The 54,911-nt window shown below is 56.4% G+C and carries 57 protein-coding genes and 3 tRNA genes (2 of these 60 cut by a window edge); 34 read left to right on the top strand and 26 right to left on the bottom strand.

The window, feature by feature from the left end:
• Positions 1 to 73, top strand: the final stretch of a protein-coding gene (gene arcA, locus IMQ56_RS13005) for a two-component system response regulator ArcA (protein ID WP_003856501.1). Its footprint begins 644 nt before the window's first position; the window shows 73 of its 717 coding nt (coding positions 645-717); its start codon lies beyond the left edge, outside the window; its stop codon occupies positions 71 to 73.
• A gap of 48 nt (positions 74 to 121) precedes the next feature.
• On the opposite strand, the gene creA is transcribed toward arcA, so the two are convergent.
• Entirely contained in the window at positions 122 to 592 is a 471-nt protein-coding gene (creA, locus tag IMQ56_RS13000) for a protein CreA (protein WP_032103047.1), read from the bottom strand.
• A 214-nt stretch (positions 593 to 806) separates the two neighbouring features.
• Here creA and robA point away from each other — a divergent pair, with 214 nt between their 5' ends.
• The gene (robA, locus tag IMQ56_RS12995; protein ID WP_015572620.1) at positions 807 to 1,676 is read left to right on the top strand and encodes an MDR efflux pump AcrAB transcriptional activator RobA; all 870 of its coding nucleotides are present in this window, start codon (positions 807 to 809) and stop codon (positions 1,674 to 1,676) included.
• Here robA and gpmB read toward each other — a convergent pair.
• On the bottom strand, positions 1,673 to 2,320 hold the full coding sequence (gene gpmB, locus IMQ56_RS12990; protein WP_006810187.1) for a 2,3-diphosphoglycerate-dependent phosphoglycerate mutase GpmB: 648 nt from the start codon (positions 2,318 to 2,320) through the stop codon (positions 1,673 to 1,675). The two genes, robA and gpmB, sit on opposite strands and share 4 nt — an antisense overlap.
• 48 nt (positions 2,321 to 2,368) lie before the next feature.
• Here gpmB and yjjX point away from each other — a divergent pair, with 48 nt between their 5' ends.
• Complete coding sequence (gene yjjX / locus IMQ56_RS12985) at positions 2,369 to 2,884, top strand: inosine/xanthosine triphosphatase (RefSeq protein WP_015572619.1); 516 nt, start codon at positions 2,369 to 2,371, stop codon at positions 2,882 to 2,884.
• Positions 2,885 to 2,911: 27 nt separating this feature from the next.
• Here the strand turns inward: yjjX and trpR are convergent, their stop codons facing one another.
• Positions 2,912 to 3,241, bottom strand: a complete 330-nt coding sequence (gene trpR / locus IMQ56_RS12980; RefSeq protein WP_003856511.1) for a trp operon repressor — start codon at positions 3,239 to 3,241, stop codon at positions 2,912 to 2,914.
• A 55-nt stretch (positions 3,242 to 3,296) separates the two neighbouring features.
• The gene (sltY, locus tag IMQ56_RS12975; protein ID WP_017694548.1) at positions 3,297 to 5,234 is read right to left on the bottom strand and encodes a murein transglycosylase; all 1,938 of its coding nucleotides are present in this window, start codon (positions 5,232 to 5,234) and stop codon (positions 3,297 to 3,299) included.
• Between the two features lie 226 nt (positions 5,235 to 5,460).
• Between sltY and ettA the strand changes: the two genes are divergently transcribed.
• Entirely contained in the window at positions 5,461 to 7,128 is a 1,668-nt protein-coding gene (ettA, locus tag IMQ56_RS12970; RefSeq protein WP_006810191.1) for an energy-dependent translational throttle protein EttA, read from the top strand.
• A gap of 129 nt (positions 7,129 to 7,257) precedes the next feature.
• On the opposite strand, the gene IMQ56_RS12965 is transcribed toward ettA, so the two are convergent.
• Complete coding sequence (locus IMQ56_RS12965) at positions 7,258 to 8,157, bottom strand: LysR family transcriptional regulator (protein WP_015572618.1); 900 nt, start codon at positions 8,155 to 8,157, stop codon at positions 7,258 to 7,260.
• Between the two features lie 108 nt (positions 8,158 to 8,265).
• On the opposite strand from IMQ56_RS12965, the gene IMQ56_RS12960 reads away from it, so the two are divergent.
• Positions 8,266 to 9,267: a zinc-binding alcohol dehydrogenase family protein gene (locus IMQ56_RS12960; protein WP_196064047.1), complete on the top strand. Its 1,002-nt coding sequence runs from the start codon at positions 8,266 to 8,268 to the stop codon at positions 9,265 to 9,267.
• An 83-nt stretch (positions 9,268 to 9,350) separates the two neighbouring features.
• On the opposite strand, the gene nadR is transcribed toward IMQ56_RS12960, so the two are convergent.
• The 3 genes from nadR to serB form a co-directional block, all read right to left on the bottom strand.
• A complete protein-coding gene (gene nadR, locus IMQ56_RS12955) occupies positions 9,351 to 10,583 on the bottom strand; it encodes a multifunctional transcriptional regulator/nicotinamide-nucleotide adenylyltransferase/ribosylnicotinamide kinase NadR (RefSeq protein ID WP_015572616.1) in 1,233 nt (410 codons plus the stop codon).
• A gap of 35 nt (positions 10,584 to 10,618) precedes the next feature.
• Positions 10,619 to 12,004, bottom strand: coding sequence for a DNA repair protein RadA (radA, locus tag IMQ56_RS12950; RefSeq protein ID WP_017383829.1), 1,386 nt, complete (start codon positions 12,002 to 12,004; stop codon positions 10,619 to 10,621).
• A gap of 75 nt (positions 12,005 to 12,079) precedes the next feature.
• Positions 12,080 to 13,048, bottom strand: a complete 969-nt coding sequence (gene serB / locus IMQ56_RS12945) for a phosphoserine phosphatase (RefSeq protein ID WP_003856524.1) — start codon at positions 13,046 to 13,048, stop codon at positions 12,080 to 12,082.
• A 117-nt stretch (positions 13,049 to 13,165) separates the two neighbouring features.
• On the opposite strand from serB, the gene IMQ56_RS12940 reads away from it, so the two are divergent.
• Positions 13,166 to 13,810 carry a YtjB family periplasmic protein gene (locus IMQ56_RS12940; RefSeq protein ID WP_015572615.1) on the top strand — a complete coding sequence of 215 codons (645 nt, stop codon included), beginning with the start codon at positions 13,166 to 13,168 and terminating at the stop codon, positions 13,808 to 13,810.
• Positions 13,811 to 13,849: 39 nt separating this feature from the next.
• Positions 13,850 to 14,866, top strand: coding sequence for a lipoate--protein ligase LplA (gene lplA / locus IMQ56_RS12935; RefSeq protein ID WP_015572614.1), 1,017 nt, complete (start codon positions 13,850 to 13,852; stop codon positions 14,864 to 14,866).
• 85 nt (positions 14,867 to 14,951) lie between these two features.
• Here lplA and deoD read toward each other — a convergent pair whose 3' ends face one another.
• The 4 genes from deoD to deoC all read right to left on the bottom strand — a co-directional run bounded on the left by deoD (position 14,952) and on the right by deoC (position 19,276).
• A complete protein-coding gene (gene deoD, locus IMQ56_RS12930) occupies positions 14,952 to 15,671 on the bottom strand; it encodes a purine-nucleoside phosphorylase (RefSeq protein ID WP_003856538.1) in 720 nt (239 codons plus the stop codon).
• A gap of 126 nt (positions 15,672 to 15,797) precedes the next feature.
• Positions 15,798 to 17,021, bottom strand: a complete 1,224-nt coding sequence (gene deoB / locus IMQ56_RS12925; RefSeq protein WP_003856540.1) for a phosphopentomutase — start codon at positions 17,019 to 17,021, stop codon at positions 15,798 to 15,800.
• A gap of 53 nt (positions 17,022 to 17,074) precedes the next feature.
• Positions 17,075 to 18,397, bottom strand: a complete 1,323-nt coding sequence (gene deoA, locus IMQ56_RS12920) for a thymidine phosphorylase (RefSeq protein WP_017383831.1) — start codon at positions 18,395 to 18,397, stop codon at positions 17,075 to 17,077.
• A 99-nt stretch (positions 18,398 to 18,496) separates the two neighbouring features.
• Complete coding sequence (gene deoC, locus IMQ56_RS12915; RefSeq protein WP_003856543.1) at positions 18,497 to 19,276, bottom strand: deoxyribose-phosphate aldolase; 780 nt, start codon at positions 19,274 to 19,276, stop codon at positions 18,497 to 18,499.
• A 262-nt stretch (positions 19,277 to 19,538) separates the two neighbouring features.
• Between deoC and IMQ56_RS12910 the strand changes: the two genes are divergently transcribed.
• Together IMQ56_RS12910 and IMQ56_RS12905 are read left to right on the top strand one after the other, a co-directional pair.
• The gene (locus tag IMQ56_RS12910; protein ID WP_063135021.1) at positions 19,539 to 21,074 is read left to right on the top strand and encodes a YjjI family glycine radical enzyme; all 1,536 of its coding nucleotides are present in this window, start codon (positions 19,539 to 19,541) and stop codon (positions 21,072 to 21,074) included.
• Positions 21,049 to 21,909, top strand: coding sequence for a YjjW family glycine radical enzyme activase (locus IMQ56_RS12905; protein WP_045330215.1), 861 nt, complete (start codon positions 21,049 to 21,051; stop codon positions 21,907 to 21,909). The genes IMQ56_RS12910 and IMQ56_RS12905 overlap by 26 nt, the downstream gene beginning before the upstream one ends.
• Here IMQ56_RS12905 and IMQ56_RS12900 read toward each other — a convergent pair.
• The 8 genes from IMQ56_RS12900 to IMQ56_RS12865 all read right to left on the bottom strand — a co-directional run bounded on the left by IMQ56_RS12900 (position 21,904) and on the right by IMQ56_RS12865 (position 28,270).
• Positions 21,904 to 22,686 carry a TatD family hydrolase gene (locus tag IMQ56_RS12900; protein WP_032652508.1) on the bottom strand — a complete coding sequence of 261 codons (783 nt, stop codon included), beginning with the start codon at positions 22,684 to 22,686 and terminating at the stop codon, positions 21,904 to 21,906. The two genes, IMQ56_RS12905 and IMQ56_RS12900, sit on opposite strands and share 6 nt — an antisense overlap.
• Positions 22,683 to 23,735 (bottom strand): patatin family protein, encoded by a 1,053-nt coding sequence (locus IMQ56_RS12895; protein WP_196064046.1) that lies wholly within the window; start codon positions 23,733 to 23,735, stop codon positions 22,683 to 22,685. The genes IMQ56_RS12900 and IMQ56_RS12895 overlap by 4 nt, the downstream gene beginning before the upstream one ends.
• A gap of 122 nt (positions 23,736 to 23,857) precedes the next feature.
• Positions 23,858 to 24,019 carry a DUF1328 domain-containing protein gene (locus IMQ56_RS12890; protein ID WP_003856556.1) on the bottom strand — a complete coding sequence of 54 codons (162 nt, stop codon included), beginning with the start codon at positions 24,017 to 24,019 and terminating at the stop codon, positions 23,858 to 23,860.
• Positions 24,020 to 24,144: 125 nt separating this feature from the next.
• Positions 24,145 to 24,762, bottom strand: coding sequence for a molecular chaperone OsmY (gene osmY, locus IMQ56_RS12885; RefSeq protein ID WP_196064045.1), 618 nt, complete (start codon positions 24,760 to 24,762; stop codon positions 24,145 to 24,147).
• A gap of 303 nt (positions 24,763 to 25,065) precedes the next feature.
• The gene (gene prfC, locus IMQ56_RS12880; protein ID WP_006810210.1) at positions 25,066 to 26,655 is read right to left on the bottom strand and encodes a peptide chain release factor 3; all 1,590 of its coding nucleotides are present in this window, start codon (positions 26,653 to 26,655) and stop codon (positions 25,066 to 25,068) included.
• Between the two features lie 92 nt (positions 26,656 to 26,747).
• Positions 26,748 to 27,425 carry a pyrimidine 5'-nucleotidase gene (gene yjjG / locus IMQ56_RS12875; protein ID WP_196064044.1) on the bottom strand — a complete coding sequence of 226 codons (678 nt, stop codon included), beginning with the start codon at positions 27,423 to 27,425 and terminating at the stop codon, positions 26,748 to 26,750.
• A 19-nt stretch (positions 27,426 to 27,444) separates the two neighbouring features.
• Entirely contained in the window at positions 27,445 to 27,888 is a 444-nt protein-coding gene (gene rimI / locus IMQ56_RS12870; RefSeq protein ID WP_003856565.1) for a ribosomal protein S18-alanine N-acetyltransferase, read from the bottom strand.
• Complete coding sequence (locus IMQ56_RS12865; RefSeq protein WP_023295888.1) at positions 27,857 to 28,270, bottom strand: DNA polymerase III subunit psi; 414 nt, start codon at positions 28,268 to 28,270, stop codon at positions 27,857 to 27,859. Before IMQ56_RS12865 ends, rimI begins: the two co-directional genes overlap by 32 nt.
• A gap of 102 nt (positions 28,271 to 28,372) precedes the next feature.
• Between IMQ56_RS12865 and rsmC the strand changes: the two genes are divergently transcribed.
• From rsmC to IMQ56_RS12845, 4 genes are all read left to right on the top strand, one after another.
• The gene (gene rsmC / locus IMQ56_RS12860) at positions 28,373 to 29,401 is read left to right on the top strand and encodes a 16S rRNA (guanine(1207)-N(2))-methyltransferase RsmC (protein WP_015572609.1); all 1,029 of its coding nucleotides are present in this window, start codon (positions 28,373 to 28,375) and stop codon (positions 29,399 to 29,401) included.
• A gap of 144 nt (positions 29,402 to 29,545) precedes the next feature.
• Positions 29,546 to 29,632 (top strand) — tRNA-Leu (locus tag IMQ56_RS12855).
• 28 nt (positions 29,633 to 29,660) lie between these two features.
• Positions 29,661 to 29,746 (top strand) — tRNA-Leu (locus IMQ56_RS12850).
• Positions 29,747 to 29,778: 32 nt separating this feature from the next.
• Positions 29,779 to 29,865: transfer RNA gene (locus tag IMQ56_RS12845), tRNA-Leu, on the top strand.
• 42 nt (positions 29,866 to 29,907) lie between these two features.
• On the opposite strand, the gene IMQ56_RS12840 is transcribed toward IMQ56_RS12845, so the two are convergent.
• The gene (locus tag IMQ56_RS12840) at positions 29,908 to 30,177 is read right to left on the bottom strand and encodes a DUF1435 domain-containing protein (RefSeq protein WP_026080652.1); all 270 of its coding nucleotides are present in this window, start codon (positions 30,175 to 30,177) and stop codon (positions 29,908 to 29,910) included.
• A 216-nt stretch (positions 30,178 to 30,393) separates the two neighbouring features.
• Between IMQ56_RS12840 and IMQ56_RS12835 the strand changes: the two genes are divergently transcribed.
• Both IMQ56_RS12835 and fhuF read left to right on the top strand, forming a co-directional pair.
• On the top strand, positions 30,394 to 31,458 hold the full coding sequence (locus IMQ56_RS12835; protein WP_032103055.1) for a GGDEF domain-containing protein: 1,065 nt from the start codon (positions 30,394 to 30,396) through the stop codon (positions 31,456 to 31,458).
• A gap of 95 nt (positions 31,459 to 31,553) precedes the next feature.
• Complete coding sequence (gene fhuF, locus IMQ56_RS12830) at positions 31,554 to 32,342, top strand: siderophore-iron reductase FhuF (RefSeq protein WP_003856570.1); 789 nt, start codon at positions 31,554 to 31,556, stop codon at positions 32,340 to 32,342.
• Positions 32,343 to 32,419: 77 nt separating this feature from the next.
• Here fhuF and IMQ56_RS12825 read toward each other — a convergent pair whose 3' ends face one another.
• Entirely contained in the window at positions 32,420 to 33,766 is a 1,347-nt protein-coding gene (locus IMQ56_RS12825; RefSeq protein WP_003856571.1) for a PTS cellobiose transporter subunit IIC, read from the bottom strand.
• Positions 33,767 to 34,094: 328 nt separating this feature from the next.
• Between IMQ56_RS12825 and IMQ56_RS12820 the strand changes: the two genes are divergently transcribed.
• Positions 34,095 to 34,553 carry a YbaK/EbsC family protein gene (locus IMQ56_RS12820; protein ID WP_003856572.1) on the top strand — a complete coding sequence of 153 codons (459 nt, stop codon included), beginning with the start codon at positions 34,095 to 34,097 and terminating at the stop codon, positions 34,551 to 34,553.
• Positions 34,554 to 34,584: 31 nt separating this feature from the next.
• Here the strand turns inward: IMQ56_RS12820 and bglJ are convergent, their stop codons facing one another.
• Positions 34,585 to 35,226: a DNA-binding transcriptional activator BglJ gene (gene bglJ / locus IMQ56_RS12815; protein ID WP_015572607.1), complete on the bottom strand. Its 642-nt coding sequence runs from the start codon at positions 35,224 to 35,226 to the stop codon at positions 34,585 to 34,587.
• The gene (locus tag IMQ56_RS12810; protein WP_017383841.1) at positions 35,223 to 35,960 is read right to left on the bottom strand and encodes a LuxR C-terminal-related transcriptional regulator; all 738 of its coding nucleotides are present in this window, start codon (positions 35,958 to 35,960) and stop codon (positions 35,223 to 35,225) included. The genes bglJ and IMQ56_RS12810 overlap by 4 nt, the downstream gene beginning before the upstream one ends.
• A 389-nt stretch (positions 35,961 to 36,349) precedes the next feature.
• On the opposite strand from IMQ56_RS12810, the gene IMQ56_RS12805 reads away from it, so the two are divergent.
• From IMQ56_RS12805 to IMQ56_RS12765, 9 genes are all read left to right on the top strand, one after another.
• Positions 36,350 to 37,126, top strand: coding sequence for a threonine/serine exporter family protein (locus IMQ56_RS12805; RefSeq protein WP_017383842.1), 777 nt, complete (start codon positions 36,350 to 36,352; stop codon positions 37,124 to 37,126).
• Positions 37,117 to 37,590, top strand: coding sequence for a threonine/serine exporter (locus IMQ56_RS12800; RefSeq protein WP_015572605.1), 474 nt, complete (start codon positions 37,117 to 37,119; stop codon positions 37,588 to 37,590). Before IMQ56_RS12805 ends, IMQ56_RS12800 begins: the two co-directional genes overlap by 10 nt.
• A gap of 44 nt (positions 37,591 to 37,634) precedes the next feature.
• On the top strand, positions 37,635 to 38,087 hold the full coding sequence (locus IMQ56_RS12795; protein WP_045338421.1) for a MarR family transcriptional regulator: 453 nt from the start codon (positions 37,635 to 37,637) through the stop codon (positions 38,085 to 38,087).
• Positions 38,088 to 38,171: 84 nt separating this feature from the next.
• Positions 38,172 to 38,600: an organic hydroperoxide resistance protein gene (locus IMQ56_RS12790; protein WP_003856578.1), complete on the top strand. Its 429-nt coding sequence runs from the start codon at positions 38,172 to 38,174 to the stop codon at positions 38,598 to 38,600.
• A gap of 124 nt (positions 38,601 to 38,724) precedes the next feature.
• Positions 38,725 to 39,270 (top strand): primosomal protein DnaT, encoded by a 546-nt coding sequence (dnaT, locus tag IMQ56_RS12785; protein ID WP_003856579.1) that lies wholly within the window; start codon positions 38,725 to 38,727, stop codon positions 39,268 to 39,270.
• Positions 39,267 to 40,004: a DNA replication protein DnaC gene (dnaC, locus tag IMQ56_RS12780; protein ID WP_003856580.1), complete on the top strand. Its 738-nt coding sequence runs from the start codon at positions 39,267 to 39,269 to the stop codon at positions 40,002 to 40,004. The genes dnaT and dnaC overlap by 4 nt, the downstream gene beginning before the upstream one ends.
• 84 nt (positions 40,005 to 40,088) lie before the next feature.
• The gene (locus IMQ56_RS12775) at positions 40,089 to 40,571 is read left to right on the top strand and encodes a DUF2501 domain-containing protein (protein WP_015572603.1); all 483 of its coding nucleotides are present in this window, start codon (positions 40,089 to 40,091) and stop codon (positions 40,569 to 40,571) included.
• Between the two features lie 271 nt (positions 40,572 to 40,842).
• Complete coding sequence (gene opgB, locus IMQ56_RS12770; RefSeq protein WP_017383843.1) at positions 40,843 to 43,134, top strand: phosphatidylglycerol--membrane-oligosaccharide glycerophosphotransferase; 2,292 nt, start codon at positions 40,843 to 40,845, stop codon at positions 43,132 to 43,134.
• Positions 43,134 to 43,643 carry a GNAT family N-acetyltransferase gene (locus tag IMQ56_RS12765; protein ID WP_032671459.1) on the top strand — a complete coding sequence of 170 codons (510 nt, stop codon included), beginning with the start codon at positions 43,134 to 43,136 and terminating at the stop codon, positions 43,641 to 43,643. The genes opgB and IMQ56_RS12765 overlap by 1 nt, the downstream gene beginning before the upstream one ends.
• Before the next feature lie 168 nt (positions 43,644 to 43,811).
• Here IMQ56_RS12765 and tsr read toward each other — a convergent pair whose 3' ends face one another.
• Together tsr and hpaR are read right to left on the bottom strand one after the other, a co-directional pair.
• Positions 43,812 to 45,476 (bottom strand): methyl-accepting chemotaxis protein, encoded by a 1,665-nt coding sequence (gene tsr / locus IMQ56_RS12760; protein ID WP_017383845.1) that lies wholly within the window; start codon positions 45,474 to 45,476, stop codon positions 43,812 to 43,814.
• Positions 45,477 to 45,559: 83 nt separating this feature from the next.
• Positions 45,560 to 46,000 carry a homoprotocatechuate degradation operon regulator HpaR gene (gene hpaR, locus IMQ56_RS12755; RefSeq protein ID WP_017383846.1) on the bottom strand — a complete coding sequence of 147 codons (441 nt, stop codon included), beginning with the start codon at positions 45,998 to 46,000 and terminating at the stop codon, positions 45,560 to 45,562.
• Between the two features lie 268 nt (positions 46,001 to 46,268).
• Between hpaR and hpaG the strand changes: the two genes are divergently transcribed.
• From hpaG to hpaB, 9 genes are all read left to right on the top strand, one after another.
• Positions 46,269 to 47,546, top strand: coding sequence for a 4-hydroxyphenylacetate degradation bifunctional isomerase/decarboxylase (gene hpaG, locus IMQ56_RS12750; protein WP_048220388.1), 1,278 nt, complete (start codon positions 46,269 to 46,271; stop codon positions 47,544 to 47,546).
• Positions 47,543 to 49,009: a 5-carboxymethyl-2-hydroxymuconate semialdehyde dehydrogenase gene (hpaE, locus tag IMQ56_RS12745; RefSeq protein ID WP_023303046.1), complete on the top strand. Its 1,467-nt coding sequence runs from the start codon at positions 47,543 to 47,545 to the stop codon at positions 49,007 to 49,009. The genes hpaG and hpaE overlap by 4 nt, the downstream gene beginning before the upstream one ends.
• A gap of 2 nt (positions 49,010 to 49,011) precedes the next feature.
• Positions 49,012 to 49,863 (top strand): 3,4-dihydroxyphenylacetate 2,3-dioxygenase, encoded by an 852-nt coding sequence (hpaD, locus tag IMQ56_RS12740; protein WP_196064043.1) that lies wholly within the window; start codon positions 49,012 to 49,014, stop codon positions 49,861 to 49,863.
• Positions 49,864 to 49,872: 9 nt separating this feature from the next.
• Positions 49,873 to 50,253: a 5-carboxymethyl-2-hydroxymuconate Delta-isomerase gene (locus tag IMQ56_RS12735; RefSeq protein ID WP_045339629.1), complete on the top strand. Its 381-nt coding sequence runs from the start codon at positions 49,873 to 49,875 to the stop codon at positions 50,251 to 50,253.
• 154 nt (positions 50,254 to 50,407) lie between these two features.
• A complete protein-coding gene (gene hpaH / locus IMQ56_RS12730; RefSeq protein WP_015572593.1) occupies positions 50,408 to 51,211 on the top strand; it encodes a 2-oxo-hept-4-ene-1,7-dioate hydratase in 804 nt (267 codons plus the stop codon).
• Positions 51,212 to 51,220: 9 nt separating this feature from the next.
• On the top strand, positions 51,221 to 52,015 hold the full coding sequence (hpaI, locus tag IMQ56_RS12725) for a 4-hydroxy-2-oxoheptanedioate aldolase (protein WP_015572592.1): 795 nt from the start codon (positions 51,221 to 51,223) through the stop codon (positions 52,013 to 52,015).
• A gap of 21 nt (positions 52,016 to 52,036) precedes the next feature.
• Positions 52,037 to 53,380, top strand: coding sequence for a 4-hydroxyphenylacetate permease (gene hpaX, locus IMQ56_RS12720; protein ID WP_048220389.1), 1,344 nt, complete (start codon positions 52,037 to 52,039; stop codon positions 53,378 to 53,380).
• Positions 53,352 to 54,242, top strand: a complete 891-nt coding sequence (gene hpaA / locus IMQ56_RS12715) for a 4-hydroxyphenylacetate catabolism regulatory protein HpaA (protein ID WP_196064042.1) — start codon at positions 53,352 to 53,354, stop codon at positions 54,240 to 54,242. The genes hpaX and hpaA overlap by 29 nt, the downstream gene beginning before the upstream one ends.
• Before the next feature lie 195 nt (positions 54,243 to 54,437).
• On the top strand, positions 54,438 to 54,911 hold the 5' portion of the coding sequence (gene hpaB, locus IMQ56_RS12710) for a 4-hydroxyphenylacetate 3-monooxygenase, oxygenase component (protein ID WP_010427196.1). The gene runs 1,089 nt beyond the window's last position; only the first 474 of its 1,563 coding nucleotides appear in the window; it begins with the start codon at positions 54,438 to 54,440; its stop codon lies off the right edge, out of view.

Raw genomic sequence — 54,911 nt, 5'->3', positions numbered from 1 at the left:
GCCGGATACGCCGGAAATCATCGCCACGATCCATGGTGAAGGCTATCGTTTCTGCGGTGACCTCCAGGAGTAATTCTCCCGTCACGCAGTAAAAAACGGCGCATTTGCGCCGTTTTTTTTATCAGTGCCACGGCATAATCGGTACCGCGCTTATCGCGTTTTTCGGTGAGCCGTCCACGACTTTGTCGGAATAAGCCAGATAAGCCAGGGTGTTACGCTTCGCGTCATAAAAACGGACCACCTGTAGCTTTTTGAACACCAGCGAGGTCCGTTTCTGGAATACGACGTCGCCCTGCGCTTTGCCGTTTTTGATTTTATCACTCAATTCCACCGGGCCAACCTGCTGGCAGGAGATGGCCGCGTCAGACGTGTCTTCAGCCAGCCCCAGGCCGCCTTTAATCCCGCCGGTCTTTGCCCGGCTGACATAGCAGGTGACGTTTTTAACGTCCGGATCGTCAAAGGCTTCCACCACAATTTTGTGGTCCGGCCCAAACATTTTAAACACAGTATCCACGGAGCCAATTTGCTCCGCCTGTGCCACGCGCCCTGCCATCAGCGCCAGTGCTGTAAAGACTAAAACCTTGTATTTCATATTGTTACCATTCATAAAAATTACGCTGAGCGATTATTCAACAGGTTAGATAAAAATGTAGCAAGATCACAGGATTAGAATATATCCGCACATAAATCACTACAAAAAGCATTTATGCGCAAAAAAAACACTGAATGCTAAAACGTCAAAAAATGCTATTATCCGCTAACCTGTAAACAGGCACCTGCGGCAGTTTTAAGGATGAGGATAGTATATGGATCAGGCTGGAATTATTCGCGACCTGCTCACCTGGCTGGAAGGTCATCTCGACCAGCCTTTGTCACTGGATAATGTGGCGGCAAAAGCAGGCTATTCCAAGTGGCATCTGCAAAGGATGTTCAAGGATGTCACCGGTCATGCTATCGGTGCCTATATTCGCGCACGTCGTTTATCAAAGTCTGCTGTCGCGTTGCGCCTGACCGCGCGACCAATCCTGGATATTGCCCTGCAATATCGCTTCGATTCACAGCAAACCTTCACCCGTGCCTTTAAAAAACAGTTCTCGTTAACGCCAGCACTTTATCGCCGCTCGCCGGACTGGAGCTCCTTTGGTATGCGTCCGCCGCTGCGTCTGGGCGAGTTTGCGATGCCAAAATATGAAATCATCACCCTGCCGGAAACGCACCTGGTCGGCACCACGCAGAGCTACTCCTGTTCCCTGGAGCAGATCTCCGAGTTCCGCCATCAGATGCGCGTTCAGTTCTGGCGCGAATTTTTAAGCCATGCTCCGGCGCTCCCGCCGATTCTGTATGGCCTGAACGAAACGCATCCCAGCCAGGAAAAAGACGACGAGCAGGAGGTGTTCTATACCACGGCGCTGACGCCTGACATGGCGAACGGTTACATTCATGGCTCGAAGCCTGTCGTGCTGGAAGGCGGCGAGTATGTGATGTTCTCATACGAAGGTTTAGGAACGGGCGTTCAGGAGTTCATCCTGACCGTTTACGGGACCTGCATGCCGATGCTGAATCTGAATCGCCGTAAAGGTCAGGACATTGAGCGCTACTATCCGGCGCAAGATGCTAAACCGGAAGAAGGCCCTATCAATCTGCGTATGGAATTCCTGATTCCGGTACGTCGTTAACGCTGCAATTCGTCCAGTGCAGGGGCATCAAGATGCGAAATGTCCCCTGCCATCTCAACCACCCACCCCGATGCCAGCCAGGCACTTTCCTGATAGTCGATACGGGAAATGGAGCAGTTGCGCAGACGCAAACGGCGCTCGGCGTAAGCCGGCAGTCCCAGAATGGTGCTCACCAGGCAACCCAGCGCGATACCGTGGCTTACCAGCAGCGGTCGGCTACCTGCCGGGAGTTTCAGGCACTCGGCCAGCGCGGCATGCATGCGCACGCTCAGCTCCTGCATGGATTCCCCTTCAGGGATGCGACCATCTTCAGTGCCGTTCACCAGCGTGCGGCGCCAGCCTTCTTCGGTTTCCGTCAGCGTATCGATAGGACGTTTTTCCAGCACGCCCATATCCAGCTCGCGCAGACGCGGTTCGAGGGTCACGTCGCAGCCACAGGCATCGGCGATGATGCGTGCCGTCTGCTGCGTGCGGCCTAAATCACTGGAGATGACGTGAGTGATACCCAGCGTTCTGGCGCGCTCCGCCACCTGCCATGCTTGCTGCACACCTTTGTCGGTGAGAGGACTATCTGACTGGCCTTGAATACGTCGCTCGGCGTTCCACTGCGTTTCACCGTGGCGAACAAGGTATACCTGTAACATGCTTTTTTTCCGTTATACTGCGATGAATTTTTTAAATCGAGCTTAATTATGCACCATGTTGTCTCTGCTACCACCAATCCTGCCAAAATTCAGGCAATTCTAAGGGCATTTGAAGAGATCTTCGGCGAAGGATCCTGCCATATTGACGCCGTCGGCGTCGAGAGCGGTGTGCCGGAACAGCCGTTTGGCAGCGAGGAAACACGCGCTGGCGCACGAAATCGCGTGGCTAATGCAAAAGCCGCCGCGCCAGACGCTGACTTCTGGGTCGCGATTGAAGCAGGTATCGACGAAGGGGCGACCTTCAGCTGGGTTGTCATCGAAAGCCGTGAGCAGCGCGGCGAAGCGCGTTCTGCCACGCTGCCGCTGCCGGAGGTCATACTGGAGAAAGTCCGCGCGGGTGAGGCGCTGGGGCCGGTAATGTCGCACTACACCGGCATTGATGAAATTGGTCGTAAAGAGGGGGCGATTGGCGTCTTTACGGGTGGCAAGCTTACGCGTTCAGGCGTTTACCACCAGGCCGTTATTCTGGCGTTAAGTCCGTTTCATAACGCGATTTATCGTTAAGTTTGCAGGCCGGATAAGGCGAAGCCGTCATCCGGCGTTTTTCAGCAATACGGCTTCCAGCCACTGACGCAGTTCAACCGGCGCCGACTTCAGGCTGTTTGAACCCCGGGTGATGGTCGCGATACCCGCGCCCAGCTCGTTTTTCAGCTCGCGCTGGCTCATTTCGCCGCGCAGCAGTTCCTCAATAATGCGTACCCGTGTACCCAGCGCTTCACGTTCGTCTGGCGTCAGCATCAGCTGTAGCAACGGTAAATGCAGATCTTTGTCGTAAGACTGGCGGAGCAACTCCACAAAACGAAGCCACTCCTGATGACGCTGTTCGGCCATGGCCGAGGAATACGGGGAATGCTGGGTCATGTTATGCTGCCTCTTGTACTCATTAGCGAGTACAGCATAACACAACCCGCGCCGATCAGTAACGTCTCTGCCACTCGGCATCGCTCATCAGGGTATCTTTCTGCCCCATGAAGTAGCGATAGTAGGCGTCATAGGCCAGCACGTTCTTCACATAGCCGCGCGTTTCCGAGAACGGAATGCTCTCGACAAACGCCACGGCGTCGATACGCCCTGCGCTGTTGCCAAGCCATGTCCGCACGCGGCCAGGCCCGGCGTTGTACGCCGCTGACGCGAAGATACGGTTATTACCGAACTGCTGATAGACGTACTGCAAGTAGCTGGTACCGATGTTGATGTTAGTCTCCGGATCCAGCAGCTGGGACGGGCTGCTGTAGCCTGGAATATTAAACATCTTCACCGTGTGCGTCGCGGTACCCGGCATAATCTGCATCAGGCCGCTGGCACCCACCGGAGAACGCACTTTCGGGTTCCAGGCGCTCTCCTGACGGGCAATGGCCATCGCGTAGCTTTGCGGAATATCTTTGCCGCTGGTGTAGCGATCGAACAGATCCTTATAAGCCAGCGGGAAACGCTCTTCGAGATGATCCCACAGTTTGCCGGCGATCGTCGCCTGCACGCTCAGATCCCACCAGCGATTATCAAATGCATAGCGGGCAAGCTGCGCTTTCTCATCGGTGGTACGGCTGGTGACCAGATTCGCCCATTCGCTGCGCGCGGTATTATCCAGATTCCAGTACATCAGCTCGCGCACGCGCGCCATTTCCGGCCCCTGCGTCAGCGCCGGGTTCGCGTTGGCTGGCGCTTTGTCGATCTTCAGGGTGTACTCCTCGCCCAGACGCTGCGCCGCCGCCATCGGGTAGAATCCGCGCTGCTGCATCAGGGAGTGGAGGATCTCTTTGGCTTCATCTTCACGACCACGTTCGAGCAGCATGTCCGCCTGCCAGTAACGCCATTCATCTTTCTCTTTGGCATCCATCGGCAGACGCGCCAGCCAGGTATTGAGGCCACGACGATCGCCCGTTCCCAGCGCCATGCGCACGCGACGCTCCACCAGCGAGACAGAGTTTGAACGCATCACCGCATCATCACGCCAGCGCGCCTGTTCGTCGGTGACATCTGTCCCCATCAGTCGCCATGCCACGATATCGCGCAGCTCCTGAGTTTGATCGTCATTAAGCTGCTGGGCCTGCACCAGCTGCGGGATCATCAGCCGGGCGTTTTCCACATCATCACGCGCCACGCTGGCAAAGGCCACCGCCGCCATCTGGCGGGTAAAATCGGTCGCGCCGGTAGTACGCGCAAACGTCAGCACGGTATTGGGATCGTTTGCCAGACTGATAACGGCAGACGCAATAGTCTGATAATCTGCGGGCATCTGGCCCGCCAGCACAGTGACCAGCCGGGTGTTTCCGGCCTTCATCGCCAGGCGAATACGTTCCAGGTAAGAGAGCGGATCCTGCTTGCCCGAGGCGCGCCAGGCGCTGAACAGCGGGTCACAGGCGTTTGGCTGGCTTTTGCCCGTCAGCCACAGCTCTTTCGCGCCGGTCCAGGCTTCCTCCTGCTGACCGGTCGCCCATTTCGCATAATAGTAATTACACTGCGCTTCCGTCGCGCCCGGTTTATCCGGGCTGAAGGCCAGCAGGCCGCGCCAGTCTTCGCGACGGGCCAGCTCGTTCACAAACCGGGACTTCAGGGTGCGCGCAGGCGGCAGGGTCGGGTTCGCCTGAATGAAGTTATTCACGGTGACGGTCGGTTGATTCATGAGATCGTCCGTGATCTGACGATACTCAAGATACGGATACAGCGGATAATCCTTCAGCGTCGGCATCAGCGCCTGCACGGTATCCATCTGCTTGTTGTCCCATGCCTGTTTAATCTGGGCATAGCGGTTACGTTGTTCATCCAGTGAATCGGCATGCACCGCCTGGCTTACCGCCATTACGCATACGCTGGCAGCCAGCAGACGCCAGACCACCCGTTTGGCTTTTTCCACAAGCTCTTCCTCATTGTTTTTCGTCAGTTGCAGCGTCTTGCCACGTCAAAGTTACATCAACTTATGCTAACCAGGCATCCCACAACGCGCCACGTCATGGACACTTTTTTACCTTTCTTGCGCGTTTTAACACTCCCGACGTTCCTGGCTGGGATTAGGGCGTGAAAAAGGCTACACTTCGAGGCTGAAATTCATTCTCATCACGATAAAAGAGGCGAAGTCCAACGTGGCTCAATTCGTTTATACCATGCATCGTGTCGGCAAAGTTGTCCCGCCGAAACGTCATATTCTTAAAAATATCTCGCTGAGCTTCTTCCCGGGCGCAAAAATCGGTGTTCTGGGTCTCAACGGTGCCGGTAAGTCCACCCTGCTGCGCATCATGGCCGGCATCGATACAGACATCGAAGGTGAAGCCCGTCCGCAGCCTGGCATTAAGATCGGCTACCTGCCGCAGGAACCTCAGCTGAACCCGGAACACACCGTGCGTGAATCCGTTGAAGAAGCGGTATCCGAGGTGGTTAACGCCCTGAAAGGCCTGGATGAAGTGTATGCCAAATACGCCGAGCCGGATGCGGACTTCGACAAGCTTGCTGCACAACAGGGCAAGTATGAAGAGATTATCCAGGCGCACGACGGTCACAACCTGAACGTGCAGCTGGAGCGCGCGGCCGATGCCCTGCGTCTGCCAGACTGGGATGCGAAAATCGCTAACCTGTCCGGTGGTGAACGCCGCCGCGTGGCGCTGTGCCGTCTGCTGCTGGAAAAACCAGACATGCTGCTGCTCGACGAACCTACTAACCACCTGGATGCGGAATCCGTGGCGTGGCTGGAGCGCTTCCTGCACGACTTCGAAGGCACCGTGGTGGCGATTACCCACGACCGTTACTTCCTCGACAACGTTGCGGGCTGGATCCTGGAGCTGGACCGCGGCGAAGGTATTCCGTGGGAAGGCAATTACTCCTCCTGGCTGGAGCAGAAAGATCAGCGTCTGGCGCAGGAAGCATCTCAGGAAGCGGCGCGTCGTAAGTCTATCGAGAAAGAGCTGGAGTGGGTGCGTCAGGGCGCGAAAGGCCGTCAGTCCAAGGGCAAAGCCCGTCTGGCACGCTTCGAAGAGCTGAATAACACTGAATACCAGAAACGTAACGAAACCAACGAACTGTTTATTCCACCTGGCGCACGTCTGGGGGATAAAGTGGTTGAAGTGACCAACCTGCGTAAGTCCTACGGCGACCGTCTGCTGATCGACGACCTGACCTTCTCCGTGCCGAAAGGCGCTATCGTTGGCATCATCGGTCCGAACGGCGCAGGTAAATCAACCCTGTTCCGCATGATGTCCGGTCAGGAACAGCCTGACAGCGGCTCTATCACCCTGGGTGAAACCGTGAAGCTGGCTTCCGTGGACCAGTTCCGCGACGCAATGGACAACAGCAAAACCGTGTGGGAAGAGGTTTCCGGCGGTCTGGATATCATGCGTATCGGCAACACCGAGATGCCAAGCCGCGCTTACGTTGGCCGCTTTAACTTTAAGGGCACTGACCAGGGCAAACGCGTGGGCGAGCTGTCCGGCGGTGAGCGCGGTCGTCTGCACCTGGCGAAGCTGCTCCAGGTTGGCGGCAACGTTCTGCTGCTTGATGAACCTACCAACGACCTGGACATCGAAACCCTGCGCGCGCTGGAAAACGCCCTGCTGGAGTTCCCGGGCTGCGCGATGGTTATCTCGCACGACCGCTGGTTCCTGGACCGCATCGCAACCCACATCCTGGACTACCAGGACGAAGGTAAGGTGGAGTTCTTCGAAGGTAACTTCACCGAATACGAAGAGTACAAGAAACGCACGCTGGGCGCAGACGCGCTGGAGCCGAAGCGTATTAAGTACAAGCGTATTGCGAAATAAAAGCAAAACGGCAACTTCGGTTGCCGTTTTTTATGTTTGTAACCTCTCCCCGTGGGAGAGGGCCAGGGTGGGGGCATCAGGCCGCACAGTGTGTAGGCCGGGTAAGGCGAAGCCGCCACCCGGCTTTTTTTATTTGCCCACGTAATACCGCTTCACCTCATCAAACTGCATCGCAAAGTCGATATAGCTCATCAGCGCAGGCGAATTGAGCTTACGGCTCGGGTAGGCCAACCAGAGATCGTTTCCCTCAACGCTCCACGCCGGCAGCACCTTCACCAGCGCGCCCTTTTCGATCTTATCTTCCAGCAGGAATGCGGGTAACAGCGTGATCCCCGCCCCGGCAATGGCGCATTCCCGGGCGTACACCAGGTTATCCGTCATATGGGCGTTATCCGGCAGATACCGATAATCCTCACTCTCGCTTCGCAGAAGCCACTCCGACCATGCCCGGTGCGTAATGCAGCGGTGCTCCACCAGCTGTCGGGGATGGATTAACGGCGCCCGACGCGCCAGGTAGTGGGGCGAGGCCAGCATGTAGCGCGGACAGTGCCCAATCATGCGGCCAATCAGGGAAGAATCCTGCGGTTTGCCGGTGCGCAGCGCCACGTCAAAGCCAGACTCGACCAGATCCACCACGTCGTCTGAGATCGACACATCCAGCGACACGTCCGGATAGCGAAGCTGGAACTCGGCATTCATATGCGCCAGCAGCGTCGCGCCAATTCCCGCCGGACAGGTGATCCGCAGCCGCCCGCTGGGGTTTTCGCGCAGCCGCTGAATGGCATACTCCGCGCGCTCGCTGGCCGCCAGCATCTCGCGACAGTGCACCAGATAGTGCTCGCCTGCAAACGTCAGGCTGATCCTGCGCGTGGTGCGATTCAACAGACGGATCCCCACCTGCTGCTCCAGCTGGCTAATCCGCTGGCTGACGCTGGATTTCGGCAGTTCCGCCTTCTGCGCCGCCGCGGTAAAGCTGCCCATCTCGGCCACCAGCGCAAACAGCGCCATATCCTGAAGCTGTTTAAACATGATTGTTCACCCTGTACGAACGCTGAGTTCTGGATTGTCCATCTTATCATGCAGCTGACCACTTAATAGACTAGCCTCAACAAAACGCATGCCATTGAGGAGCACACCATGTCAGTGAAAGCCATTGCCGTTAACCCAGAAAATCCTTCCACCTTCATTGAAATCACTCCGCCGATGCCGCAGCCCGGTGAACACGATCTGCTGGTGGAGGTAAAAGCCGTCTCCGTAAACCCGGTGGACACCAAAGTACATGCAGGCATTGCTAAAAGCGGACTGAAGGAGCCGCGCATTCTCGGGTGGGATGCCAGCGGGATCGTAAAAGCCGTTGGGGCTGGCGTCACCGGATTCAAACCGGGTGATGAAGTGTGGTACGCGGGGGACATCACCCGTCCGGGCAGTAATACCACGCACCAGCTGATCGATGCGCGCATTGTCGGGCACAAGCCTGCAATCCTTGACTGGGCCGCCTCGGCAGCACTGCCGCTGACGGCGCTCACCGCGTGGGAAGGCCTGTTTGAACGGCTGAAGATTCAGGATGCCGACGCAGATAAAACGCTGCTGATAATTGGCGGCGCGGGTGGAGTCGGATCGCTGGCGATCCCGTTTGCGAAGCACAACAGCAAGGTGAAGATCGTCGCAACCGCTTCACGAGAAGATTCCGCCCGGTGGTGTCGCGATCGCGGTGCAGACATTGTTGTAAATTACCGCGACCTGAAGGGTGAACTGGCGAAACAGGGGCTCACCTTTGTGGATTACATTTTTATCCTCAACGATACCGACGGGCACTGGGATGCGGTCAGCGATCTGATTGCCCCTCAGGGACACATTTGTTCCATCGTTGAAAACGCGCATCCGCTGAACCAGGACAAGCTGAAGTCCAAATCTGCCGCCCTGCACTGGGAATTTATGTACACCCGTAGCATGTACCAGACCACGGATATGGCGCGTCAGGGTGAGATTTTAGATGAGGTGGCGAAGCTGGTGGATAACGGCGTGGTGGAAAGCTCGCTCAGCGAAACGCTGCACGGGCTAAGCGTGGAAAGCATTACCGAAGCGCACCGCAGGGTGCTGGAGGGGCATATGCGTGGGAAGGTGGTGGTTGAGTATTGAGTGGACTGATTCCCTCACCCCGGCCCTCTCCCAAAGGGAGAGGGCGATTAAAGCCCCCTCTCCTGGTGGGAGAGGGGAAGTTATTAACCCTGCTCCCCCATCATCTCCTTCACCAGCTCGACGCAGCGCAGGAAGCGGGAGTCGTAGTCCGACTCTTCCACATGTACAAACTCAACGTTGTTCTCGTTAAGCATCTCTACCAGCATGGTCTGGAACTCCCTCCTGTCCACCGAGCTGCCCAGGCTGCGCATGCCGTCGGCCACCCACGGGGTGTTGTTTTCCAGCAGGATCACCAGGTCAAAGCGGTATTCGTCAATCAGCGCCTGCACAAACGGGTGCTCGCGCCCTTCGTACTTTTTGCAGAACGCCTGCGTGGTGACGAAATCGGTATCAATAAAGGCAACTTTATTGGCGTATTTCACCGCGAAATCAATGTACTGGGCATGACCGAGCGCGATTTTATCGTAGTCGGAATACTGCAACGCCATCTCGTCGCCGCCAAGGTGTGAGAAGACGTAATCGCGGCCATACTCCCACGCACTGGTGGTATTGAAGATGTTAGCCAGCTTATTTACCAGCGTCGATTTCCCGCTCGACTCGCCGCCGAGGATCGCCACCGTACGCACGAAGAACGGCTTCACCTCGGTCGGGATGTAGTCCCAGTAACGGAACGGGTTCTCGCGGATCTGCGCCCCGCTGATGTTCATGAAGGTGCGTTTAGGATCGATCAGCACCGTCTCAATGCCCAGATGCTCACGGAACTGCGGCGCGTCGGACTCTTCAGAGGTGTAGATCCAGTTAGGCGCAATGCCCTTCTCTTCCATAAACGCTTTGATGCCGTTGCTCCACACGTCCCAGCCGTGCGGATACGGCTCCATGCCCTCTTCGTTAAAGGCATGAATACGAATATTTTTCTGATATTTAAAGGTCTGAAGCAGCCAGCGCAGGCGGTCCGGCACGGTGGGCTGCTGCGACATGGCGCTGTCTTCAAACAGCTGGCGATCGCGGGTTTCATCATAACCCATGATGATATGCAGTTCGTCGACCTGGCTACAGGCGCGCTGGATCAGATAGATATGCCCGGTATGCAGCGGGTAGAACTTACCGAACACCACGCCAATGTTCTTTTGCATCCGCGGAAATTCAAGCCCCAGAAAACGGTGCAGCGCTTCCAGCTTCTGCGCGCTGGGGCTTTTGATTTTGGCGTTCAGCAGTTGGCTCAGGTAGCCCTTGGTCATGCCGCTGGCGTCCGCCACCTGCTGCAACGTGCAGCCCTTCTGGCGGATAGCGGTCTTGATGTAGTCAAATGATGACATAAATTACGGTGCCTCCTGCAAAATCGAATACGTAATTATAAGTCGTCAAAGACATTTAACGCATCTGCAAGTTTTTTAACGCCAAAAACCTGCATCCCTTCCGGGATTTTTTTCGGCACGTTGGCGGCCGGAACAATCGCGCGGCGGAAGCCATGTTTTGCCGCTTCGGAGATACGCTCCTGACCGCTCGGCACCGGGCGGATCTCGCCGGCCAACCCTACCTCACCAAATACCACCAGATCCTGCGGCAACGGTCTGTCGCGCAGGCTGGAGACCATTGCCAGCAGCAGCGCCAGGTCCGCGCTGGTTTCCGTAACCTTCACCCCACCAACCACGTTGACGAACACATCCTGATCCGCCATTTGCAGACCGCCGTGACGGTGCAGCACCGCCAGCAGGATCGCCAGGCGGTTCTGTTCCAGACCGACCGCCACGCGCCGCGGGTTGCCCATCATCGATTGATCCACCAGCGCCTGAATTTCAACCAGCAGCGGACGCGTCCCCTCCCACAGCACCATCACCGAACTACCGGACGTGATCTCGTCGCCACGGCTCAGGAAGATGGCCGACGGGTTGCTGACTTCGCGAAGCCCCTGCTCGGTCATGGCAAACACGCCCAGCTCATTCACCGCGCCAAAGCGGTTTTTATGGCTGCGCAGGGTACGAAAACGGGAATCCGCATCGCCATCGAGCATCACCGAGCAGTCGATACAGTGTTCAAGCACTTTCGGTCCCGCCAGCGAGCCGTCTTTGGTCACATGACCAACCATTACAATCGCCACGCCGCGCGTTTTGGCAAAGCGCGTCAGGTAGGCCGCGGTTTCACGCACCTGCGCCACGCTTCCCGGTGACGACTGAATGTCAGCCATATGCATCACCTGAATGGAGTCAATCACCATCAGCTTCGGCTGCTCTTCTTCGGCGATCATGCAGATCTGCTCGATGCTGGTTTCCGAAAGCATATTCAGATTGCCGGTCGGCAGGCCGAGGCGGTGCGCGCGCATCGCCACCTGCTGAAGTGATTCTTCCCCCGTGACGTACAGGGTTTTCATCTGTTCGGCTAGCTTGCAGAGCGTTTGCAGCAGCAGGGTCGATTTACCCGCGCCCGGGTTACCGCCGATCAGAATGGCGCTGCCCGGCACTACGCCACCGCCGAGCACGCGGTCAAATTCTTTGAATCCGGTGGAAAAGCGCGGCAGCGCTTCCAGGCTGATATCCGAAAGTTTTTGTACCTTCGACACGCCTGCATTGCCCGCATAGCCGCTCAGCCGTTCATTGCGGGCCACGCTCGGCGAAGCCGCCACACCACGCACTTCGGTGATGGTGTTCCAGGCATGACAGGCGCTGCATTGCCCCTGCCAGCGCGGATAATCCGCACCACATTCATTACAGACAAATGCGCGTTTTGGAGCTTTCGCCACGGTTTACCTCGTTATTTCTGTGCGGTCTGCGCGCCGGGTGGCGCTGACGCTTACCCGGCCTACAAAAGCAGGCCGCTATTTTTGATTAATGCTGCCGGAGAGAATGCAGAACACCCCCATCAGATCAGCATGACGGATAGTGACTTCCGTCTTTTCATTCACTTTCGGCTTGGCATGGTAGGCAATACCCAGCCCGGCAACTTTGATCATCGGCAGATCGTTCGCGCCATCGCCGATGGCGACGGTCTGCTCGACCGGAATGGCATATTTCTCCGCCAGACGCGTCAGCGTATTGGCTTTGTACTGCGCATCCACGATGTCGCCGATGACCTGTCCGGTGAGTTTGCCGTCCATGATCTCCAGCTCGTTTGCCACCACGGTGGTCAGACGCAGCTTGTCACGCAGGTAGTCGGCAAAGAAGGTGAACCCGCCGGAGGCAATCGCCACTTTCCAGCCGAGCGTCTCCAGCTTGAGCACCAGCTGCGTCAGCCCAGGCATCAGGGGCAGTTCATCGCGCACCTGACGCAAAATGTTAGCATCGGCCCCCTTCAGGGTCGCCACGCGCTGTCTCAGGCTGGCGGTAAAATCCAGCTCGCCGCGCATCGCGCGCTCGGTGACTTCCGCCACCAGCTCGCCGCTGCCCGCCAGTTTAGCAATCTCGTCAATACATTCGATCTGAATGGCGGTGGAGTCCATGTCCATTACCAGCAGGCCGGGCGTTTTCAGGTGCGGAATTTTGCCGAGGGGGGCAACGTCCAGCCCGGCGTCGTGCGCCAGACGCGTGGCGCGCTGCGTCAGGGAACCCGCCAGGCGAATAACCTGATAATCTTCCACGCACCAGGCCGCAACGATGACCATCGCTGCGCCCAGTTTGGTTTGATACTGGGTGAGGCGTTGCTTATCCAGGCCGCGTCCGTACAGCAGCCAGCCGCTACGGCCAGCGTGGTAATCGAGAGGCATCACCTCATCGCCACTTAAAGAGAGCGGCAATCCTGGCCATAAAGAGACATCCGTTGGCAGGTCGCACCAGGTAATGTTCGGCATTGAAGCTCCTGTAATTTCGTTCGCGCCGGAAGGTTCCAGAGGGAAAATAACGCATGAGGCTACCCTGTAACCATCACTTCTGGCAACATTAAGCCGTAAATTTTAAGCAGGTGGAATATGGCTCGCGCAAAACTGAAATTCCGGCTTCATCGCGCCGTGATTGTCCTGATCTGTCTCGCACTATTAGTGGCGCTGATGCAGGGGGCATCCTGGTTTAGCCAGAATCACCAACGACAGCGTAACCCGCAGTTTGAGGAACTGGCCCGGACGCTGGCGCGCCAGGTGACGCTCAACGTTGCGCCGTCTATGCGCACCGAAACGCCGGATGATAAGCGAATAGCCCAGGTATTGCGCCAGCTTACGGAAAACAGCCGCATTCTGGATGCGGGCGTGTACGATGAACAGGGCGACCTGATTGCCCGCGCGGGTGAGCATGTCGACGTGCGCGACAGGCTGGCGCTGGATGGCAAAAAAGCCGGGGGTTATTTCAACCAACAAATCGTCGAACCCATTCAGGGCAAGAATGGTCCGCTCGGCTATTTACGTCTGACACTCGACACCCACACCCTGCCAACCGAAGCCAAACAGGTGGATAACACCACCAATATTTTGCGCCTGATGCTGCTGCTCTCGCTGGCGATTGGCGTGGTACTGGCGCGCACGCTGCTCCAGGGCAAACGCACCCGCTGGCAGCAGTCGCCGTTCCTGTTAACCGCCAGCAAGTCGGTTCCCGAAGAGGAAGAGAGCGAGAAGAAAGAATAGTGATAAAGTAGGCGGATGATTCGGAAAAGGAACTCTGCCATGTCGACGTTACGCCTGCTAATCTCTGACTCTTACGATCCCTGGTTTAACCTGGCGGTGGAAGAGTGCATCTTCCGCCAGATGCCTGCCACCCAGCGCGTCCTGTTTCTCTGGCGCAACGCCGATACGGTCGTTATTGGTCGCGCGCAAAATCCGTGGAAAGAGTGTAACACCCGCCGTATGGAAGAGGACAACGTCCGCCTGGCGCGCCGCAGCAGCGGCGGCGGTGCGGTGTTTCACGATCTGGGCAACACCTGCTTTACCTTTATGGCGGGCAAGCCGGAATACGACAAAACCATCTCGACCTCCATTGTGCTTAACGCGCTCAATTCACTCGGCGTGACGGCTGAAGCCTCGGGACGTAACGATCTGGTCGTGAAAACGCCTGAAGGCGACCGGAAAGTGTCAGGCTCAGCCTACCGCGAAACGATGGATCGCGGATTCCACCACGGCACATTATTGCTGAATGCCGATCTGAGCCGTCTGGCAAACTATCTGAATCCGGACAAGAAAAAGCTCCAGGCCAAAGGCATTACCTCCGTGCGCGGTCGCGTGGCGAATCTGGTGGAGCTCCTGCCGGGGATTACCCATGAACGCATTTGCGATGCGATCCGCGAGGCCTTTTTCAGGCATTACGGTGAACGCGTAGAAGCCGAGGTGATTTCTCCGGATAAAACCCCGGATCTGCCAAACTTCGCGGAAACCTTCGCCCGCCAGAGCAGCTGGGAGTGGAATTTCGGTCAGGCACCGGCGTTTTCACACCTGCTGGATGAGCGATTTACCTGGGGCGGCGTTGAGCTGCACTTTGACGTCGAGAAAGGCCATATCTCTCGTACCCAGGTATTTACGGATAGTCTTAATCCGGCACCGTTAGAAGCGCTGGCTGCACGTTTGCAGGGCTGTCTCTATCGGGCAGATATGCTGCAACAGGAGTGTGACGCGTTACGTGTTGATTTTCCGGAACAGGAACAAGAGTTGCGGGAGTTATCGGCGTGGATTGCGCAGGCAGTACGCTAATAAAAAAGCCCGCTGGCGCTCTGCTTAGCGGGCCTGGAAAACCGCAGGCCGGGTCAGGCGAATCCGCCACCCGGCACAACAGATATTACTCTTTATCGCCCAGCAGAACGGATTCCAGCGCGATTTTGATCATGTCGTTGAAGGTGGTCTGACGCTCGGCAGCGGTAGTCTGCTCGTGGGTACGGATGTGGTCAGACACGGTGCAGATGGTCAGCGCTTTCGCACCGAATTCAGCCGCCACGCCGTAGATACCGGCCGCTTCCATTTCCACGCCCAGAATGCCGTATTTTTCCATCACGTCGAACATGTCACCTTCTGGCGAGTAGAACAGATCGGCAGAGAACAGGTTGCCCACGCGCGCGTCAACGCCCAGCGCTTTTGCCGCGTCAACCGCGTTACGCACCATGTCAAAGTCAGCGATGGCCGCAAAGTCATGATCTTTAAAGCGAATGCGGTTGACTTTAGAGTCGGTGCACGCGCCCATGCCGATCACCACGTCACGCAGCTTAACGTCCATGCGCACTGCGCCGCAGGAGCCGACACGGATGATTTTCTTCACGCCGAAATCGGTGATCAGCTCTTTGGTGTAGATGGAGCAGGATGGGATACCCATGCCGTGACCCATCACGGAGATTTTGCGGCCTTTATAGGTGCCGGTGAAGCCCAGCATGCCGCGCACGTTGTTCACTTCACGCACGTCTTCGAGGAAGGTTTCTGCAATGTGCTTCGCGCGCAGCGGGTCGCCCGGCATCAATACGACGTCAGCGAAATCACCCATTTCTGCATTAATGTGAGGAGTTGCCATCTTCAGTTCCTTTTACATTGTTGTTTTTGCCGGGTGGCGGCTACGCCTTACCCGGCCTACATTCTGTTTCTCCCTCTCCCGGTGGGAGAGGGCCGGGGTGAGGGCATCAGGCCGCACCCAATCCGTTTAGAACATAGCCTTGCCATATTCCATGTCAGATGTACCAAAGTATTTCGCAATCGTCTGGCCGATGTCCGCGAAGGTTTCACGGTGACCCAGCGAGCCCGGTTTGACTTTCGGGCCGTACACCAGCACCGGAATGTGCTCACGGGTGTGGTCGGTACCGGTCCAGGTCGGGTCACAGCCATGGTCAGCGGTCAGGATCAGAATGTCATCTTCCCCCACCAGCTCCATCAGCTCTGGCAGACGGCGGTCAAACAGCTCCAGACCCGCAGCATACCCGGCGACGTCGCGACGGTGGCCCCAGGAGGAGTCGAAGTCCACGAAGTTGGTGAAGACAATGGTCTTATCGCCCGCTTCTTTCATCTCTTTGATGGTGGCGTCGAACAGCGCATCCAGACCGGTCGCTTTGACCTTTTTGGTAATGCCGCAGTTGGCGTAAATGTCCGCGATTTTACCCACGGAAACCACGTGGCCGTCTTTCTCGTCGACGAGTTTTTGCAGCACGGTCGGTGCCGGTGGCTCCACGGCCAGATCGTGACGGTTGCCGGTACGCTGGAAGTTACCCGCTTTGTCGCCGATAAACGGACGCGCGATAACGCGGCCAATGTTGTAGCCGCCTTCGGTCAGCTCTTCACGGGCGATCTCGCACAGCTCGTACAGTTTATCCAGGCCAAACGTCTCTTCATGGCAGGCGATCTGGAACACGGAGTCAGCAGAGGTATAGAAAATCGGCTTGCCGGTTTTCATATGCTCTTCGCCGAGCTGATCCAGAATCACGGTACCGGAGGAGTGGCAGTTGCCGAGGTAGCCCGGCAGGTTGGCGCGCTTCACCAGCTTATCGAGCAGCTCCTGCGGGAAGCTGTTCTCGTGATCGGAAAAGTAACCCCAGTCAAACAGCACCGGCACGCCGGCAATTTCCCAGTGGCCGGACGGAGTATCTTTCCCGGAAGAGAGCTCATGCGCCCACGCGTAGGCGCCCACCACTTCCGCGTTACCGTCCATACCGGCTGCGATCTTACCGGTAGAGCCTTCATGCGCTTTTACCAGCCCCAGACGGGTCAGGTTTGGCAGGTTCAGAGGGCCTTTACGACCGTTGTCCGCTTCGCCTTTTGCACAGGCTTCCGCGATGTGACCTAGGGTATCGGAACCCACGTCACCAAATCGTTCTGCATCTTCGGTTGCGCCGATGCCGAATGAGTCCAGCACCATAATAAATGCACGTTTCATAATTGTTCTCCGTACTTAGTGCTTCATAAAAATGCGATCAGATCAGTATACCGCTATTCAGTGATACGACGATAGACCGTCGGTGTGGTTTCCGGTGCTTTATCGTCAAGAGATATTGCCGCCTTCACCGCTTTCGCCGCGTCCTGCCAGCTGGCTTCATCTTTCGCGTGGATCACCGCCAGCGGACGTTGGCCGTCAACGCTGTCGCCCAGACGGGCCATATCGGTAAAGCCGACACTGTAATCAATGGTGTCCGATGCCTGACGACGACCGCCGCCCATAGACACGACAGCCATGCCGAGCGCGCGGGTATCCATAGCCGAGACAAAGCCTTCGCTGTCCGCATAGACCGCTTTGCTGAGCATCGCGGTTGGCAGGTATTTCGCGTAGTTTTCCACGAAGTCGGTCGGGCCTTTCTGCGCCGCCACCATCCGACCAAAGATCTCTGCCGCTTTGCCGTTGTCCAGCACCGCCTGAAGCTTCGCGCGGGCTTCCGCGTCGTCTTTGGCCAGCTTGCCGGAGATTAACATCTCAACGCACAGCGCCATGGTGACATCGAACAGGCGCGGGTTACGGTATTCGCCTGTGAGGAACTGCACGGCCTCACGGACTTCAACCGCGTTACCGGCGCTGGAGGCCAGCACCTGGTTCATGTCCGTCAGCAGTGCAGTGGTGCGCACGCCCGCGCCGTTGGAGACGCCAACGATCGCTTCGGCCAGCGCCTCAGAGAGTTCATAGGTTGGCATAAACGCGCCGCTGCCCACTTTCACATCCATCACCAGCGCATCCAGACCTTCCGCCAGTTTTTTGGCAAGGATAGAGGCGGTGATCAGCGGGATGGAGTCTACGGTCGCGGTAATGTCACGCGTCGCGTAGAAACGCTTGTCAGCCGGAGCAAGAGAGCTGGTCTGGCCGATAATCGCCACGCCAACGTCTTTAATAATGTCGCGGAAGCGGTTGTCATCCGGGAAGATATCGAAGCCCGGAATGGCTTCCAGTTTGTCGAGCGTACCGCCGGTATGACCCAGGCCGCGCCCGGAAATCATCGGGATGTAACCGCCACAGGCCGCCACCATTGGGCCGAGCATCAGGGAGGTCACGTCGCCCACGCCGCCGGTGGAGTGTTTGTCCACAATCGGGCCGTTGAGGTTGAGGCTTTTCCAGTCCAGAACGGTTCCTGAATCTCGCATCGCCATGGTCAGCGACACGCGCTCAGGCATCGACATATCGTGGAAGAAAATGGTCATCGCCAGAGCCGCAATCTGCCCTTCAGAGATGGTGTTATCACGAATGCCGTTGATAAAAAAGCGGATTTCTTCGTCGCTTAATGCATGACCATCACGTTTTTTACGAATAATTTCTTGTGCGAGAAACACGGTAACCTCCATGCGGAATCGGGTGAATGGCGGCGGATATGTTGACCCGCCCTACGATCCTGTAGGCCGGGTTAGCGTAGCGCCACCCGGCAATTCAACTTAGTAGCTGCTTGCGCTCTTACCGTCACCGTGACCCAGCGCTTTCAGCAGGCTGGCCAGCAGGCTGGACGCGCCGAAGCGGTAGTGGCGGGAATCAGCCCAGTCGGCGCCGAACAGCTCGTCGGCAATCGCCAGGAACTGCTGCGCGTCTTCCGCGGTACGCACGCCGCCCGCCGGTTTGAAGCCAACGGTTTTGGACACGCCCATATCACGGATGACTTCCATCATGATGCGTGCGCTTTCCGGAGTAGCGTTGACCGGCACTTTACCGGTAGAGGTTTTAATGAAGTCTGCGCCCGCTTTGATGGAGATTTCAGACGCCTTACGAATCAGCGCCTCTTCTTTCAGCTCGCCGGTTTCGATGATCACTTTAAGCAGCACGTTTGCCGCCGCACACGCGTCTTTACAGGCTTTCACCAGGTCAAAACCGACCTGCTCGTTGCCGGCGATCAGCGCGCGGTACGGGAATACCACGTCAACTTCGTCCGCGCCGTACGCAATCGCCGCGCGGGTTTCTGCCAGCGCGATCTCGATATCGTCATTGCCGTGCGGGAAGTTAGTTACGGTGGCAATGCGCACGTCCGGCGTGCCCTGCTCTTTCAGCGTTTTGCGGGCAATCGGGATAAAGCGCGGATAGATACAGACGGCGGCGGTGTTACCCACTGGCGTTTTCGCCTGATGGCACAGGGCGATGACTTTTTCATTGGTGTCGTCATCGTTCAGGGTGGTCAGGTCCATCAGTTTCAACGCGCGCAGGCTGCTTGCAGTTAAATCGGTCATAACATTCTCCAACGGCAGTGCCGTATAAATTTTACCTTGCGGGTCTGTGAGTATTCTAACATTCACCCGCATCCACACTTCGACATTCATCACAGTTAATGAAAACTGTGTGCAAATTTGCATTACTGTAATGAGATCTTCTTCAAATTTTAGTGCGTTAATTGCTGACTAAATCGGCGATATCCCCGTTCTGATCAAAAGCGCCACCAGGCTGGCTTCCTACAATTCGTTCACCATCCGCAGAACAACCAAGGAAGTGAACATGCCCGACGCCCTGCAACAACGTTGCCAGCACATTGTGACCAGCCCGGTGTTAACCCCGGAACAAAAACGTCATTTTCTGGCGCTGGAAGCGGAGAACAATCAGCCCTATCCCGCTCTGCCAGAGGCGGCCCGCGCCGCGCTGGACGAGGGATTCATCTGCGACATGTTCGAAGGCCATGCGCCTTACAAACCGCGCTACGTGCTGCCGGACTACGCTAAATTTCTGGCTAACGGCTCAGAATGGCTGGAGCTGGAAGGGGCGAAAGATCTGGATGATGCCCTCTCGCTGCTCACTATCCTTTATCACCATGTTCCGTCCGTCACATCGATGCCGGTCTATCTGGGCCAGCTCGATGAGATACTCAGCCCCTATGTTAAAATTCTAACACAGGATGAAATCGATAGCCGAATAAAACGTTTCTGGCGTTACCTGGACAGAACCCTGCCCGATGCGTTTATGCATGCCAATATCGGCCCGGCGGATACGCCTGTCACCCGAGCCATCCTTCGCGCGGATGCCGAACTGAAGCAGGTTGCGCCGAACCTGACCTTTATCTACGACCCGGATGTAACCCCCGGCGATCTGCTGCTGAGCGTGGCGGAAAACATTTGTGAATGTAGTAAACCGCATATTTCTAATGGCCCGGTGAATGATAAAATTTTCACAAAAGGTCGCTATGGCGTGGTGAGCTGTTACAACTCCCTGCCGCTGGCGGGCGGCGGCAGCACGCTGGTGCGCCTTAACCTGAAGGCGATTGCGGAACACAGCCGCTCACCGGAAGACTTTTTCACCCGTACCCTTCCCCACTACTGCCAGCAACAAATCGCGATCATCAATGCGCGCTGCGATTTTCTATATGAACAATCCGGCTTCTTTGAGAATAGCTTCCTGGTGAAAGAGGGGCTGATTGATGCCGATCGCTTTGTGCCGATGTTTGGCATGTACGGTCTGGCCGAAGCGGTGAATGTGCTGTGCGAGAAAGCAGGCATTACGGGACGTTACGGTAAGAACGAACAGGCCAATGCGCTGGGCTACCGCATCAGTGAACAGCTTGCGGCGTTTGTTGAAAACACGCCGGTGAAACACGGCTGGCAGCACCGCGCGATGCTGCATGCCCAGTCTGGGATCAGTTCCGATTCTGGCACCACGCCGGGCGCACGTCTGCCGTACGGCGACGAACCGGACCCAGTCAGCCACCTGCTGGCCGTGGCGCCGCACCATAAACACTATCATTCGGGGATCAGCGATATTCTCACCCTGGAGGAAACGGTTAAACGCAATCCTCAGGCTGTGGTGCAGCTGTGCCTGGGGGCGTTCAACGCCGGTATGCGTGAGTTCACCGCGAATGTAGCCGGAAACGACCTGGTGCGCGTCACCGGGTATATGGTGCGGCTCTCCGATCTGGAGAAATACCGGGAGGCCGGCTCGCGCACCAACACCACCTGGCTCGGCGAGGAGGCCGCGCGCAATACCCGTATTCTGGAACGTCAGCCGCGCGTGATAAGTCATGAACAGCAGATGCGCTTTAGTTAGTCAGGTCATACCCTTCTCCTGCGTGGACGGGCCGGGCAGCCGCCTGGCGTTGTTCCTCCAGGGCTGTAACCTGCGCTGCAAAACCTGCCACAACCCGTGGACGATAGGGCGCTGCAACGACTGCGGCGACTGTGTTCCCCACTGTCCTCATGATGCGCTGGCAATTCAGGCCGGGCGCGTCTGGTGGCAGGAGAGTCACTGTCAGCAGTGCGACACCTGTCTGCACCTGTGTCAGCAGCAGGCGACGCCGATGGCGCAGCGCTATAGCGTCGAGGAGATCCTCTCCCGGGTTCGCACGTCCGCGCCGTTTATTGAGGGCGTGACCGTCAGCGGGGGTGAGGCCACCACGCAGCTGCCGTTTTTGGTTGCGCTGTTCACCGCGATCAAAGCCGATCCGTCCCTGCGCAATCTGACGTGCCTGGTGGACAGCAACGGCCTGTTAAGCGAAACCGGCTGGCAAAAGCTGTTACCGGTGTTTGACGGCGCGATGGTGGATCTGAAAGCCTGGGGCAATGAACATCACCGTTTTCTGACCGGGCGCGAAAACACGCAGATCAAGCAGAGCATCCGCTGGCTGGCCGATCGTCATCGCCTGACGGAGCTGCGCCTGCTGGTGATCCCCGCTCGGTGTGATTATCTGCACCATCTGCCATCGCTGACCGCTTTTATCCACGCGTTGGGGAACGTTCCGGTGCGGATCAACGCGTTTCATGCCCATGGGGTTTACGGGGAGGCGGCGCGATGGCGGAGCGCCACGCCGGAGGACATCGAGCCGCTGGCGCAGGCCCTGGAACGGCAGCAGATCACGGTGATCCGCCCGGCCCTTTATCTATAGCGTGATGCCGAAGACCGCGCGGGTATTTTCCAGCAGCGCGCTGGCAATCACATCTTCAGGCTCCTGACGCAGCTCACACAGCACATCAAAAACGCGCGCCGCCTGCTCCGGGCGATTGGGCTGGCCCTGAAAACCATTCAGCGGCATGTCAGGCGCATCCGTTTCCAGCAGGAGCGAGGTCAGCGGGAGCTGCGCCATCACATCACGGGTTTTGCTGGCACGCGGATAGGTAATGGTGCCACCGACGCCAATCTTATAGCCCAGCTCAATAAAACGCTGCGCCTGCTGAAGGCTTCCAGCGAAACCATGGACCACGCCCCTGCGCGGCACGTCGATACGCTTCAGGTGCATCGCCAGTTTGTCATGGGTACGTCTGGAGTGGAGGATCACCGGCAGATCGTGGCGCTTTGCCAGCCGGAGCTGCGCATCCAGGATCGTCTGCTGGCGCTCAAACTGCGGATCTTCACGATAGAGATCGAGGCCGATCTCACCGATGGCAACCAGCTTTGTATCCGCATTTTGCAGCGTGGCATCCAGCCTGTCGAGATGGTCATCAAGATGGTGCTCAATAACGATCGGATGCAGACCCAGCGCGGCATACAGCGCATCGTGCTCCCGGGCAAGCGCCAGAACTTTGTCGAATCTCGCCGCTTCAATAGCGGGCACAATAATGGCTCTCACACCGGCCTCAGCCGCGCGCGCAATACTTGATGTTTCCTCCCCGCTAAACGGCGGGAAATCAAAGTGGCAATGGGTATCGATAAAGCAGTGCGTCACGCCAGATCCTCCTTATCGAGTAAGCCATCGTTGGCCTGCGGCGCGTCCACCAGCGGCATCGCCACCGCGTCATTGGCCACAACGGCAGGCGGCAAAATGATGCTTTTATGCCGATGAAGAGGCGGTTGCTCCGCCAGCATTTTCCCGACGGTCGCCAGGAAGTAACGCCCGCACAGCCGCCCCGTTTTGTAATCCATACGCAACGCAGGCAGCCGACTGCCCAGCGCCATGCTCAACAGCGGCTTAGGCGGATAAATTTCAAAGATGCGCAGCTTGCCCGGTGGTCTTTCAATAAAACGCTGCATCGCGCCGTAGGTGGTTTCATGCTGCTTCGCGATATTCACCAGCGGTTGCAGGCTGCTGTCGCCCAGCCAGCGTTCCATCCGCTTAAACCACTGTGGGGTGTAATACATCTGCGAAGGCACCGTGCGGATCACCACAATGGTTTTTGCCCCGCGCCGCGCCGCCTCCTGTACCGGCACCGCGTCGCTGATACCGCCGTCAAGATAGCTTATCCCCTCCAGCAGGGCGCCGGTGCGGTAGAATCCCGGGATCGCGCTGGACGCGCGGATGATATCCAGCCAGTTCTCTTTCTGCGGCGAAAAGTAACCCGGCGAATAGTCATCGCCACGGCTGGCGCACATCCAGAACTCTTTGCCGGTATCGAACAGACGTGACGCGGTATCCATGGCCAGCGGCATCTGGCTGGAGGTGGCATCCAGTAACCAGTCGAGATCGATCAGGTTCCCGCCGCGTACGAAGCGTACCGGATTGAAGAATTCTTTGGAGGTGGTGTAGCGCATAATCACTTTGCGCGCATAGCCGGGCTGGTTGCAGACATAGGCGGAGAGGTTCTGCGCCCCGGCAGAGGTGCCGAAATAGAGATCGAACGGGTTGAATTGTGCGCGCATAAATTCGTCAAGCACGCCGGCGGTAAAGATACCGCGCTGCCCTCCCCCTTCACAGACCAGCGCAAGCTGGCCTGCATGAAACGGTTTTAACGTCAGCGGCGCAATATTGCCGAGCGTAACGGGAATTCGTTGCCCCACCTCTGCCTTCCTGTTTTCATTATTTTGATGAGACACAGTAACGCACTTCCCCGGTGGTTCTCAAACGAGAAAAAGCCAGTCACGAGGACTGGCTTGAGTTTGTTTAGTAAATATTGCGTTTGCTACGGGCGACGTCGACCCGTAAACAGGCTGACCAGGAACAGAATAATACCGACGACGAAGACAATTTTCGCTGCCCATGCCGCGGTACCCGCCAGTCCACCAAAGCCCAATGCGGCGGCAATTAACGCGATAACCAGAAATATAATGCCCCAACGAAACATAAGCCTCTCCTTTACCATAGTTAATGTCGGCCGCTAAACGTGAGCGCTCAGGTCACTCACCGGCTTTTCCAGAATCGTTTTTATTTCGCCCGCGGTTTTCAGCCTGACGGGCGAATGGTACTGCTTTACTTCGTTTTCAGATCGTTTTTGACGCTTTTCACACCATCAATAGCTTTCGCAATTGTCTCGGCACGATCGCTTTGTGCCTGATTCTCAACCGTACCGGACAGCTGGACCACACCATCGGTGGTTTCAACTTTCACCATACGGGATGGCACGATGTCGTCAGCTAACAGTTTAGCTTTGATTTCGCTGGTAGTTGCTGCATCTCCGGCATAGCCCTTCACCGACGATTCTTTGCTGTCACGTACGTGCAGTTTGTCGCTGACGGAGCTTACGCCCTCAACGCCTTTCGCCACTTTAACGGCTTCTTCGGCCTGGGTCTGGCTTTCAACGAAACCGCTCAGGGTGACAACCTTGTTGTCGGTTTTAACAGAAATATCGGTGCTCTTGATGGATTCGTGATCCACCAGTGCGGCTTTCACTTTTGCTGTGATTGAGCTGTCATCCATGAAATTACCGACTTTATTCATAGAGCTATCGATTTTTTCCCCTGCGGTATTGGCGGAATTTTGCGCTTTATCCATGGTGCTGGTTTCCGCCAGAGCAGAACCGCTTACCAGGACACTACCCAATGTTACAGCCAGCAGAGTTTTAGAAATCTTCAGTCTTGTCATATTCATCGATTTATTCCTGTGTTTTGCCCATTATTTGGGCGACATACTTCCCTAATCTTGGTTTTATATATTGCGAATTAACACCGGGGCAAAATGGAGAACCAATGGACATGCATTGAACAGTTAATTCATCCACGCCCGGTGCTAAACACTGAGTTAAATATAGATCACAATCAGAGGGGTGCATTCAGAATTGGGGAAAAAACGAACGAATAGCGAAAAATTGCGGTGAATTAAGAACATTCCGCAAGGGTTTAATATCACAGGAATTAAAGAAGAGCACGGCGGCTGCCGTGCTCTGAAAGGAAATTAATGCTCGCGCGTTTTGCGGAACTGAACATCAGGATAACGTTCCTGCGTCAGGTTCAGGTTTACCATGGTTGGGGCGATATAGGTCAGGTTATCGCCACCGTCCAGCGCCAGCTGAACTTCGTTCTTACGTTTAAATTCTTCGAATTTCTTCACGTCTGAACATTCAACCCAGCGGGCGGTCGCCACGTTCACCGATTCGTAAATCGCTTCCACGTTGTACTCGCTCTTAAGACGGGCAACCACCACGTCGAACTGGAGCACACCCACCGCGCCCACGATCAGATCGTTGTTGGCGATTGGGCGGAACACCTGTACCGCGCCCTCTTCGGAAAGCTGGACCAGGCCTTTCAGCAGCTGCTTCTGCTTCAGCGGATCGCGCAGGCGAATGCGGCGGAACAGTTCTGGCGCGAAGTTCGGGATACCGGTGAACTTCATCATTTCGCCCTGCGTGAAGGTATCGCCAATCTGAATGGTACCGTGGTTGTGTAAACCAATGATGTCACCCGGATAGGCTTCTTCTACATGCGAACGGTCGCCCGCCATGAAGGTCAGCGCGTCGGATATCACTACGTCTTTACCGATACGGACCTGACGCAGCTTCATGCCCTTTTCGTACTTACCGGAAACCACGCGCATAAAGGCGACGCGGTCGCGGTGTTTCGGGTCCATGTTGGCCTGAATTTTAAAGACGAAGCCGGAGAACTTCTCTTCCTTCGCTTCTACTTCGCGGGTGTCGGTTTTACGCGGCATCGGCTGCGGGGCCCACTCAACCAGACCGTCGAGCATATGGTCAACGCCGAAGTTGCCGAGTGCGGTACCGAAGAAGACCGGGGTAATTTCACCGCTCAGGAACAGCTCTCTGTCGAACTCATGCGACGCGCCTTTAACCAGCTCCAGCTCATCGCGCAGCTGGGCGGCCAGCTCTTCACCGACAGCGGCGTCCAGCTCCGGGTTGTCCAGACCTTTCACAATGCGGACTTCCTGAATGGTGTGGCCCTTACCGGTCTGGTACAGGTAGGTTTCGTCTTTATAGAGGTGGTAAACCCCTTTGAACAGCTTGCCGCAGCCAATCGGCCAGGTGATTGGCGCGCAGGCAATCTTCAGCTCGTTTTCCACTTCATCCATCAGTTCCATCGGATCACGGATGTCACGGTCGAGTTTGTTCATAAAGGTGAGGATCGGCGTATCGCGCAGACGGGTGACTTCCATCAGCTTGCGGGTACGATCTTCAACACCTTTCGCGGCGTCGATCACCATCAGGCAGCAGTCCACCGCCGTCAGCGTACGGTAGGTATCTTCGGAGAAGTCTTCGTGCCCCGGGGTGTCCAGCAGGTTCACCAGGCAGTCGTGATACGGGAACTGCATCACGGAGGTGGTAATCGAAATACCACGCTGCTTTTCCATCTCCATCCAGTCGGATTTAGCATGCTGGCTGGAGCCACGGCCTTTAACGGTACCCGCGGTCTGGATCGCCTGTCCGAACAGCAACACCTTCTCGGTGATGGTCGTTTTACCGGCATCCGGGTGCGAGATAATGGCAAAAGTGCGGCGTTTGGCCACCTCTTGCAGATAAGGAGACAACGTCATAATCAATTCTTCTTAGGTAAGCGCGGCAGCAGGCCGCGCATCATGGAATACGAAAAATGCGGCTATTTTACCCATCAACAGGGGGCAGGCAATCATTGTTTACACAGGAGCTGCTCCAGTTCGTTCAATGACGTAACGGTCCAGGTCGGCTCGATGCCTTCCGGCAGCGTGCGACCATGCGCATTCAGCCAGACGGTCGACAGGCCCGATCTCATACCTCCCAGAATATCAGATTCTGCCGTATCCCCCACCATCAGCACGCGATCGCGGTCAGGACTGCCCGCTTGCGCCAGCGCATAATCGAAAATACGCGGATCCGGCTTCGGTACGCCCACCTCTTCGGAGATCACCAGCGCGTCGAAATGATCGCGCAGGCCGGTGCGTTCAAGGCGGATCTGCTGAAGCGCGGTAAAGCCGTTGGTAATGATCCCAAGCTTCACCTTCCCTTTCAGCGAATCCAGCAGAGAAACGGCGCCGGGCAGCGGCGCGCAGATATCCGCCATCGCATTCAGGAAGGCCTCGTTCAGCGCCCCAGGACTGACGTTTAACCGTTCAGCCCACACGTCAAAACGCTGATGCTGAAGCTGTAACGCGGTGATGGCTCCGTTCTGGTAATCCACCCACAGCGGTTTGTTCACCGCCTGATAGTCCTGAAAATCTTCCGCGGTGAACGTCACGCTATAGTCGAGAAACATCCGCTGTAGGCCGCCGAACGAGTCAAACGTAAACAGCGTTTCGTCGGCATCAAAGAAAATCCAGTCCCATTTCATCGTTACAACCTTATTTTCGTTATCCAATCGGCAGAGCCATGATAATGGCGTCTTCACGTCCCTCTGCGGTGGGGTAGTAGTTACGGCGGATAGTCGCCTCGTTGAAGCCTAAGCTTTCATAGAGCGCGATGGCGGCGACATTCGACGCGCGCACCTCCAGCCACAGGGTGAAAACGTCACGGGTTTCCAGCTCACGAATGAGGTGCTCAAGCAGTTCCCTGCCCAGCCCGCGGCGCTGGTAAGCGGGATCGACCGCAATATTAAACAGCGTCGCCTCGTCCAGAACGACCTGCGTGATGGCGAACGCAGCCATCGCACCGTCAACGTCCAGGCGGAGATTTAAATAGCGTTCGCCCTGATTGCTGGCAAACGTCTTTTCGCTCCACGGAAAGGCATGGGCGCGGGTTTCAATCGCGAACGCGGTGGTCAGGTCAGCCGTCGTGAGGGAAGAAATCGTGTTCATATTCGCAAATTTGTTGCCATAGCGCGCTACGCGCTTTTGGGTTGGCTTTCAGTTCGTCCAGCGCTGGCGAACTGATCTGGCTTCCTTCAAGAGGTAGCTCGTCCACCGCCCCGATTCGCCAGCTGTTACAGCGGCTGTCAGGGGGAAGCATCGCGACGCTTTCAGGCGCCAGCTGTAATACCTGATCGCGGGTCACCTTCAGGGTGCGAAGGACATCCTCAATCAGGGGCTCGTTCAGGGCAGGCGGCGCTTCTGCCACCATCACCAGGCGGACATGCGCAGGGATGGAGATGGCTATTTCGCCCCGCAACGCCGTCGGGCGACGCAAAGCCCACTGGGTAATGCCCAGCTGCTGCAACTGCCAGTCTCGTCGGGATGTCATAGCGAAAACTCCTGTCTCTCAGGCGCGCAAATATAGCAAATGTGTCGAAACTGCGCCATCTACCTACTATAATCCCCGCCTGAGTTTATTGAGGAACAATTCATGTCTGCATTTACCCCGGCAAGTGAAGTCTTGCTGCGTCACAGTGATGATTTCGAAGAAAGCCGTATTCTGTTTGCCGGAGATATGCAGGATGACCTGCCCGCGCGTTTCGACTGTGCTGAAAGCCGTGCCCACACCCAGTACTATCACCACTGGCAGGTGCTGAGCCGCCAGATGGGCGAGCGCGCGCGCTTTAGCCTGGCGGCGGAGCAGAGCGATATTGCTGACTGCGATACGCTCATTTACTACTGGCCGAAAAACAAGCCGGAAGCCCAGTTCCAGCTGATGAACCTGCTTTCTCTGCTGCCGGTCGGCTGCGATATTTTTGTTGTCGGTGAGAACCGCAGCGGGGTGCGTAGCGCAGAGCAGATGCTTGAAGCCTGGGCGCCGCTGACGAAAATCGACAGCGCCCGTCGCTGCGGCCTGTACCATGGTCGTCTGGAAAAACAGACCACCTTCGATGCCGACGCCTTCTGGGACGAGTACCAGCTTGACGGCCTGACCATTAAAACCCTGCCGGGCGTGTTCAGCCGTGATGCGCTCGATACGGGCAGCAAGCTGCTGCTGTCCACCCTGACGCCTCATACCAAGGGCAAGGTGCTGGACGTCGGCTGTGGTGCGGGCGTGCTGTCAACGGTTCTCGCCAGCCACTCACCAAAAGTGCGTTTAACCCTGTGTGACGTGAGCGCCCCGGCAGTAGAAGCCAGCCGCGCCACGCTTGCTGCGAATGGCATAGAAGGTGACGTGTTTGCCAGCAACGTTTTCTCCGACGTGACCGGCCGCTTTGACATGATCATCTCTAACCCGCCGTTCCACGACGGAATGGAGACCAGCCTTGAAGCGGCGCAAACGCTGATCCGTGGCGCAACCCGTCACCTCAACAGCGGCGGTGAGCTGCGTATCGTAGCGAACGCCTTCCTCGCGTACCCGAAAGTGCTGGATGAAACCTTTGGCTTCCACGAAGTGATCGCCCAGACGGGCCGCTTTAAGGTCTATCGCACAGTGATGACGCGCCAGGCGAAAAAGTAAACCCCCGGTCCGGCGATGGCTGACGCTGCCATCGCCCATTTTTGCAGCAATCAAAACAACGTGCGCAATTTTCTGTTGACGTAAAGCTGAAAACATCTAGAATGCGCCTCCGTGGTTACGATACTTTTACAGTGTCGATGGTATGCGAAGGTGGCGGAATTGGTAGACGCGCTAGCTTCAGGTGTTAGTGTCCTTACGGACGTGGGGGTTCAAGTCCCCCCCCTCGCACCATAAATCACGTTGATATTGCTCGCACTGGGCGAAGGTGGCGGAATTGGTAGACGCGCTAGCTTCAGGTGTTAGTGTCCTTAGGATGTGGGGGTTCGAGTCCCCCCCCTCGCACCAACGAGGCGATATCAAACCAGTAAGATGACTGTGCGAAGGTGGCGGAATTGGTAGACGCGCTAGCTTCAGGTGTTAGTGTCCTTACGGACGTGGGGGTTCAAGTCCCCCCCCTCGCACCAATTATCTTACATCCCCTCAGCAGTGCCTCCTGTTTTTCCCTTTTATTTCAAACTCATCAGAATCACCAGCAGTCCACTGATTAGCGCAACGCATGATGGCAGCAGCACGTAATGCCGTAACTGTTTGTGCCAGATCATTGCGGATGTCACCAGCAAGCCTGAAACAATCATTGCTTTCCAGACATCAATGGGGAGATCGGCAAACATTAGCCCACCGATAATGGAACCAGGCAGTAATATTCCCCACCCACTTCCCAGCGCTTTGCTCAACATGGTTTCACCTCTCGCACTGATAATGATAACCAGTATCATATGATAGTAATTATCACTTGTCAGCATGCGACGTAAGAAATTGCGCCAGCAATTGCTTTCCCATAATGACAGAGAATGTGTAAGGTGATAAATTGCCCACCTGTTAACTTCCGATAAAGTTTTTCTGATAATAAAAATTCAATTTTTTAGCGCCCAATATTACACAACAACACCTTGCTCATTGTTTTAATTGAGTTTTAATAAAAACGCACGCATATGACATCACAATCCTGGCTGTCTTTAGTCAACAAGAAATATCAGCTATCTTTACGTTTGTTTTTATTTCTGAACGCCGCATCAGCATTGTTCTCGGTAACAAACCCTCTCTATTCCGTGCGTGTGTTATCAGTCCCGCTCTTTGCCGTACTGACTATCAGCACAGGCTTACTTATCTGGCACTGGAAAAACAGCACGCGAAAAATAAATATCCCTGTTGTTTCAGCTATTTTTGGTCTTTTATGGGCCTGGCAGATCGTCTCTAAATTTCTGTTAATCACGCACGATCACGCGACCTATTTAATGATGGCGCTATTAACAGTGCTTTTTATAGGGTCTCTGGCGTTCGCAAGTAATATTAAAGCCTTTACGTTACATTCATTTCCCGCTTTTATATCCTGCCTGTGGCTTAGTCCGTCCGAAAACTGGCTGAGAATGGCCTATTTTTTCGCGCTGCCGGTGGTCGCCATTGGTATCCATCATGTTCTTCAGCGGCGCAATGACCGTTTCGCCCAGGAGCTGCTTTCCGAACTGCTGGAGGAGCGCGAAACCCTGACCGATCTCAGCATGATGGACCCGCTCACCGGCCTATATAACCGTCGCGGGCTGCAAAGCCGGCTGGAGAATCTTCCCAGGCCTGACGCTGGCGAGCACTTCGTGCTGCTGATGGATATCGACCACTTCAAAGCCTACAACGACCATTATGGCCATATGATGGGCGATCAGGCCTTGATCAGGGTCTCGGCTGCGATACGCGACGCCGTGCGCTCACGCGATGTTGTCGCCCGGTTTGGCGGGGAAGAATTTATGGTGCTGTTGAGTAACATCCCGCTGGAGCAAGCGCGACAGACTGCTGAACGCATACGTCAGAAGGTTTACGATCTTAAAATCCCCCATATGTTTAACGAAAGCGTCGCCACTAACGTGACCATCAGCATCGGCATCGCCATGTTCGAAGGTGACGACGTTGAGGGCGCGCTGGCGAAAGCCGATAAAGCCCTCTATGAAGCCAAGCATATGGGACGTAACAGCATTCTACTGAGCGAAGAGCTTCATACCGCCTGAAACCGCCTTCACAGCGCCAGGATAAAACGCTTGCGCTCGGTTTTATCTATAGTTAGGATTGGCAATCATTATCATTTAGATTTGTAATCCACACTATGGCGACTCGTACCGCACACATCGTTGAGCCCCTGCTCTGGCGAGCTCCACTCTCCGCCGGGGAAACGACGCTTGCGGATGCCATTCGGGAAAAAATTGCCGTAACGCGCGCCCATCTGCTGGATTTCATCAAACTGGATGAAGCACCGCCGCATCATGCTCTGACGCTGACTGAGTGGCAACGTCCTGCGGAGCTGCGGTCACTGCTGGCAACCTATTCCGACCATATTTATCGTAACCAACCTACCCTGACGCGGGAAAACAAACCGCTGTTATCCCTCTGGGCACAGTGGTATATCGGGCTGATGGTGCCGCCTGTCATGCTGGCCCTGTTGACCCAGGAAACGATGCTCGATCTCTCGTCGGAACATTTCCATGTTGAGTTTCATGAAACCGGGCGCGCTGCCTGTTTCTGGATTGATGTACATGAAGATCCGAGCGCGAGACACCTGTCAGCGCAGGCGCGTATGGAACGGCTGATTACAAGAGCGCTGGTTCCGGTCATTGATGCGCTGGAAGCGACGGGAGAGATTAACGGCAAACTGATCTGGAGTAATACCGGGTATCTTATCCACTGGTATTTAACGGAGATGAAGCCGCTGCTCGGCGACGAGAAAGTGGATGCACTGCGTCAGAGCTGTTTCTTTGCCAGACAGCTGTCGGATGGACGGGACAACCCTCTTTACCGCACCGTGGTTCCGCGTGAGGGACTTCTGGTACGTCGTACCTGCTGTCAGCGCTACCGTCTGCCGGACGTGCAGCAGTGTGGCGATTGCACGCTTAAGTAGTCTGGCCCGGCCTGAAACCCGCAGAGAGAGGGAACAAACATTAAAAACGGCAACCTGCGTTGCCGTTTTGCTTTTACCTAAGCGACCTGCTGATTTTCCTCTTCTCCATTACGCTGTGCTTCTTCCGCTTCCTGCTGAAGCAACTGTTTCTCGTACACCTTGAAGAACGGGAAATAGATAATGGCGGAAACGCAGGCCAAAACCAGCACCAGAATGGCTGCACGGAAATCCCAGCCCAGCGCCCAGGCGGCACCAACCGGAGCCGGTGCCGTCCACGGCACAACGGAAATCACGCGGCCAATCAGATCAAACTTCATCGCTGCCCATGCCAGCACGGCATTAACCATCGGCGCCAGCAGGAAAGGAATAAAGAACACCGGGTTCATCACAATCGGCGTACCGAAAATCACCGGTTCATTGATATTGAAAATGCTTGGTACCACGCTCAGACGTCCAATGGAGCGCAGGTGCGCGGAGCGGCTACGCAGATAGCAGAACACCAGCCCCATCGTCGCCCCCGATCCGCCGATAACGATAAAGAACGTCCAGAAGGCTTCCATAAAGATGTGTGGCAAAGGCTGGCTCGCCGCCAGCGCGGTCTGGTTCGCCCCCAGGTTTGTCAGCCAGAACATTTGCAGCATCCCGGAGACAATCGCCGCGCCGTGGATCCCGGCAAACCACAGCAGGTGGCCAATCAGCACCGCCAGCAGGATCGCAGGCAGCGAGTCAGCCGCAGAGACCAGCGGTTTGAATATCGACATGATGGCCTGTGGGATCAGCATACCGAACTGCGACTGGATCAGCAGGCTCAGCGGGTAGAGCGTGAGCACCACCACCAGCACCGGGATCAGCAGGTCAAACGAGTTTTTGATCATCGGCGGTACCTGGTCTGGCAGGCGGATACCGATATTGTGTGCTTTCAGGAAACGCATCATCTCAACGCAATAGATCGCCACCAGAATCGCGGTGAAAATACCGGTCCCTCCCAGGCTATCCACCGGTAAAGCGCCTTTGGTTTTAGGGGCGGCGACCAGCAGGAACGCCATCAGCGACAGCATCGCGCACATGAACGGATCCAGCTGATGCGTTTTAACGTAATGTTTGCCCAGGTTGTAGGCAATAGCCGCACAGATATAAAGGGACATCACCCCCATTGTCATATCAAACGGCGTCAGAATTTGACCTTCAAACTGCTTCGCCATATCCAGCCAGGCGCGAGCAAAACCCCAGGTGGTATCAGGCGAAAAAGGCGGGTAAGCGAACACTAATAAAAACGAGCCTACAATCATAAACGGCATCGCTGAGATAAACCCGTCACGAATAGCCATAACGTGACGCTGGGAAGAGATGCGCCCGGCAATAGGGCTGACATAATTTTCAACGAAGCGGAAAATCAGATTAAATGCAGCGTGGTTGGCAGACATAGCAGATCTCCTGTCAGACGTTCGTTTTGGACGCTCTCACGTCACACGTTGTTCCATACATCAGCGTCACAACCTTGCCGGATCGTGTACCTGCGGTACTGCTCAAACGGAATGGTTTCATAATTAGCTCTTATTATTAGATACAGGGGAAGTTACACACTTAGTATTAATCTCTGCATCACGCTCTGCAACCGGTTACTGTAACCGGTTTCTGTGAATGTGAAGGCGATCCAGAAATCGCCCCTGACGGATATTTGTTACTTAAGGGATATTTACAGCGACTAAATTCTTATGACAGATTACGCAGGATATTTGTCAGGAGGAATCAATGAGTTTGCAGTCTGTACAACAGTTTTTTGCCGAACACGCTCCGGATATAGAGATCATTGAGCTTAACCAAAGCACAGCGACTGTTGCCCTTGCTGCTGCCGCGCACAACGTTGAACCCGGCCAAATTGCCAAAACGCTGTCACTGAAAATTAAAAATGACGTGATTCTGGTGGTTGCAAAAGGCGATGCGCGTCTGGATAACAAAAAGCTTAAAGAGACATTCGGCGCAAAAGCCCGCATGCTCAGCAGCGATGAGGTAGTCACCCTGACGGGTCATCCTGTTGGCGGCGTCTGCCCTTTCGGACTGGAAAATCCGCTCTCTGTTTACTGTGACATCACATTAAAACAGTACGCGGAAGTGTTACCCGCAGCGGGTGCCATCCACAGTGCGGTGCGTATATCGCCCGACAGAATGGCGGAGCTGACCGCAGCAAAATGGGTCGATGTCTGCATTTAAACGTTGCGCCAGAAGAACTCTGGCGCACCACTTAACGCTGAGAGAATGAAGGAACGGTGAGAGCTGAACGACGCACTTCCCGGGCAGGGAGATGCGCCAGGATATCCGCCGCATCCAGTAATCCCACGTCAGAATTGACGCCCAGCTTTACCATTGCGTTAAACTTATGCGCCCGGATGGTTTTAATATTGCGTTCAAGCTGCGCCGCAATTTCAGGGATTGAAAATCCCGATGACATATAACGCAGTATTGCCCTTTCGGTTGGGCTTAACATACGATTCTGGCTCACACACCAGTGATTGTACATGTTGTCATTCACCTGATGCGTTTCGCTGAGTAATGTCTCCAGCCCCTCCATTAGCTGCTTTAGCGGAACCGATTTACTGATTATCCCATGCAAGCGAGAAGGCGAAAGATGGCTGACCAGCCTCGCCTCCATTTCGTCAGAGGCCAGCACGATACGCTGGACGTCGCTGTGGGTGAAGGTGAGATCCCGTAAACAGGCCAGACAGTTTCTCCGCTCTTCACGCTCATCAGACAGTGAATAGATAACCGCATAGAATGAGATATCCACGAGCGCCGCTTTAAAGCTGGCGAATCTGCTAAACAGGTGCACCTGGTAATGGCTCAGGGCGGGCATCGCAAAGAGATGCTTCAGCCCTACAGCGCTCATTGAGCAGCTTTCGATGACGGCGATATGTCTTGTTGCAGTGGTCTTTTCCATTCCTCAAACTCTCCATAAGCCGACATTAAACTGAGTTCTCGCATTCCCTGGGTACTGCTTATCCACGCGTACATATCGGCATTACTGCGAAGTGATAAGCGGCGCATTGCACTGTTTTTTTGTGCACTGATCGTTTTATTACTTTTATTCAGCAGCGTGGCTATTTGGTTGATTCCCCAACCTTTACCTAATAAACGCAACACCTTGCGTTCAGAGTGGGTGAGCGCAATCATTTGCTCACTCTCTTCTTCAATATCGGACGTTTCCGGTATTAATAACGTCTGGCTTATTCGCTCGGCACGTTCACTGCCCGCGCGAATAGCGTTAATAACGCCTTCGATCGGTTCCATATCCGAAAGCAGCGTGCTTTCCGGACGCATAAGAAGCTCTACTGCAAGTGGATAAAGGGGACGCGAGACAAGGAATATCCAGTGAATGTCCCGATACTGATTCATTAATCCATAATACTGCTCAAGCGTGCCGCGAGGATTACGATACTCACCTGAAATATCGGCAATAACGACCCCAGCGCGACGCAATTGTAGTAGCGTCAACTCCTGCATCGAACGGCAGTACGTTATTTCAAAATCAGGAAAATGACGCGTCATGACGCCACCTAGCCCATTTTGCATAACCGGCACTCTACTAATCACCACTCCGTGTTTACCATTCAATGGCAACATAGACCCTCCCTGTCATAAATTCATTATTTAAGAACGAACTAACCCTACGAGTTTAAACACGCTTGCATCCCTCAGTACAAAACGGCTTAATACTCGCAAATCAGAAGAAATGTCACATGGGTTAAGAAACGCCCAATACTCGCTTAATATCGCATAAAGACCACAAAACTTTAATTAAGATTGCGTGAAAAGATTGAAAATATGAAATTAGAAATACTTAATATATTGTCTTTATAAATCTCTATTTTTATATTCATTAAATAAATAGAAAGTGCGGTTTTCTCCCCCTGCTCACGCGACTGATTGCACAAATGTTGATCTGGCCCAGCGCAAAGGGCCCGGCCCTTTGTGTTAAAAGTAAGCAATCTCTCTTCTCTTCAGGGCGTTTCATGCAGGCAGATCGGTCTACGCAACGTGCTACCACGCGGCTATGTATTCAGTGCGGGCTTTTTCTCTTACAACACGGGGCAGAAAGCGCCCTCGTGGAAGAACTTTCCACACGCCTTGGGCTGGCGCTGGGGATGGACAGCGTTGAGAGCTCCATCTCGTCAAATGCCATTGTGCTGACCACCATTAAAGACGGACAGTGCCTGACCTCCACCCGTAAAAATCATGACCGCGGCATTAACATGCACGTCGTGACGGAAGTGCAGCACATCGTGATCCTTGCTGAACACAAGCTGCTCGATCTGAGGGAGATAGAGAAACGCTTCAACCAGATCAAACCTCTCCGGTATCCACGCTGGCTGGTTGTGCTGATGGTGGGACTCTCCTGCGCCTGCTTCTGCAAGCTCAACGCGGGCGGCTGGGACGGCGCTGTCGTGACCTTCTTTGCCAGCAGCATCGCGATGTATGTCCGCCAGTTGTTGACGCACAGGCAACTGCATCCGCAAATTAACTTCTGCATCACGGCGTTCGTGGCGACAACCGTATCCGGCCTGCTTTTGCGCCAGCCTTACTTCGCCAGCACGCCTACTGTTGCGATGGCCGCCAGCGTATTGCTGCTGGTGCCGGGTTTTCCCTTAATCAACGCCGTCGCTGATATGTTCAAAGGCCACATCAACACCGGTCTGGCGCGCTGGGCGATAGCCAGCCTGCTGACGCTGGCGACCTGTATCGGGGTGGTAATGGCCATGACACTCTGGGGGTTACGCGGATGGGCGTGATGGATTTTCTGCTCGCACTGGCGCAGGACATGCTCCTGGCAGCCCTTCCCGCCGTTGGCTTTGCGATGGTGTTTAACGTCCCACAGCGTGCATTACCCTGGTGTGCGCTGCTGGGTGCCATTGGCCACGGCTCACGTATGATCATGATGACCTCGGGCTTTAATATCGAATGGTCGACGTTTATCGCCTCCATGCTGGTCGGCAGCATCGGTATTCAGTGGTCCCGCTGGTATCTGGCGCACCCGAAAGTGTTCACCGTGGCGGCAGTCATTCCTATGTTCCCGGGCATTTCAGCCTATACGGCGATGATCTCCGCCGTCAAAATCAGCCACTTTGGCTACAGCGAACCGCAGATGATCCTGCTTCTGAGCAATTTCCTTAAAGCCTCGTCGATTGTGGGCGCGCTCTCCATCGGCCTGTCGATCCCCGGATTATGGCTTTACCGCAAACGTCCACGCGTATAATAAAATCGCTTGCAATTGTATCGTGCGCTATCTATATTCATTTCATGGACGCAAAAACGAACGACACCACCAACGCGCTTCTGCTGGATAACCAGCTCTGTTTTGCCCTCTATTCGGCAAATCTGGCGCTTAACAAGCTGTACCGGCAACTGCTGGCGCCGCTTAACCTGACCTACCCGCAATACCTGGTGATGCTGGTGCTGTGGGAGCAGGATGATATTACGGTGTCAGACATTGGCGAGCGGCTGTTCCTGGATTCCGCCACGCTGACTCCCCTGCTGAAACGCCTGGAAAGCGCAGGATTAATCTTCCGCCAGCGTTCCCGTCAGGATGAGCGTCAGGTCGCCGTCACCCTGAGCGACACGGGTCGGGCGCTGCAACAGCAGGCCGTGACGATACCCCACGCCGTGGGCTGTGCAGCGCAGTGTGATACCGACACCATGCTGGCGCTCAAGCAACAGCTCGAACTTTTGCGCCAACAGCTTCATCGCGCGTAAGGCTATACTTTACGCGTCTGATTCTAACTTAATACATCGCGCGCTATTTAATAGTGCATATAAACGTAAGATGAGGAACCTGCCATGTCTTTAGAAAAAGTTGTCTACACTGCCAAAGCCAAAGCAACCGGAGGCCGTGATGGCCGCGCAACGTCTTCCGATGGCGTTCTGGATGTCAAACTGGGTGTGCCAAAAGAGATGGGCGGCATGGGGGGTGAAGTAACCAACCCTGAACAGCTGTTCGCTGCGGGCTACTCCGCCTGCTTCCTGGGCGCAATGAAGTTCGTTGCGGCACGCGACAAATTCGCTCTGCCAAAAGACGCCTTTATTGAAGGCGAAGTGGGGATTGGCCCGCTGCCAACCGGTTTTGGTATCGAAGCGAAGCTGAACATCCACGTTGAAGGGATGGACGCAGCGGAAGCCAAAAAACTGGTGGATGCAGCGCATATCGTCTGTCCGTACTCTAACGCGACGCGCGGCAATATCGACGTGACGCTGAACATCATCGCGTAAACAGCCCTTGTGATTTTAGCCCCGGTAAGCGTAACGCCGCCGGGGAAATCCTCTCCTTTCCTCTCCTCTCTCTGTGCTACCATAACCCTCAATCACGCCCGTAGTAATCAGTTGAGAAAGTGTTATGTCCTCCAGAATCCTGACCACCAGCATTGCTGGCATCGATGCCTTTATGCGCGATCCTCGCGGTGTGTTGACGCACGCCGAAGGCGGCACGCTCGCGGTATTTGCCGACAACGCCCCGGCGTTTTATGCGGTCACGCCGGAACGTCTGGCGCAGCTTCTGGAAATTGAAGCGAAGCTGTCGCGTCCGGCGAGCGATGTCATGCTGGATAATCAGTTTTTTGACGAACCCGCCAGCGCCCCGGTGGCCGTTCCAATGGGGAAATTTCCCATGTACGCCGGTTGGCAGCCGGACGCCGATTTTCAGCGGCAGGCGGCCTTATGGGGAATAGCCCTCGCGCAGCCCGCGACGCCAGAAGAGCTGGCGGCCTTTACCGCTTACTGGCAGGCTGAAGGAAAAGTCTTCCACCATGTTCAGTGGCAGCAAAAGTTCGCGCGCAGTCTGCAAATCAACCGCGCCAGCAACAATGGCCAGCCAAAACGTGATATCAATGCCTTTTCAGAACCGGACAAAAAAATCCCTGATGGATTCCGAGGTGCGAAATGAAAAACGTCGGCGACCTGATGAAACGTTTGCAGAAGATGATGCCCGCCAACGTGAAGCCCGCCTTCACCACCGGTGAAGAGCTGCTGGCATGGCAAAAAGAGCAAGGTAAAATTCGCGCGGCTGCCCTCGCCCGCGAAAACCGCGCGATGAAAATGCAGCGCACCTTTAACCGCTCGGGCATTCGCCCTCTGCACCAGAACTGTTCCTTCGAGAATTATAAGGTCGAGTCACAGGGGCAGATGAACGCCCTCAACCAGGCGCGCCAGTACGTGGATGAATTTGACGGCAACATTGCCAGCTTCATCTTTAGCGGAAAACCCGGCACGGGGAAAAATCACCTTGCGGCCGCTATCTGCAACGAGCTGCTGCTGCGCGGGAAGTCAGTGCTGATTATCACCGTGGCCGATATTATGTCCGCCATGAAGGACACCTTCAGTAACCGCGAAACCAGCGAAGAACAGCTGCTGAATGATTTGAGTAACGTGGATTTGCTGGTCATCGACGAGATCGGCGTCCAGACGGAGTCCCGCTACGAAAAAGTGATCATCAATCAGATTGTCGATCGCCGTTCGTCGTCAAAACGCCCGACCGGTATGCTGACGAACCACAATATCGACGAGATGACCCGACTTCTTGGCGAGCGGGTGATGGATCGCATGAAGCTGGGTAACAGCCTGTACGTCATCTTCGACTGGGACAGCTATCGCAGCCGCGTCACCGGCAAAGAGTATTAAGATATTTCCAGGGAGCACCGGAAGAGCAGAGGTATATACTGAACCCACTTTTGGCCCAAAACGGACCTTGTTGAGTAAATCATTATGAAAAAACAGTTTCTTATCAGCATCCTTACTGGCGCCCTGCTGGTGACTGGCGCAGCGCAGGCCGCATCATGGCAGGAGTCGCTCTCCAGCGCAGCAAGTGAGTTAACCAAAGAGAGCGGCACTTCCCAGGGCGGGCTGTCAGCCTCGTCCCTCACCGGCCTGCTGAGTAACAGCTCCCAAAGCCTGAGCGCCGGAACGATGAACAACGCGGCGGGCATTCTGGAATACTGCGCGAAGCAGAAACTGGCTTCCGTTACCGATACCGAAAACATCAAAAACCAGGTGCTTGGTAAACTGGGTCTGGACACCCAGGAGCAGAAAGCGGACACCAACTATATGGACGGTATTCAGGGTCTGCTGAACGCGCAAAATGGCCAGCAGCTGAACCTCAGCACCCTTGGAAATTCATCTCTGGCGAAACAGGTGAAAACGAAAGCCTGCGATCTGGTGCTGAAACAAGGCGTTAATTTCCTCTCCTGATCGCCTCCCATTATCTGCCACAACACGCCGGGTTTATTACGTTAGTCTTACACCGCGGCGTGAAGTGCGTTTTTTTACCCCCTGCCACCACCTCAGCCTCCGTGTGCCACGATGCGACTGTATTCAAAAATCCGATTTTATAAACCAAATCCTAACAACAGCACACTTTCGTGACACTAAAATTGCAGCTAAGCGACATCGCAATTACATTGTATTACCCAAAAAATAAGCAATTAGCCGGCTAAGCGTCCGGCATGATGAGGATCTGCTGTTGTCAGAGTTAATGTCCCTTGTCCTTTTCCTGGCTTCCATCGGCGTTTATGCCTGGAAAGCCGGTCGTCACACCTGGTGGTTTGTGGCCACCCTGGTGGTGCTCGGCATTTTTATTGTTTTAAACATTACGTTATATGCCAGCGATTACTTTACCGGCGACGGTATTAACGACGCGGTGCTCTACACGTTGACCAACAGCCTGACCGGCGCTGGTGTAGGTAAGTACATCCTTCCGGGCCTGGGGCTGGTGGTCGCCCTGGTGGGCATCTTCGCCGCGCTGGCCTGGGTTCTGCGCCGTCGCCGTCACCGTCCGCATCATCATGGCTACAGCCTGCTGGCGCTGTGCCTGGCGCTGGCCTCCGTGGATGCCAGCCCGGCATTCCATCAAATTACCGAGCTGGTAAAATCCCAGTCGCGCGATGGCGATCCGGACTTTGCGGCCTATTACAAAGAACCCTCGAAGAAGATCGACAATCCCAGACTCAACCTGGTCTATATCTACGGCGAAAGTCTGGAACGCACCTATTTTGATAACGATGCTTTCCCGAACCTGACGCCAGAGCTTGGCGCGCTGAAAAACCAGGGCCTCGACTTCAGCCACACCATGCAGCTTCCTGGCACGGATTACACCATCGCCGGGATGGTGGCCTCTCAGTGCGGCATTCCGCTGTTCGCCCCGTTTGAAGGCAACGCCTCCGCCTCAATGTCGAGCTTCTTCCCGCAGAACATTTGCCTCGGCGATATCCTGAAAAACTCGGGCTATGAAAACTACTTTATGCAGGGCGCTAACCTGCGCTTTGCCGGGAAAGATGTGTTCCTGAAATCCCACGGTTTCGATCACCTGTATGGTTCCGAAGAGCTGAAAACCACGGTGGCCGATCCGGCCTACCGCAACGACTGGGGCTTTTACGACGATACCGTTCTGGATGAAACCTGGAAGAAATTCGAGGAGCTTTCCCGCGCCGGTAAACGCTTCTCGCTGTTTGCGTTGACCGTTGACACGCATCATCCGGATGGTTTCGTCTCACGCACCTGTAAACGTCAGGGCTATGACATTGACGGTAAAAACAACAAGTCGTTCAGCGCCGTGACCTGTAGCCAGGAGCATATCGCGGCGTTAATCGAGAAAATCAAAGCGTCGCCGTATTTCAAAAATACGGTCATCGTCGTCTCATCTGACCATCTGGCGATGAAAAACAGCGCCTGGGATGAGCTGAATAAGCTGGATCGCAGCAACCTGTTCTTTGTGCTGCGCGGCGATAAACCGCAGCAGGAGATCATTGCCGCTAAACGTAACTCGATGGATAACGGCGCTACCGTGCTGGATATTCTGGGTGGCGATAACTTCATTGGCCTGGGCCGCAGTACGCTTTCGGGCCAGTCCCTGTCGGAAATCTTCCTCAACATGAAGGAAAAAATTCTCGCCTGGAAGCCGGATATCATTCGTCTGTGGAACTTCCCGAAAGAGATAAAAGACTTCACCATCGATCAGGATAAAAAAATGATCGCGTTCTCCGGCAGCCATTTCCGCCTGCCGCTGCTGCTGCGCGTGTCGGATAACCGCGTCGAGCCGCTGCCGGAAAGCGAATACTCCGCGCCACTGCGCTTCCAGCTGGCGGAATTTGCCCCGCGCGATAATTTCGTCTGGGTCGACAAATGCTACAAAATGGGCCAGCTCTGGTCGCAACAGCTGTCGCTGTCCACCGACTGGTGCGTCTCTCAGGGGCAACTCGGCGGCGAGCAGACCGTGCAACACGTTGACAAACCGCAGTGGCAGGGAAAAACCGCGTTTAAAGATACGATTATTGATACCGCACGCTATCAGCGCAACGTAGACCTGCTGAAAATCGTCGACAACGACATTCGTTATAAAGCAGACAGCTTCATCTTTAATGTTGCCGGCGCGCCGGAAGAGGTGAAGCAGTTCAGCGGTATTTCACGGCCGGAATCCTGGGGGCGCTGGTCTAACGCGCAGTTGGGCGATGAGGTGAAAATTGAATATACCCATCCGCTGCCGGAGAAATTCGATCTGGTGATCACCGCCAGGGCATTTGGTCCCAACGCAAACCGTCCTATACCGGTGCGCGTCGGTGATAAAGAACAGACGCTGACGCTGAGCAACGATGTCACCACCAGCACGCTGCATTTCGATAACCCAACGCGCAGCAATACGCTGGTCATTGTGCCACCCGATCCGCAGTCCACTAACGAAGGGAATATTCTCGGTCACGCTCCGCGCAAGCTGGGGATCGGCATGGTGGAGATTAAAATTGTGAGCAGCGCTGGCTGATGACGGCGTTAACTCTTCGCCCGACGCGCATCGACGACGTCGCTGCCCTGCCCGCCATTGAACGCGCGGCGGGGCAGCGGTTTCGCGACGTTCCTGAGCTGGCCTGGCTGGCAGACAATGAGGTTATTTCTGTTGAAGATCACCTCGGTTACGCCGGACGCGGATTAAGCTGGCTGGCGCTGGCTGACGACAGGCCCGTGGGCTTTATTCTCGCCGAAGCTCATCCATCGTCGTTGTTTATTGTGGAACTGTCGGTTCACCTGGACTGGCAGGGACGAGGTCTTGGACGCCAGTTAATCGCCCGTGCCGCCGCGCATGCCCGCAGTCTGGGGCTGAACTCGCTGACATTAACGACGTTTCGTGATGTCCCGTGGAATGCGCCCTTCTACAGGCGATTAGGGTTTGAAATGATGACGACGCTGACGCCGGAACTGCGCCAGAAACGCGAGGAAGAGACGGCGCATGGTTTAGCGTATGGTTCCCGCTGCGCCATGCGCCTGCCTCTGTAAAATCGCCCGGTGGCGCTGCGCTTACCGGGCCTACAAAACCCAATTCCGCAGCCGCCACCCGGCAAAACGCACAATCCGTAGGCCGGGTCAGGCGTAGCCGCCACCCGGCGAAACGCACAATCCGTAGGCCGGGTCAGGCGCAGCCGCCACCCGGCGAAACGCACAGCGTCAGAACGTTTCCCAGTTATCGCCCGCGTCTGCGGTCGCCGGTTTACGCGCCACTACCGGTGCGGCAACGCTTTTCGCCGAGGCGAACTCGCGCGCCTTCATCTGTTCCTGCTGAATACGGAACACCGCAACGGCCTGCGTCAGACGGCTCGCCTGCTCTTCCAGTGCCGCGGCCGCCGCCGCAGACTCTTCCACCAGCGAGGCGTTCTGCTGGGTCACGCGATCCATCTCAGCCACCGCCAGCCCAACCTGGTCAATACCGCGGCTCTGCTCGTCAGACGCAGACGCGATTTCGCCCATGATATCCGTCACGCGCGTTACCGCATTCACGATCTCACCCATGGTTTCACCCGCGCTTTCAACAAGCGTTGAACCAATTTCCACGCGCCCCACGGAGTCTTCAATCAGGCTCTTGATCTCGCGAGCCGCCTGGGCGCTGCGCTGCGCCAGGTTTCGGACTTCACCTGCAACCACCGCAAAACCACGCCCCTGCTCGCCCGCACGCGCCGCTTCTACCGCCGCGTTCAGCGCCAGAATATTGGTCTGGAAGGCAATCCCGTCGATCACGCTGATGATATCGGCGATTTTCTGCGAACTGCCGGCGATGTCACGCATGGTCTGCACCACGTTATCCACCACCTTGCCGCCTTTCTGCGCGGTTTCAGACGCGCTCAGCGCCAGGTTGCTCGCCTGACGGGCGTTCTCGGCGTTCTGCTTCACGGTGGCAGTCAGCTGTTCCATGCTGGCGGCGGTCTCTTCCAGAGAGGCAGCCTGCTGTTCGGTACGGGATGAGAGATCGTTATTGCCCATCGAGATTTCGCTCGCACCGCTGTAAATAGCGTTGGCGCCGTTACGCACGTCACCCACGGTACGCACCAGCTCGCCCTGCATATGGCGCAGGGAGTCAGCCAGTACACCCATCTCGTTGGAGCCTTCCACGTCGATGCGCTTCACCAGGTCGCCGCTGGCGATATGACGAATGCTGTCAATCAGACGGTTCAGCGGCGAAATCAGCGCCTGACGAATACCCAGCCAGACGGCAACAATCACCACCAGCACCGCAGCCAGCACGCTAATCAGCACCCAGATAGCCTGGCGGTAAGAGCTGTTGCTGTCTTCAACCGCGGTCTGATACAGCGCGTCGTTCTGTTGCAGGTAGTTGACGTACTGCTTCTCAAAGCCATCCTGATAGCTCTGGGTCGGCTGGTCGAAGAACTCATTGATTTTGCCCGCCCCCAGCAGCTGGATCAGCTCAGCCAGCGCGCCATGGTAAATATCGTAATTACGTTTGATTTCCAGTGCCGCAGCGTCGCTCTGACGCGGGTCGCGCGGCAGCGCTTCGTAATCCGCCCAGTTTTTTTCCGCCTGTTTCAGAGACGCAGAGGCAATCTGCATCAGCTCGGCGACGGTTGAGCCGCTGCCGATATTGTTCTGATCCATCATATAGCGGATACCCGCGCGGTTCAGGGTGTTACGGGTTTGCAGCAGCGCCACCCAGCTACCGTTCAGGGTGGATTGTTGCTGGCGAATGGTTTGCAGGATGGTGAAATTCTCTTTGTCATGCTTCAGGGCATTGAAGAAAAGACCACCAGACGTGAGTTGTAAAAGGCCAAATATCGCTAAAACCAGCAGTAAGCTGGTGACAATCTTGATTCGGTTTAACATGTTTTCTCTTTCCTCAGGCAGATACAGAATATTCGGCCTGGCATGAGAAAACTTTACGAAAATCATCCTGGAATTTAGGGTTTTTACGCTTCGTCCCTCGCGGCGATATGTCGGTTTCCAAGTTCAATAAACTCTTCCAGCAGCGCCGTGAGCTGCTTCATCTTCTCAGGCGTATATTCCGCCTCAATCTGCTGGTACGCCTCTTCCACCTGAGCCTGAGCACGCTGGTACAGCGCGTTGCCTTCTTTCGTCAGCGACACGTACAGCTTGCGCTGGTCAGTCACCGGTTTTAAGCGCAGCACCAGACCGTCGCGCTCCATCCGCGTCAGAATGCCGGTCAGGCTTGGGCGCAAAATGCAGGTGCGGAACGCAAGATCGTGAAAATCCATGGAGGGATGCTCGGCCAGCACGCGGACGATACGCCACTGCTGCTCGGTCAGATTATGCCGCTTCACTATCGGGCGGAAGTAGCCCATCGCCGCTTCACGCGCCTGCAACAGCGCGATGGTTAATGAGTCATGCATCATCTACCCCTTACATCATTAACAAATAAACAATTAAAAACAGATGCTTTTATAGACAACACGTTTTAACCCAAAAAGTCTAACAGAAACAAAGCTATTTTTTTAACTTATTGATTTAAATATATATTAACCCTTTTATGTAAATTTATTGTTATTTGCATCACAAATTATTCACTTCTGATTGCGAAACGAACAGCAAAAGCATAAAACCAGATCATTAACATATTAATGAAATCAAAACCGGACAGCCGGTTTGAGGAGTATGGGAATGAAAGGTACTGTTTTTGCCGTAGCGCTAAACCACCAAAGCCAGCGTGTGGCCTGGGCTGAGGCGTTTGAAAAAGCCCCCTATAACGCGCCGCCAAAAACGGCGGTGTGGTTTATCAAGCCACATAACACTGTTATCCGCGCAGGCGAACCGATTCCCTTCCCGCAGGGAGAAACCGTGTTAAGCGGCGCGACGGTGGCGCTGGTGGTGGGCAAAACCGCCAGCAAAGTACGCGTTGAAGAGGCGGCGGCGTACATCGCCGGCTACGCGCTGGCTAACGAAATCAGCCTGCCGGAAGAGAGCTTCTACCGTCCGGCGATCAAAGCCAAATGCCGGGATGGATTTTGCCCGCTCGGCGAACCTGTCGCCGTTGATAATGTGGATAATCTGACCATCATCACCGAGATCAACGGCCGCGAAGCGGACCACTGGAACACGGCCGATCTGCACCGCAACGCCGCCGAACTGCTGAGCGCCCTGAGCGAATTTGCCACCCTGAACCCCGGCGATGCGATATTGCTCGGCACTCCGCAAAGCCGCGTCGAAGTTCGCCCGGGCGATCGGGTACGTATTCTGGCAGAAGGATTTCCGCCGCTGGAAAACCCGGTGGTGGAGGAACGCGACGTTGCCATCGCTTCGCGCACGCCGCCGCACGCCACGCTGTTTGCCCTCGGTCTGAACTATGCCGACCACGCCAGCGAGCTGGACTTCAAGCCACCCACCGAGCCGCTGGTGTTTATCAAAGCGCCAAACACCTTTAACGGCGACAACCAGACCTCGGTGCGCCCAGACAACATTGAATACATGCATTACGAAGCCGAGCTGGTGGTGGTCATCGGCAAAACCGCGCGCAAGGTCAGCGAAGCCGAGGCGATGGACTATGTTGCGGGCTACACGGTGTGCAACGACTACGCCATCCGCGATTATCTCGAAAACTACTATCGCCCGAACCTGCGGGTGAAAAGCCGCGACGGGCTGACCCCCATCAGCCCGAACGTGGTGCCAAAAGAAGCCATTCCTGACCCGCACAACCTTCGTCTTCGCACCTACGTCAACGGTGAACTGCGTCAGGAAGGCACCACGGCAGACCTGATCTTCAGCATCCCCTACTTGATTGCGTATCTGAGTGATTTCATGACCCTGCAACCGGGCGACATGATTGCCACCGGCACGCCGAAGGGGCTGTCCGACGTGGTGCCGGGCGATGAGGTGGTGGTGGAAGTGGAAGGCGTAGGCCGTCTGGTAAACCGAATTGTCAGTGAGGAGACTGCAAAATGAAAAAGATTAACCACTGGATCAACGGTAAAAACGTCGCCGGAAGTGAGTACTTCCACACCACCAACCCGGCCTCCGGCGAGGTGCTGGCAGAAGTGGCCTCCGGCGGCGAAGCCGAAATCCATCAGGCCGTTGCCGCCGCCAAAGAGGCGTTCCCGAAATGGGCCAACCTGCCGATGAAGGAGCGCGCGCGCCTGATGCGTCGCCTGGGGGATCTGATTGACCAGAACGTGCCGGACATTGCCGCGATGGAAACCGCCGACACCGGCCTGCCGATCCACCAGACCAAAAACGTGCTCATTCCGCGCGCCTCGCACAACTTCGAGTTCTTCGCCGAGGTGTGCCAGCAGATGAACGGCAAAACCTACCCGGTCGACGACAAGATGCTCAACTACACCCTGGTGCAGCCGGTGGGTGTCTGCGCGCTGGTGTCGCCGTGGAACGTGCCGTTTATGACCGCCACCTGGAAGGTCGCGCCGTGCCTGGCCTTAGGGAATACCGCGGTGCTGAAGATGTCTGAACTCTCCCCGCTGACCGCCGACCGTCTGGGCGAGCTGGCCCTCGAAGCGGGCATTCCGGCGGGCGTGCTCAACGTGGTGCAGGGCTATGGCGCCACGGCGGGCGACGCGCTGGTGCGTCATCATGACGTGCGCGCCGTCTCCTTCACCGGCGGTACCGCCACCGGGCGCAACATCATGAAAAACGCCGGGCTGAAGAAGTATTCCATGGAGCTGGGCGGCAAATCGCCGGTGCTGATTTTTGAAGACGCGGACATTGAGCGCGCGCTGGACGCCGCCCTGTTTACCATCTTCTCCATCAACGGCGAACGCTGCACCGCCGGCTCGCGCATCTTCATCCAGCAGAGCATCTACCCGGAGTTCGTCAAACGCTTTGCCGAGCGCGCCAACCGCCTGCGCGTGGGCGACCCGACCGATCCGAACACCCAGATTGGCGCGCTCATCAGCCAGCAGCACTGGGAAAAAGTCTCCGGCTACATCCGCCTCGGCATTGAAGAGGGGGCAACCCTGCTGGCGGGCGGCCCGGACAAACCGACCGATCTGCCTGCGCACCTGAAAGGCGGCAACTTCCTGCGCCCGACCGTGCTGGCGGATGTCGATAACCGCATGCGCGTGGCGCAGGAGGAGATCTTCGGGCCAGTGGCCTGCCTGCTGCCGTTTAAGGACGAAGCGGAAGGCCTGCGCCTGGCCAACGACGTGGAGTACGGCCTGGCATCTTACATCTGGACCCAGGACGTCAGCAAAGTGCTGCGTCTGGCGCGCAGCATCGAAGCGGGCATGGTGTTCGTCAACACCCAGAACGTGCGCGACCTGCGCCAGCCGTTTGGCGGCGTGAAGGCCTCCGGCACCGGGCGTGAGGGCGGCGAGTACAGCTTCGAGGTCTTCGCGGAGATGAAGAACGTCTGTATCTCCATGGGTGACCATCCGATTCCAAAGTGGGGGATCTGACCATGGGTAAATTAGCGTTAGCGGCAAAAATCACACACGTTCCGTCAATGTATCTCTCCGAACTGCCGGGCAAAAACCACGGCTGCCGCCAGTCGGCCATCGACGGGCATAAAGAGATCAGCAAGCGCTGCCGCGAGCTGGGCGTGGACACCATTATCGTCTTCGACACCCACTGGCTGGTGAACAGCGCGTATCACATCAACTGCGCGGACCATTTTTCGGGCGTCTACACCAGCAACGAGCTGCCGCATTTTATTCGCGACATGACCTACGACTACGACGGCAACCCGGAACTCGGCCAGCTGATTGCCGACGAAGCGGTGAAGCTTGGCGTTCGCGCCAAGGCGCACAACATCCCGAGCCTGAAGCTGGAGTACGGCACGCTGGTGCCGATGCGCTACATGAACGCGGATAAGCACTTCAAAGTGATCTCCATCTCGGCGTTCTGCACGGTTCACGACTTCGCCGACAGCCGCAGGCTGGGCGAGGCCATCATCAGTGCCATCGAAAAATACGACGGCACCGTGGCGGTGCTTGCCAGCGGCTCGCTCTCGCACCGCTTTATCGACGACCAGCGCGCGGAGGAAGGGATGAACAGCTACACCCGCGAGTTTGACCGCCAGATGGACGAGCGCGTGGTGAAGCTGTGGCGCGAGGGTCAGTTCAAGGAGTTTTGCAGCATGCTGCCGGAGTACGCCGACTACTGCTACGGCGAGGGCAATATGCACGACACGGTGATGCTGCTGGGGATGCTCGGCTGGGACAAATACAACGGTAAGGTGGAGTTTCTCACCGAGCTGTTCGCCAGCTCCGGCACCGGCCAGGTCAACGCCGTTTTCCCGCTGCCCGCGTAAGGAGCCACCATGCCGCATTTTATTGCTGAATGTACCGACAACATCCGCGAGCAGGCCGACCTGCCAGGGCTGTTCGCCAAAGTGAACGAGGCGCTCGCCGCCACGGGCATCTTCCCCATCGGCGGCATCCGCAGCCGCGCCCACTGGCTGGACACCTGGCAGATGGCAGACGGTAAGCACGATTACGCCTTTGTGCATATGACGCTGAAGATCGGCGCGGGGCGCAGCCTGGAAAGCCGGAAAGAGGTCGGTGAAATGCTGTTTGCGCTGATTAAAGATCATTTCGCAGCGCTGATGAACAGCCGGTATCTGGCGCTGTCGTTCGAGCTTGACGAGCTGCACCCGACGCTTAATTACAAGCAGAACAACGTGCACGCGTTGTTTAAGTAGCCGTTTGCTCGCCCGGTGGCGCTGCGCTTACCGGGCCTACAACGGCCCCAAACCGTAGGCCGGGTAAGCGCAGCGCCACCCGGCAACAGCAGCACCGAACCGTAGGCCGGGTAAGCGAAGCGCCACCCGGCAACAGCCGCACAAAGGATACGCCATGCTCGACAAACACACCCATACCCTGATCGCCCACCGCCTGCATCAGGCGGAACAATCCCGGGAGCAGATCCGCGCGATCTCGCTGGAGTACCCGGAGATCACCATTGAAGACGCCTACGCCGTCCAGCGCGAATGGGTGAGCCTGAAAATCGCCGAAGGCCGCGTGCTGAAAGGCCACAAGATCGGCCTCACCTCCAAAGCGATGCAGGCCAGCTCGCAGATCAGCGAGCCGGACTACGGCGCGCTGCTGGACGATATGTTCTTCCACGACGGCAGCGACATCCCCGTGGATCGCTTTATCGTCCCGCGCATCGAAGTGGAGCTGGCCTTCGTGCTGGCAAAACCGCTGCGCGGCCCGAACTGCACGATCTTCGACGTCTACAACGCCACGGATTACGTCATCCCCGCCCTGGAGCTGATCGACGCCCGCTGCCATAACGTTGACCCGGAAACCCAGCGCCCGCGCAAGGTGTTCGACACCATCTCCGATAACGCCGCCAACGCGGGCGTGATCCTCGGCGGCCGCCCGATTAAACCCGACGAGCTGGATCTGCGCTGGATCTCCGCCCTGCTCTACCGCAACGGCGTGATCGAAGAGACCGGGGTCGCCGCAGGCGTGCTTAACCACCCGGCAAACGGCGTGGCGTGGCTGGCGAACAAACTGGCGCCATACGACGTGCAGCTTGAGCCAGGCCAGATCATCCTCGGCGGCTCGTTTACCCGCCCGGTTGCCGCCAGCAGAGGCGACACCTTCCACGTCGACTACGGCAACATGGGCTCGATTAGCTGCCGCTTTGTGTAGGAGTGCACCATGGAAAACGCATTTAAGACCGCGCTGAAAGCCGGAAAGCCACAAATCGGCCTGTGGCTGGGGCTGACCAGCAGCTACAGCGCTGAGCTACTGGCCGGGGCCGGTTTTGACTGGCTGCTGATCGACGGGGAGCACGCGCCGAACAGCGTGCAGACCGTCCTGACTCAGCTCCAGGCCATCGCCCCTTATCCCAGCCAGCCGGTGGTGCGCCCATCGTGGAACGATCCGGTGCAGATCAAGCAGCTGCTGGACGTGGGGGCGCAAACCCTGCTGGTGCCGATGGTGCAAAACGCCGACGAAGCCCGTCTGGCGGTCAGCGCCACCCGCTATCCGCCTGCCGGCATTCGCGGCGTCGGCAGCGCGCTGGCGCGGGCGTCGCGCTGGAACCGCATCCCGGAGTATCTGCATCAGGCTAACGACGCCATGTGCGTGCTGGTGCAAATCGAAACTCGCGAGGCGCTGAAAAACCTGCCGCAGATCCTGGACGTGGAAGGGGTGGACGGCGTGTTTATCGGCCCGGCGGATCTGAGCGCCGACATGGGCTTCGCCGGTAATCCGCAGCACCCGGAGGTGCAGGCCGCCATTGAACAGGCGATCGCGCAGATCCTCAGCGCGGGCAAAGCGCCCGGCATCCTGATGGCGAATGAACAGCTGGCAAAACGCTATCTCAGCCTCGGCGCGTTGTTTGTCGCGGTCGGCGTGGATACCACCCTGCTCGCCCGCAGCGCCGAAGCGCTGGCGGCCCGCTTTACCGACGTCACCACAGCAGTTGATAACAATAAATCCGTCTACTAAACGTACGATGTGGAGCGCAACATGACGACCTCAACCCTGCATAATAAAGCTGTTGAACATCGCGTTATTAATAAGCTGTTCCGTCGTTTGATCGTGTTTCTTTTTATCCTGTTTGTTTTCTCGTTTCTCGATCGCATCAACATCGGCTTTGCCGGGCTGACGATGGGCAAAGATCTGGGCCTCACGTCGACCATGTTTGGCCTGGCCGCGACGCTGTTTTACGTGACCTACGTGCTGTGCGGTATCCCCAGCAACATCATGCTGGCGAAGGTCGGCGCCCGCAGCTGGATCGCCGGGATCATGGTGGTGTGGGGCATCGCCTCTACCTGCACCATGTTCGCCACCAGCCCCGAAACGCTTTATGTCCTGCGCATGCTGGTGGGCATTGCCGAAGCCGGTTTCCTGCCGGGCATTCTGGTCTATCTCACCTGGTGGTTCCCGGCGTATCACCGCGCCCGCGCCAACGCGCTGTTTATGATCGCCATGCCGGTGACCATGATGCTCGGCTCGATCCTCTCCGGGTACATTCTGGCGATGGACGGGCTGTGGAACCTGAAGGGCTGGCAGTGGCTGTTCCTGCTGGAGGGGCTGCCGTCGGTAGTGCTCGGCGTGGTGACCTGGTTCTACCTTAACGACACGCCGGATCAGGCCACCTGGCTGGATGATGACGAAAAGCAGGCACTCAAAACGATGATCGCTCGCGAGCAGGAGCTAGCCATTGCGCACGTCGCCACGCCGCGATCGACGCTGCGCGAGGTGCTGACGCCCGCCGTGCTGCTCTACACGCTGGCCTACTTCTGCCTGACGAATACGCTGAGCGCGATCAACATCTGGACGCCGCAGATCCTGCAAAGCTTCAACACCGGCAGCAGCAATATCGTGATCGGCCTGCTGGCGGCGATCCCGCAGTTTTGCACCATCCTCGGAATGATCTGGTGGAGCCGCCGCTCCGACAGGCTGAAAGAGCGAAAAAAGCACACCATCCTGCCGTATCTGTTTGCGGCGGCGGGATGGATGCTGGCCTCGGCGACCGATCACAGCCTGATCCAGCTGCTTGGCATCATCATGGCCTCAACCGGATCGTTTACCGCCATGGCGATATTCTGGACCACGCCGGATCAGGTTATTAGCCTGCAATCCCGCGCGGTGGCGCTGGCGGTGATCAACGCCATCGGCAACGTCGGGTCTGCCGTCAGCCCATTGCTGATAGGTATTCTGCGCGACGCGACCGGCAGCTTCAGCTCGGGGCTGTGGTTCGTGGCGGGTCTGCTGGTGGTGGGCGCGCTGGTGCTGACGCGCATTCCGATGACGCAGCGGGATCAACAGAGGAACGATCATGTGCCAGAGCCCCATCGCCAACATTGATATCAGCAAGGATTACGACGAAAGTCTGGGCACCGACGATGTGCATTACCAGTCGTTTGCCCGCATGGCGGCCTTTTTTGGCCGCGACATGCAGGCGCACCGCCACGACCAGTATTTTCAGATGCACTTTCTCGATACCGGGCAGATTGAGCTCCAGCTCGACGACCACCGTTACTCGGTGCAGGCGCCGCTGTTTGTGCTGACGCCGCCGTCGGTGCCGCACGCGTTTATTACCGAATCCGACAGCGACGGCCACGTGCTGACGGTGCGCGAGGATCTCATCTGGCCGCTGTTAGAAGTGCTCTACCCCGGTACGCGGGAAGCGTTCGGCCTGCCGGGGATCTGCCTGTCGCTTGCCGACAAGCCGGACGAGCTGGCGGCGCTGAAGCACTACTGGCAGCTGATTGCCCGGGAATCCACGGAACAACTGCCCGGTCGCGAGCATACGCTGGTCCTGCTGGCCCAGGCCGTTTTTACCCTGTTGCTGCGCAACGCGAAGCTCGACGACCACGCGTCAGGCGGCATGCGCGGTGAGCTGAAGCTTTTTCAGCGCTTTAACCAGCTGACAGATGCTCATTACCACGAGCACTGGACGGTGCCGGAGTATGCAAGCGAATTGCATCTCACCGAATCTCGCCTGACCTATATCTGTCGCCGCTTCGCCAACCGCTCGCCGAAACGGCTGATCTTCGACCGCCAGCTGCGGGAAGCCAGGCGTTTGCTGCTGTTTTCCGACAGCACCGTGAGCGAAATTGCCTGGCAGCTGGGGTTTAAAGATCCGGCCTATTTCGCCCGTTTTTTTAACCGACTGACGGGGTGCTCACCCAGCGCGTACCGGGCGCAGAAAGTACCGGTTTCCTGAACGCATCACGGTTCGTAGGGCGGGTAAGCGCAGCGCCACCCGCCGAAAAGCCGCACAGATCACAAAACCACATCCCACCCGAAAAGTACCTGCCGTTGTCCCAATCGTCCCTTCACGTTCCGCCCCTCTCAAGCTTCAATTAAACAACAAAAACAAAACATAAATTTAACAATCATCTTCCGATACGAGGTCCCTATGAAGCCTGAAGATTTCCGCGCTGATGCCAAACGTCCGTTAACCGGTGAAGAGTATTTAAAAAGCCTGCAAGATGGCCGTGAGATTTATATCTACGGCGAGCGCGTTAAGGACGTCACTACCCACCCGGCATTTCGCAATGCGGCGGCGTCCATCGCCCAGATGTACGATGCCCTGCACAAGCCAGACATGCAGGATACCCTCTGCTGGGGCACCGACACCGGCAGCGGCGGCTACACACATAAATTCTTCCGCGTGGCGAAAAGCGCCGACGATCTGCGCCAGCAGCGTGACGCCATCGCCGAGTGGTCGCGTCTGAGCTACGGCTGGATGGGGCGTACGCCGGACTACAAAGCCGCGTTCGGCTGCGCGCTCGGCGCTAACCCTGCCTTCTACGGTCAGTTCGAGCAGAACGCCCGCAACTGGTACACCCGTATTCAGGAAACCGGCCTGTACTTTAACCACGCCATCGTC

Source organism: Enterobacter sp. Res13-Sevr-PEC09-46, from assembly GCF_015672585.1.
Lineage (GTDB): Bacteria > Pseudomonadota > Gammaproteobacteria > Enterobacterales > Enterobacteriaceae > Enterobacter > Enterobacter hormaechei_C.
The sequence above is the reverse complement of the archived record's forward strand: the minus strand, read 5'-3'. Positions and strand labels throughout refer to the sequence as shown.

What these genes read in the sequence shown, in the direction of transcription:
- IMQ56_RS12790 (WP_003856578.1), top strand. Translation starts at nt 38,172, where the DNA reads ATGTCTTTAGAAAAAGTTGTCTACACTGCCAAAGCCAAAGCAACCGGA.
- IMQ56_RS12805 (WP_017383842.1), top strand. Translation starts at nt 36,350, where the DNA reads ATGCAGGCAGATCGGTCTACGCAACGTGCTACCACGCGGCTATGTATT.
- prfC (WP_006810210.1), bottom strand. Translation starts at nt 26,655, where the DNA reads ATGACGTTGTCTCCTTATCTGCAAGAGGTGGCCAAACGCCGCACTTTT.
- trpR (WP_003856511.1), bottom strand. Translation starts at nt 3,241, where the DNA reads ATGACCCAGCATTCCCCGTATTCCTCGGCCATGGCCGAACAGCGTCAT.
- fhuF (WP_003856570.1), top strand. Translation starts at nt 31,554, where the DNA reads ATGGCGACTCGTACCGCACACATCGTTGAGCCCCTGCTCTGGCGAGCT.
- IMQ56_RS12910 (WP_063135021.1), top strand. Translation starts at nt 19,539, where the DNA reads ATGCCCGACGCCCTGCAACAACGTTGCCAGCACATTGTGACCAGCCCG.
- hpaG (WP_048220388.1), top strand. Translation starts at nt 46,269, where the DNA reads ATGAAAGGTACTGTTTTTGCCGTAGCGCTAAACCACCAAAGCCAGCGT.
- IMQ56_RS12890 (WP_003856556.1), bottom strand. Translation starts at nt 24,019, where the DNA reads ATGTTTCGTTGGGGCATTATATTTCTGGTTATCGCGTTAATTGCCGCC.
- dnaC (WP_003856580.1), top strand. Translation starts at nt 39,267, where the DNA reads ATGAAAAACGTCGGCGACCTGATGAAACGTTTGCAGAAGATGATGCCC.
- deoC (WP_003856543.1), bottom strand. Translation starts at nt 19,276, where the DNA reads ATGACCGATTTAACTGCAAGCAGCCTGCGCGCGTTGAAACTGATGGAC.
- IMQ56_RS12835 (WP_032103055.1), top strand. Translation starts at nt 30,394, where the DNA reads ATGACATCACAATCCTGGCTGTCTTTAGTCAACAAGAAATATCAGCTA.
- hpaA (WP_196064042.1), top strand. Translation starts at nt 53,352, where the DNA reads ATGTGCCAGAGCCCCATCGCCAACATTGATATCAGCAAGGATTACGAC.
- hpaD (WP_196064043.1), top strand. Translation starts at nt 49,012, where the DNA reads ATGGGTAAATTAGCGTTAGCGGCAAAAATCACACACGTTCCGTCAATG.
- robA (WP_015572620.1), top strand. Translation starts at nt 807, where the DNA reads ATGGATCAGGCTGGAATTATTCGCGACCTGCTCACCTGGCTGGAAGGT.
- hpaI (WP_015572592.1), top strand. Translation starts at nt 51,221, where the DNA reads ATGGAAAACGCATTTAAGACCGCGCTGAAAGCCGGAAAGCCACAAATC.
- IMQ56_RS12810 (WP_017383841.1), bottom strand. Translation starts at nt 35,960, where the DNA reads ATGTTGCCATTGAATGGTAAACACGGAGTGGTGATTAGTAGAGTGCCG.
- yjjX (WP_015572619.1), top strand. Translation starts at nt 2,369, where the DNA reads ATGCACCATGTTGTCTCTGCTACCACCAATCCTGCCAAAATTCAGGCA.
- IMQ56_RS12960 (WP_196064047.1), top strand. Translation starts at nt 8,266, where the DNA reads ATGTCAGTGAAAGCCATTGCCGTTAACCCAGAAAATCCTTCCACCTTC.
- hpaH (WP_015572593.1), top strand. Translation starts at nt 50,408, where the DNA reads ATGCTCGACAAACACACCCATACCCTGATCGCCCACCGCCTGCATCAG.
- IMQ56_RS12765 (WP_032671459.1), top strand. Translation starts at nt 43,134, where the DNA reads ATGACGGCGTTAACTCTTCGCCCGACGCGCATCGACGACGTCGCTGCC.
- rimI (WP_003856565.1), bottom strand. Translation starts at nt 27,888, where the DNA reads ATGAACACGATTTCTTCCCTCACGACGGCTGACCTGACCACCGCGTTC.
- IMQ56_RS12940 (WP_015572615.1), top strand. Translation starts at nt 13,166, where the DNA reads ATGGCTCGCGCAAAACTGAAATTCCGGCTTCATCGCGCCGTGATTGTC.
- deoD (WP_003856538.1), bottom strand. Translation starts at nt 15,671, where the DNA reads ATGGCAACTCCTCACATTAATGCAGAAATGGGTGATTTCGCTGACGTC.
- lplA (WP_015572614.1), top strand. Translation starts at nt 13,850, where the DNA reads ATGTCGACGTTACGCCTGCTAATCTCTGACTCTTACGATCCCTGGTTT.
- IMQ56_RS12905 (WP_045330215.1), top strand. Translation starts at nt 21,049, where the DNA reads ATGAACAGCAGATGCGCTTTAGTTAGTCAGGTCATACCCTTCTCCTGC.
- IMQ56_RS12800 (WP_015572605.1), top strand. Translation starts at nt 37,117, where the DNA reads ATGGGCGTGATGGATTTTCTGCTCGCACTGGCGCAGGACATGCTCCTG.
- hpaE (WP_023303046.1), top strand. Translation starts at nt 47,543, where the DNA reads ATGAAAAAGATTAACCACTGGATCAACGGTAAAAACGTCGCCGGAAGT.
- yjjG (WP_196064044.1), bottom strand. Translation starts at nt 27,425, where the DNA reads ATGAAATGGGACTGGATTTTCTTTGATGCCGACGAAACGCTGTTTACG.
- serB (WP_003856524.1), bottom strand. Translation starts at nt 13,048, where the DNA reads ATGCCGAACATTACCTGGTGCGACCTGCCAACGGATGTCTCTTTATGG.
- gpmB (WP_006810187.1), bottom strand. Translation starts at nt 2,320, where the DNA reads ATGTTACAGGTATACCTTGTTCGCCACGGTGAAACGCAGTGGAACGCC.
- dnaT (WP_003856579.1), top strand. Translation starts at nt 38,725, where the DNA reads ATGTCCTCCAGAATCCTGACCACCAGCATTGCTGGCATCGATGCCTTT.
- IMQ56_RS12775 (WP_015572603.1), top strand. Translation starts at nt 40,089, where the DNA reads ATGAAAAAACAGTTTCTTATCAGCATCCTTACTGGCGCCCTGCTGGTG.
- nadR (WP_015572616.1), bottom strand. Translation starts at nt 10,583, where the DNA reads ATGTCATCATTTGACTACATCAAGACCGCTATCCGCCAGAAGGGCTGC.
- bglJ (WP_015572607.1), bottom strand. Translation starts at nt 35,226, where the DNA reads ATGAGCGCTGTAGGGCTGAAGCATCTCTTTGCGATGCCCGCCCTGAGC.
- hpaR (WP_017383846.1), bottom strand. Translation starts at nt 46,000, where the DNA reads ATGCATGACTCATTAACCATCGCGCTGTTGCAGGCGCGTGAAGCGGCG.
- IMQ56_RS12825 (WP_003856571.1), bottom strand. Translation starts at nt 33,766, where the DNA reads ATGTCTGCCAACCACGCTGCATTTAATCTGATTTTCCGCTTCGTTGAA.
- IMQ56_RS12820 (WP_003856572.1), top strand. Translation starts at nt 34,095, where the DNA reads ATGAGTTTGCAGTCTGTACAACAGTTTTTTGCCGAACACGCTCCGGAT.
- creA (WP_032103047.1), bottom strand. Translation starts at nt 592, where the DNA reads ATGAAATACAAGGTTTTAGTCTTTACAGCACTGGCGCTGATGGCAGGG.
- rsmC (WP_015572609.1), top strand. Translation starts at nt 28,373, where the DNA reads ATGTCTGCATTTACCCCGGCAAGTGAAGTCTTGCTGCGTCACAGTGAT.
- IMQ56_RS12795 (WP_045338421.1), top strand. Translation starts at nt 37,635, where the DNA reads ATGGACGCAAAAACGAACGACACCACCAACGCGCTTCTGCTGGATAAC.
- IMQ56_RS12965 (WP_015572618.1), bottom strand. Translation starts at nt 8,157, where the DNA reads ATGTTTAAACAGCTTCAGGATATGGCGCTGTTTGCGCTGGTGGCCGAG.
- IMQ56_RS12735 (WP_045339629.1), top strand. Translation starts at nt 49,873, where the DNA reads ATGCCGCATTTTATTGCTGAATGTACCGACAACATCCGCGAGCAGGCC.
- osmY (WP_196064045.1), bottom strand. Translation starts at nt 24,762, where the DNA reads ATGAATATGACAAGACTGAAGATTTCTAAAACTCTGCTGGCTGTAACA.
- hpaX (WP_048220389.1), top strand. Translation starts at nt 52,037, where the DNA reads ATGACGACCTCAACCCTGCATAATAAAGCTGTTGAACATCGCGTTATT.
- tsr (WP_017383845.1), bottom strand. Translation starts at nt 45,476, where the DNA reads ATGTTAAACCGAATCAAGATTGTCACCAGCTTACTGCTGGTTTTAGCG.
- deoB (WP_003856540.1), bottom strand. Translation starts at nt 17,021, where the DNA reads ATGAAACGTGCATTTATTATGGTGCTGGACTCATTCGGCATCGGCGCA.
- IMQ56_RS12840 (WP_026080652.1), bottom strand. Translation starts at nt 30,177, where the DNA reads ATGATACTGGTTATCATTATCAGTGCGAGAGGTGAAACCATGTTGAGC.
- IMQ56_RS12865 (WP_023295888.1), bottom strand. Translation starts at nt 28,270, where the DNA reads ATGACATCCCGACGAGACTGGCAGTTGCAGCAGCTGGGCATTACCCAG.